The sequence below is a fragment of the Pseudomonas rubra genome, from assembly GCF_028656935.1.
GTDB classification, from domain to species: Bacteria; Pseudomonadota; Gammaproteobacteria; order Pseudomonadales; family Pseudomonadaceae; genus Aquipseudomonas; species Aquipseudomonas rubra.
The window spans coordinates 55,538-113,208 of the sequence record NZ_JAMDGZ010000018.1 but is presented as its reverse complement, the minus strand read 5'-3'; the positions used below and the strand labels follow the sequence as shown (position 1 = coordinate 113,208).

Annotated in this window: 20 protein-coding genes (1 of these 20 cut by a window edge); 4 read left to right on the top strand and 16 right to left on the bottom strand. The window is 65.6% G+C overall.

The genetic code is table 11. The annotated features are described in order from the left end of the window. From M5G17_RS09495 to M5G17_RS09475, 5 genes are all read right to left on the bottom strand, one after another. Positions 1 to 6,981 carry the beginning of a non-ribosomal peptide synthetase gene (locus tag M5G17_RS09495; protein WP_273892676.1) on the bottom strand. 7,527 nt of this gene lie to the left of the window's left edge, so the window shows 6,981 of its 14,508 coding nt (coding positions 1–6,981); the start codon lies at positions 6,979 to 6,981; the stop codon falls past the left edge of the window. Then, a complete protein-coding gene (locus M5G17_RS09490) occupies positions 6,978 to 18,581 on the bottom strand; it encodes a non-ribosomal peptide synthetase (protein ID WP_273892675.1) in 11,604 nt (3,867 codons plus the stop codon). The genes M5G17_RS09495 and M5G17_RS09490 overlap by 4 nt, the downstream gene beginning before the upstream one ends. Before the next feature lie 74 nt (positions 18,582 to 18,655). Then, on the bottom strand, positions 18,656 to 28,159 hold the full coding sequence (locus M5G17_RS09485; protein WP_273892683.1) for a non-ribosomal peptide synthetase: 9,504 nt from the start codon (positions 28,157 to 28,159) through the stop codon (positions 18,656 to 18,658). Next, entirely contained in the window at positions 28,056 to 29,294 is a 1,239-nt protein-coding gene (locus M5G17_RS09480; RefSeq protein ID WP_273892674.1) for a condensation domain-containing protein, read from the bottom strand. Before M5G17_RS09480 ends, M5G17_RS09485 begins: the two co-directional genes overlap by 104 nt. Before the next feature lie 127 nt (positions 29,295 to 29,421). Beyond that, the gene (locus M5G17_RS09475) at positions 29,422 to 35,784 is read right to left on the bottom strand and encodes a non-ribosomal peptide synthetase (protein WP_273892673.1); all 6,363 of its coding nucleotides are present in this window, start codon (positions 35,782 to 35,784) and stop codon (positions 29,422 to 29,424) included. Positions 35,785 to 36,088: 304 nt separating this feature from the next. On the opposite strand from M5G17_RS09475, the gene M5G17_RS09470 reads away from it, so the two are divergent. Next, positions 36,089 to 36,859 (top strand): helix-turn-helix transcriptional regulator, encoded by a 771-nt coding sequence (locus M5G17_RS09470; protein WP_273892672.1) that lies wholly within the window; start codon positions 36,089 to 36,091, stop codon positions 36,857 to 36,859. Between the two features lie 200 nt (positions 36,860 to 37,059). Further along, entirely contained in the window at positions 37,060 to 38,358 is a 1,299-nt protein-coding gene (locus M5G17_RS09465; protein ID WP_273892671.1) for an OmpP1/FadL family transporter, read from the top strand. Here the strand turns inward: M5G17_RS09465 and M5G17_RS09460 are convergent, their stop codons facing one another. The 11 genes from M5G17_RS09460 to M5G17_RS09410 all read right to left on the bottom strand — a co-directional run bounded on the left by M5G17_RS09460 (position 38,359) and on the right by M5G17_RS09410 (position 53,952). Continuing rightward, positions 38,359 to 40,890, bottom strand: a complete 2,532-nt coding sequence (locus tag M5G17_RS09460) for a fused MFS/spermidine synthase (protein WP_273892670.1) — start codon at positions 40,888 to 40,890, stop codon at positions 38,359 to 38,361. 64 nt (positions 40,891 to 40,954) lie between these two features. Further along, positions 40,955 to 42,523 carry an arylsulfatase gene (locus M5G17_RS09455; RefSeq protein WP_273892669.1) on the bottom strand — a complete coding sequence of 523 codons (1,569 nt, stop codon included), beginning with the start codon at positions 42,521 to 42,523 and terminating at the stop codon, positions 40,955 to 40,957. A gap of 105 nt (positions 42,524 to 42,628) precedes the next feature. Further along, positions 42,629 to 43,633 carry an HAD family hydrolase gene (locus M5G17_RS09450; RefSeq protein ID WP_273892668.1) on the bottom strand — a complete coding sequence of 335 codons (1,005 nt, stop codon included), beginning with the start codon at positions 43,631 to 43,633 and terminating at the stop codon, positions 42,629 to 42,631. Between the two features lie 41 nt (positions 43,634 to 43,674). Further along, on the bottom strand, positions 43,675 to 44,970 hold the full coding sequence (locus M5G17_RS09445) for a hypothetical protein (RefSeq protein ID WP_273892667.1): 1,296 nt from the start codon (positions 44,968 to 44,970) through the stop codon (positions 43,675 to 43,677). Then, positions 44,967 to 46,550, bottom strand: a complete 1,584-nt coding sequence (locus tag M5G17_RS09440; protein ID WP_273892666.1) for a VWA domain-containing protein — start codon at positions 46,548 to 46,550, stop codon at positions 44,967 to 44,969. Before M5G17_RS09440 ends, M5G17_RS09445 begins: the two co-directional genes overlap by 4 nt. 2 nt (positions 46,551 to 46,552) lie before the next feature. Continuing rightward, entirely contained in the window at positions 46,553 to 47,536 is a 984-nt protein-coding gene (locus M5G17_RS09435) for a vWA domain-containing protein (protein WP_273892665.1), read from the bottom strand. Further along, the gene (locus M5G17_RS09430; protein ID WP_273892663.1) at positions 47,523 to 48,023 is read right to left on the bottom strand and encodes a DUF4381 domain-containing protein; all 501 of its coding nucleotides are present in this window, start codon (positions 48,021 to 48,023) and stop codon (positions 47,523 to 47,525) included. The genes M5G17_RS09435 and M5G17_RS09430 overlap by 14 nt, the downstream gene beginning before the upstream one ends. Further along, positions 48,020 to 48,970, bottom strand: coding sequence for a DUF58 domain-containing protein (locus M5G17_RS09425; protein ID WP_273892662.1), 951 nt, complete (start codon positions 48,968 to 48,970; stop codon positions 48,020 to 48,022). The genes M5G17_RS09430 and M5G17_RS09425 overlap by 4 nt, the downstream gene beginning before the upstream one ends. Before the next feature lie 11 nt (positions 48,971 to 48,981). Next, positions 48,982 to 49,956 carry an AAA family ATPase gene (locus M5G17_RS09420; RefSeq protein WP_273892661.1) on the bottom strand — a complete coding sequence of 325 codons (975 nt, stop codon included), beginning with the start codon at positions 49,954 to 49,956 and terminating at the stop codon, positions 48,982 to 48,984. A gap of 85 nt (positions 49,957 to 50,041) precedes the next feature. After that, positions 50,042 to 52,327 (bottom strand): tetratricopeptide repeat protein, encoded by a 2,286-nt coding sequence (locus M5G17_RS09415; protein WP_273892660.1) that lies wholly within the window; start codon positions 52,325 to 52,327, stop codon positions 50,042 to 50,044. Next, positions 52,327 to 53,952, bottom strand: coding sequence for a mechanosensitive ion channel family protein (locus tag M5G17_RS09410; protein ID WP_420793360.1), 1,626 nt, complete (start codon positions 53,950 to 53,952; stop codon positions 52,327 to 52,329). The genes M5G17_RS09415 and M5G17_RS09410 overlap by 1 nt, the downstream gene beginning before the upstream one ends. 215 nt (positions 53,953 to 54,167) lie before the next feature. Here M5G17_RS09410 and M5G17_RS09405 point away from each other — a divergent pair, with 215 nt between their 5' ends. After that, complete coding sequence (locus M5G17_RS09405; protein WP_273892658.1) at positions 54,168 to 55,094, top strand: class I SAM-dependent methyltransferase; 927 nt, start codon at positions 54,168 to 54,170, stop codon at positions 55,092 to 55,094. Positions 55,095 to 55,197: 103 nt separating this feature from the next. After that, positions 55,198 to 57,573: a DUF3772 domain-containing protein gene (locus tag M5G17_RS09400; RefSeq protein WP_273892657.1), complete on the top strand. Its 2,376-nt coding sequence runs from the start codon at positions 55,198 to 55,200 to the stop codon at positions 57,571 to 57,573. The last annotated feature ends 98 nt before the right edge of the window (positions 57,574 to 57,671 follow it).

Genomic DNA, 57,671 nt, shown 5'->3' with positions numbered 1-57,671 from the left:
GCCGCACGCAAAGGCCTGGTAAAGCGCGCTCAGCTCGCGGAACAACACCCCCATCGACCAGCCATCGGCGGCGATATGATGCAAAGTCAGCAGCAACAGGTGCCGCTGCGGCGCCAGTTGCACGACGCAAGCACGCAGCGGCAGCGCCTGATCCAGGGCGAACGGCTGCTGGGCGTGGTTCTGGATCAGGGTAGCCAGCGACGGCTCGTCGCCGTCACTGTGCTGTTCCCAGACCAGTTCAAAAGCGTCGGCATCGGCCAGCCGCACACAAGGCTGGCCGTCCACTTCGACAAAGTGGCTGCGCAGGCTCTCATGCCGCTCGACCAGGCGGCGTAGCGCCTGTGCCAGTGCCGGCCGCTGCAAGTCACCCTGCAGTTGCAGCACCAGCGGTATGTGGTAGGCAGCACTGGCCTGCTCGAACTGGGCCAGAAACCACAAACGCTGCTGGGCGAACGACAGCGGCAAGGCATCGCCACGGGGCGCTATCTCGATAGGCGGCAGCAGGGTGCGGGTACTGCTGCCAAGACTTGCGGCAACCCCCGCCAGGCTGTCGTCAGCGAACAGCTCGCCGAGCGACAGTTCCAGGCCCAGGCGCTGACGCACGCGGGCCAGCAAGCGCATGGCCAACAGCGAATGGCCACCCAGGTCAAAGAAGCGGTCCTGGCGGCCCACCTGTTCAACCTGCAGCAGCTCGCGCCAGACCTCGGCCAGGGTACATTCCAGCTCGCCCGCCGGTGCTTCATAGGCGCTGCTGGCCAGGGCTTCGCGTGTAGGCGCCGGCAATGCCCGGCGATCGACCTTGCCATTGGCGGTCAGCGGCCAGGCGTCCAAATGAACGAAGGCCGCTGGCACCATGTAAGCGGGCAAGCGCTGCTGCAAGCCCTGGCGCAATGTGGCGGCCGACAGCGCCGCTCCGTGCCCCTGGTAGTAGGCCACCAGCCTTGGCTGGCCCGGTTGGTCTTCGCGTGCCAGTAGCAATACCTCTTCAACACCTTCTAGCTGGGCCAGTTGGCCCTCAATTTCCCCCAGTTCTATACGTATGCCGCGAATTTTTACCTGATCGTCGTTACGCCCCAGGTACTCCAGGGTGCCGTCGGCCTGCCAGCGGGCCAGGTCGCCGCTGCGGTACATCCGTGCGCCAGGCACCTCGCTGAACGGGTCTTCGAGGAAGCGCTCGGCGCTCAAGTCGGCGCGGCCCAGGTAGCCGCGGGCAACCCCGGCACCGCCGACGTACAGCTCACCGACGCAACCAAACGGCACCAGTTGGCGCTGCTCATCCAGCAGGTATACCCGGGCTTTGCCGATCGGCTTGCCGATATCCAGGGCTCCGCCAGGCATGACCTGGCCTGAAGTCGCCACCACCGTCGCTTCGGTGGGGCCATAGTTGTTGATCACCCTGTAGCCCGGATCGCGGTTGAACTGACGCAGGCGATCACCGCCGATCAACAGCGTGCGCAAGGTCGGATGGCGCAGATCGCGGCTGAACAGGTATTCGGCCACCGGTGTGGGCAAGAAGGCCACTTTCAGTGGCTGCGCACACCACCATTCAAGCAGTTCATCGAGCTGTTCGTTGCCCAGGTGCTCCGGCGGCAGGTGCAACTGCGCGCCGGCGCACAAGGCCGGCCAGACTTCCCAGGCCATGGCGTCAAAGCCGAAACCGGCAAGGCTTGCGCTGTGATCGCCTGGCGCAAGGTCGAACGCGGCGCAGTGCCATTGCACCAGATTGACCAGGCAATGGTGCTCGACCATCACGCCCTTGGGTAAACCCGAGGAGCCTGAGGTGTAGATCACATAAGCAAGGTTATCGGCAGTCAAGCCTGGCACCCTTGGGTTGTCGTGACGCGCCGGCCAGCTCGGCTGATCCAGCAACAACAGTGGAGCGTCGACTACGCCCAGGCGCTCGCGCAATGCTGCCTGGGTCAGCACCACGGTCGGTGCGCTGTCGCCCAGCAGATAGTGCAGGCGCTCGTCCGGCTGGGCCGGATCCACCGGCACGTAGGCGCCACCGGCCTTGAGCACCGCAAGCAATCCCACCAAGGTTTCCAGGCCGCGCCGGGCAACCACCACGACCCGGTCGTCGGCGCGCACGCCAAGCCCGATCAGATGGTGGGCCAGGGCGTTGGCCTGGGCATTGAGTTCGCCATAGCTCAGCGACCGGGCACCGGCCTGGGCCGCACAGGCCTGGGGCGCCTGCGCCGCGCGGGCTTCGATCAGGCCATGGACGGTTTGCCGCTGGGCAGGGCCCTGATCCGTGGCGTTGAAGGTGTGCACCAGGCGCTGACGCTCATCCGCACCGACCAGATCAATGTGCGCCAGTGGCGTCTGATCATTGCCGACCATGGCCGGCAGCAGGGTGTCAAAGTACCCCAGGTAGCGGCGCATGGTGTCTTCATTGAACAGCGCAGTCGCGTATTCCAGGGCGCCGACCAGGGTGTCGGCATACTCACCCAGGGTCAGGGCCAGGTCGAACTTGGCCACCTGGGCACTGTGCGCCACCGCTTCCAGTTGCAAACCCTCCAGAGCCAGGGCCGCTCCGCTAGTGGCCTGCCAGTTCAGCGTGGTCTGGAACAACGGCGTATGGCTCAGGCTGCGTGCCGGGCGGACGATTTCCACCACTTGCTCGAACGGCAGGTCCTGATGCGCCTGGGCCTCCAGCAGTTGGCCCTTGACCTGTTGCAACAAGGACTCTGCACCGACATCGGCTGTATCGATACGAATGGCCAGGGTGTTGACGAACAACCCCAGCAACGGCTCAAGCTCGGCGCGTATCCGCCCGGCTACCGGGCAGCCAATCACCACTTCGTCCTGCCCGGAAAGTCTCGCCAATAGCGCAGCCCAGGCGCCCAGAACAGTCATATAGAGGGTCACCCCATGACGCTGGGCGAGCATGCGCAGGCCGGCAACAAGACGCGCGTCCAGCTGCACGGGCAGGCTGGCTCCGGCGAAATCCTGGCGCTCCGGGCGCGGCCGATCGCCGGGCAGCTTCAACAGGGCCGGCGCACCTTCAAGGGCGCCGCGCCAGTAGTCGGCCTGGCGTTGCAACTGCTCTCCGGCCAACCAGCGCCGCTGCCACACGGCATAATCGCCGTACTGCAGGTTCAAGGCCGGCAGCGGATCTTCGCGGCCATCGCGCATAGCGGGGTAAAGCGCGCTCAGTTCAGCGGTCAACACCCCCAGCGACCAGCCGTCAGCCACGATGTGGTGCACAGTCAACGCCAGCACATGGTGCTCAGCGCCCAGGCGCAACAGACGGGCCCGCAGCAGCGGCCCGTGGACCAGGTCGAAGGGTGTTTCGGCTTCGGCGCGCAGGCGCTCGGCAAGCGTCTGCGCGGTTACCTCTTCACGCCTGAACCAGCCGGCCCTGACGCTTGCGGCAATCACCACCTCGGCGCTGTCCTCGTGGGGCACAAAACCGCTGCGCAAAGTCTCATGACGCTCGACGATACGTAGCAAGGCGCACTCCAGTGCGCCGGCATCCAGAGGGCCGCGCAGGCCCAGGGCCAGGGGCACGTTGTAGGCCTGATTACCGCCCTCCATCTGCGCCAGAAACCACAGGCGCTGCTGGGCAAACGCCATCGGCAGGTGTGTGGTACGCGGCGTCGCCAGGATCGGCGGCAGTTCACTGCGCCCGGCATTGCCCAGCGCCGTGGCCACCGCCGCCAGTTCGTCGTTGGCAAACAGGTCGGTCAGGGGCAGTTCCACCCCCAGGCGCAGGCGCACCTGCGAGACCATGCGCATGGCCAGCAACGAGTGACCGCCGAGGCTGAAGAAACGGTCATGGCGCCCTACCCGCTCAACCTCCAGCAGCTCTGCCCAGAGCTGCGCCAGGCTGTGTTCCAGCTCGCCTTCGGGCGCCTGGTAGCCCTGTTCGATCAGTGCCGAGCGCTCAGGCCGGGGCAATGCACGGCGGTCCAGCTTGCCATTGGCTGTGAGCGGCAATGCTGCCAGTTCGACAAAGGCCACCGGCACCATGTACTCAGGCAGATGCGCCTGCAACTGGGCACGCAGGCCTTGCGGATCGAGGGGCTCGACGTCCGCCTGGGCAGTGAAATAAGCCACCAGCCGCGGTTGCCCGGGCTGGTCCTCACGGGCCACCACCACGGCCTCGTTGATCCCCGCCAAGCTACCCAGGCGGCTTTCGATTTCGCCCAGCTCGATGCGCACGCCGCGAATCTTCACCTGATCGTCGTTGCGGCCCAGGTACTCCAGCGTACCGTCCGCCAGCCAGCGCACCAGGTCACCGCTGCGGTACATGCGTTGGCCGGGCACTACGCAGAACGGGTCGGCAAGAAAACGTTCGGCAGTGAGCTGCGGGCGGCCCAGGTAGCCACGGGCAACCCCGGCGCCGCCGATGTACAACTCGCCCGGCACGCCCAGCGCTACCGGCTGCAGCTGTGCGTCGAGGACATACAGGCGGGCATTGTCCATGGGCCGGCCGATGTGCAGCACAGCGCCTGCCTCCACGGCACCGGAGCTGGCCACCACGGTGGTTTCGGTGGGGCCATAGTTGTTGACCACGGCAAAGCGCTGGTTGCGGCTGAACTGGCGCAAGCGATCGCCGCCGACCAGCAGGGTGCGCAGGGTCGGGTGCTCGGTCTGCTGGCTGAAGGCGTACTCGGCTACCGGTGTCGGCAGGAAACTCACATCCAGCGGTTGTGCGCACCACCACTGCAGCATTGCATCAAGGTCCTCATTGCCTTCGGCCACAGGTGCCAGGTGCACAGTGGCGCCGGCACACAGGGCGGGCCAGATCTCCCAGGCCATGGCATCGAAGCCGAAGCCGGCCAGGCTCGAAGTCTGGCGGCCACGGCACAGGTCAAAAGCACGGCAATGCCAGTCGACCAGGTTGCCCAGGGTCTGCTGCTCGACCATCACCCCTTTGGGCTGGCCGGTGGAGCCTGAGGTGTAGATCACATAGGCCAGGGTGTTCGCCCCCAGCCCGGGCACCTGCAGATCGTCATTACGCGCCGGCCAGTGCGGGCGGTCGAGCACCAGCAACGGTACCTCGACAGCATCCAGGCGCGCACGCAGCGCATGCTGGGTCAGCACCGCCCTGGGCGCACTGTCTTCGAGCAGGTAGCGTATGCGTTCATCCGGATGGGCCGCATCGACCGGTACATAGCAGGCACCGGCCTTGAGCACCGCCAGCAAGCCGACCAGGGTTTCCAGGCCGCGCCGGGCGAGCACCGCAACCCGGTCTTCGGGCTGCACTCCCAGCCCGATCAGGTGATGGGCCAAGGCATTGGCCCGTGCATTCAGCTCACCGTAGCCAAGCGCCTGGCCAGCCTGGGTGGCCGCAGTATCATCGGGGTAGCGCCGGGCGTGCTCCTCGATACGCCGGTGCAGCGGCAACATGCCGTTGTGCACGGCCGGGTAGTCGTTGAAGGTTTCCAGCAATTCGTGGCGCTCGCTGTGCGGCAGCATCTCCAGGGCGTTGGCCGCCACCTGCGGCATCTGCAGCAGGCTCTCCAGGGTCTGTAGCAGGTAGCCGCATACCCGCTGCGCCGGCACCTGGGCACTGGCCAGCAGGGTCAGGCGCAACCCTTGGCCCAGGTCATCGACGCTCAGGGTCAGCGGATAAGTGGTCGCCTCCACCGCCTGCACCACCTCGATGCCGGCCAGGGCGGCGCGCCGCGGTTGCTCGGCAGCCACCGCGCTGTGGCGATAATTGAGCAAGGCGTTGAACAGCGGCACCCCTGCCCTCACCCCGCTGCAGCGCTGGGCCAGTGCCAGTGACGCGTGCTCGTGGCGCATCAGTGCGCTCAGGCGCTGGTGGCTGGCCTTGATCGCCGCCGCGAGGTCAACGTCGTCCAGATCCACCCGTAGCGGCAAGGTATTGATGAAAATCCCCAAGGCACGATCGATGGCTTCGGCGCCCTGCAGGCGCCCCATCAATACCGTGCCGAACACCACCCGGTCGCGCCCGGTCAGGCCGCCCAGCACCCGCCCCCAGGCCAGGTGAAACAGGCTGGCGACACTCACCCCGTGGCTGCGCGCCAGGGCGCGCAGGCCTTGGCATAGTGCATCGGGCAGGTCCACGCTGTGTTCGTTGTGCACCAGGCCGTCGCCCTGCATGTCCTGAATCGCGTAGGCCAGGGTCGGTTCGTCGACCTCACCGAGCATGTCGCGAAAGAACCGCTCATGCTCGGCCTCGTTGATCCCCAGCACCGCCTGGGCCACATAGTTGCGAAACGGCACCGGCGCGCCCAGGCGTTCAGCTTCGCCGCTGAGCAGCGCGACCAACTCATGCTGGACGACTTCCAGCGCACTGTGGTCCAGGGCGATATGGTGAAACTGCAAGGTCGCGACCAATTTGCCATCGGCTTGCGGCGCTTCGCGCAGCAGGCGGATCAGCGGTGCCTGGGTCAGATCGAAGCCGTCGCGGCGCGGATCGTCGATCGGCAGATCCAGCAACTGCAGTTCGGCATGGCGCCAGACCACTTGCAGGGGGCTCTGCAGCCCTTTCCAGTGCACCGACGTGCGCAGGATGTCATGGCGTGCGATGACCCCGCGCAATGCTGCCGCGAAGGCCTGCAGCCTCCCCTCATCGGCAAACATGAAGCGCAGGCGTAACACGTAGGGGTCGTGCTCGGTGGCACTGACATGGTGGAACAGCAAGCCCTGCTGCAACGGCGCCAGGGGGTAGATGTCCTGAACGTTGGCTGCCCCCCCGGGGATACAGGCGACGATACCGTCCAGACTGTCCTGGTCAACGCTGGCCAGATTGAGCATGGCCGGGGTAATGCGCGTACAACCGGGTGGGATCAGATTGTCCGGCACCTGCACCGCGCCCTGTTTGAGCGCCACATACTCGCCACGTGCGATCATCGCCACCAGGTCGGCCTTGTGTTCACGCAGTTGCGCCACCAGTGCGGCATCCGTCAATACCTGACGGTTGCCTTGTACCGCCAGCTGCCCATCCTTGAGCGCCAGTTGCACATTGTTGGCTGAAAGTGTTTGCAGTAGCTCATTGATACTCACAGGACGATCTCCATTCTGTCTGTGATGGCTGCATAGCCGGCCAAGGTGGGGTAATCGAACAGCGCGCGCACATCGGCATCCAGGCCATGGTCACGCAAGCGCGAGGTCAGGCTCACCGCCAACAGCGAGTGGCCGCCCAGTTCGAAGAAGTTGTCCTGGCGCCCTACCCGTTCCAGCCCCAGCAACTCAGCCCAGAGGCTGGCCAGCAGGGTTTCGGTCTCGCCTTCGGGGGCCTCGAAAACGCGACTTTCGACCTCGATGTGTGGCAGTGCCTTGCGATCAAGCTTGCCGTTGGGGCTCAGCGGCATTGCGTCCAGGTACATGAACAACGCAGGTACCATGAACTGCGGCAGGTGCTCGAGCAGTGCGGCACGCAGGGCCTCAGCCGCTTGCGGTTCGCCGGTGTAATAGGCAATCAGCTGCTGCTCGCGGGCGATCACCACGGCGTCCTTGATGCCGGCAACACGGCCCAGGCACGCCTGGATTTCTCCTAGTTCGATGCGCAAGCCACGGATTTTGACCTGGTCGTCGTTACGGCCCAGGTACTCCAGATTGCCGTCGGCCAAGTGGCGGGCCAGGTCGCCGGTGCGGTACAACCGCGCGCCGGGCCGGGTGCCGAACGGGTCATCGACAAAGCGCTCGGCGGTCAGTTCGTCGCGGTTCAGGTAGCCACGGGTCACCTGTACGCCACCGACGTACAGCTCGCCGGCCACGCCCTGGGGCACCGGCTGCAACTGATCGTCCAGCACGTACAGGCAGGTGTTGTCGATCGGCTTGCCGATCGGCGGTGGGCCTGGCGGCAACGGCTCGCCGGGCGCCAGGGTCCACACGCTGCAGTCGACCGTGGCTTCGGTGGGGCCATAGACGTTGTGCAGGCGCACCCCGGGCAGGCGTTGGCGCACCTGGGCGACCAGCGCCGCGGTCAGCTCGCCACCGCCGCAGACGATGTCGCTCAGGCCGGTGCAGCAGGCACTCTGTGGTGACTCCAGGAACTGCTGCAGCAAGGCCGGGACGAACTGCACGACGCTGACCTGACGCGCTTCGATCAACTCTGCCAGGTACTGCGGATCGTGCGAATCCTGAGCCCGCGCCAGTACCTGGCGCACACCCGTGCACAGCGGCCAGAACAGCTCCCAGACCGAGGCATCGAAACTGCTCGGGGTCTTGTGCAGCACCGCTGTGCCTGGCAATGCCGGGAACACTCGCGCGCTCCAGCGCACCAGGTTGACCACGTTACGGTGCTCGACCATCACACCTTTGGGCAGGCCGGTGGAGCCGGAGGTGTAGATCACGTACGCAAGGCTCCGGGCGCTCAGCGCCGGGACCAGTGGTGTGCTGGTGGGCTGCTGCTCCCAGACGGACTGATCAAGGTCGATCAGTTGCCCTGGCCAGGCCTGCAACACCTCACGGCTGGCAGCATGGGCCAGTACCGCCAGCGGCGCGCTGTCCTTGAGCATGTGGGCGATACGCTCGGGCGGGTAACTCGGGTCGAGCGGCACATAGGCGCCACCGGCCTTGAGAATGGCCAGCAGCCCCACCACCATCGACAGTCCACGTTCGACGCAAATCGCCACGCGCTGATCAGGCCCGACCCCCAGTTCAATCAAGTGATGGGCCAGGCGGTTGGCCTGCTGGTTGAGCTGGCGATAGCTCAGCTCGCCCTCTTCGCCACACACTGCCACAGCATCCGGTGTGCGGTCGGCCTGGGCCTCGATCAAACCGTGCAGAGTCTGGGTGAGGTCGTGGCCCTCGTTGGTGTCGTTGAAGTCCAGCAACACACGGCGCCGCTCTTCATCTGCCAGTACCGGCAACTGCGACAGCTGTCGCCCAGGTTCCTGCTCCAGGGCTTGCACCAGGCTCTGCAGCAACGTCGCCAGTTGCCCGCAGACCCGCTGCGCGCCAATCCGCGCCGGCACCTGGACCGACAGGCGCATGCCATCAGCGAAATCGTCGACGTTGGCACTGAACGGGTAGTTGCCGTGCCCGCCACCGGGCAACGACTCGATCCCTTCGAGCGCCTGATGCTGCGCCTGTTGTGCGTTGATACCGTGCCGGTAGTTGAGCATGGCACTGAACAACGGTGCGGGTGCGGTCACGCCACTGCACCGCTGGGCCAGGGCCAGCGACGCGTGTTCATGGGCGAGCAATGCATTGAGGCGCTGGTGGGTCGCGCGCACCCCTTGCACGACAGTCATGCCCTTGAGGTCCAGGCGCAGCGGCAAGGTGTTGATGAACATGCCCAGGCCCCGGTCTGCCCCGGCGCCGCCTTGCAAGCGGCCGAGCAGGACGGTGCCGAACACCACGCAGGTCTGGCCGCTGGCGGCAGACACCAGCCGCGCCCAGGCCAGGTGCACCAGGCTGGCGGCGCTGACGCCCAATTGCTGGGCCTGGCGCCGCAGGCGTTGATACAGCCCGGCATCCAGCGCTATCGAAGCCTGGTCGAAGGCGCTGCCGTCGCCCTGGATGTCGCTAAGGCCGAACGGCAGGGTTGGCGCGTCGATATCCGCCAATTGGGCGCGGAAGAACGCCTCGTGCTCGGCCTCGCTGATGGCCAGGCGCGCCTGGGCTACATAGTTGCGGTACGGTACCGGCGGATGTTGCGGCGCCTGGCCACGCAGGTGCTCGCTGATTTCTTCGAGCACTACTTTGATTGCGGTGTGGTCGAGGGCGATGTGGTGGAACTGCAGGGTGGCTTCGATGCGCGGGGTGTTGGTGGCCTGGGTGTAGTGCAGGCGGATCAGAGGGGCGGCGCTCAGGTCCATAGCCGGGGGGACGCCATCGCGGGGCAAGTCGGGTCGCCGCACCGCCGCGCCCACAGTGCCCTCTCCCACATGGCTCGCTCCCAGCACAGAGGGGACGGTGCGCCATACCACTTGTACCGGTTGTGGCAGGCCAGCCCAGAGCACTGCGGTGCGCAGGATGTCGTGGCGGGCGATGACCTGGTCCAGGGCGCCGGCGAAGGCTTGCAGACGTGCCGGGCTGTCAAAGGCGATGCGCCATTGCAGCAGGTACGGATCCGCTCCTACGGCGCTCAGGTGGTGGAACAGGATACCTTCCTGCAGCGGTGCCAGGGGGTAGATGTCCTGCACGTTGGCTGCACCATCCGGCACGGTGGCGACGATCCGTTCGATGGCCGCCTGATTCAGCGCCACCAGCGGCAGCATGTCGGGGGTGATACGGGTGCAGCCCTGTGCGATAAGGTTATCCGGCACCGCTACCTGCCGGCCGGTGCCCAGCGCTGCGGCCAGCGCGGCCACCGTCGGTTGGCTCAGCAACACGCGCACGTCGGACTGCAGGCCTTGCTGGCGCAGGCGCTCGACCAGGGTGACTGCCAGCAACGAATGGCCGCCCAACTCAAAGAAGTTGTCGTGACGCCCTACCCGCTCAACGCCCAGGACCTCGGCCCACACGGCGGCCATCGCCGCTTCAGTATCGTTTTGCGGCGCTTCATAGCCGTGTGTGACCAGGTCAGCCGGATCGGGATCGGGCAGTGCACGGCGGTCCAGCTTGCCGTGGCTGGTCAATGGCAGCTGCTCCAGGCGTAGGAACGCCTGCAGCATCAGGTGCGCCGGCAACGTGGTTCGCAGGGCCTGGCGCAGTTGCTCAAGGTCGACCGCAGCGGTTGCAGTGAACCAGGCCAACAAACGCTCGCCACGTACCAGTACCACCGCATCGGCTACACCTGGCTGGGCCGCAAGCACCGCTTCGATCTCGCCCAACTCGACCCGCACACCACGGATCTTCACCTGGTCATCGTTGCGCCCCAGGTACTCCAACGTGCCGTCGGCATTCCAGCGCACCAGGTCGCCGCTGCGGTACATCCGTGCGCCCGGCTCGCGGCTGAACGGGTCAGCCAGGAAACGCTCTGTGGTCAGTTCAGGACGGTTGAAGTAGCCACGGGCGACCCCCGCGCCACCGATGTACAACTCGCCCACCGCACCGATCGGTAGCGGCTGGCGGCGCTCGTCGAGCACATACACACGGGTATTGGCGATGGGTCGGCCGATGTGCAGAACAGCGCCGGGCTGCAAGTGCCCGGAGGTGGCGACCACGGTGGTTTCGGTGGGGCCATAGTTGTTGATCACGGCAAAACCCGGATCGCGCTCGAACTGCCGCAGGCGATCACCGCCGATCAGTAGCGTGCGCAGGGTCGGATGCTGGCGTTCGCGGCGCAGGGCCTGCTCGGCCACCGGCGTGGGCAGGAAGCTGACCGTCAGCGGTTGCGCCAACCACCAGTCGAGCAGCTCATCAACCAGCTCGTTACCGATGTGCGCAGGCGGCAGGTGCAGCGTGGCCCCGGCGCACAGGGCTGGCCAGACTTCCCAGGCCATGGCGTCGAAACCAAAACCGGCAACACTGGAGGTATGCGTGCCGGCCACCACTGCAAATGCCTGGCAATGCCAGTGCACCAGGTTGGCCAGGGTCTGGTGTTCGACCATCACCCCCTTGGGCTGGCCGGTGGAGCCTGAGGTGTAGATCACATAGGCCAGTTGCTGGGCATCCAGCCCGGCAACCTGCGGGTTGTGATCGGCTTCGTCCTGCCAGGCGTCGCGGTCCAGTTCGACCTGCGGGGTAGCGCCGAGCAAGGCCGACGTACTGGCCTGGGCCACCACCAGCGCAGGGGCGCTGTCGGCCAGCAGGTAGGCAATGCGCTCGGCCGGGTATGCCGGGTCCACCGGTACGTAGGCGGCGCCGGCTTTGAGCACGGCCAGCAGGCTGACCACGCGCTGCAGATTGCGCGGCAGGCACAGTGCGACCCGGTCCCCGAGGCGCACGCCACGGCCGATCAGGTGATGGGCCAGTTGGTTGGCACGGCGGTTCAGTTCGCCATAGCTCAGGGCCTGGCCATCCTGGGTCACAGCCAGCGCTTGCGGAGCACGCCGCGCCTGGGCCTCGACCCTTGCCTGCAGCGTCTGCCCACGGGGGTAGGCCTGACGGGTAGCATTGAAGCCATCGAGCACGTGCTGGCGTGCCAGTTCATCAACAATCGGCAACGCATCCACCGTTGTCTGCGGCGCCTGCTCAAGCGCCAGGGCCAACTGCGCCAGGGCCTCGCTCATCCACTGTGCGACCCGCTCGGCACCGATGCCCTCTTGCGCCAGTACGCTCAAGGCAAAACCTTCACCCTGGTCATCAACGCTCAAGGTCAGCGGATAGTTGCTGCGTTCTTCGCCGCCCAGCAGACGCACGCCCTGCATGCTGGCGTCCTCCTCGGCAGGTGTGCCGAGCGCGCTGTGGCGGTAGTTGAACAGCGCACTGAACAACGGCAATGCCGCCGCCACGCCACTGCAACGCTGGGCCAGGGCCAACGAGGCATGCTCATGGCCCAGCAATGCCGACAGCCGCTGATGCGTACGGGCCACGGCTTGCGCCACCGGGGCGCTGAGGTCGATGCGCAGGGGCAAGGTGTTGATGAACACACCCAGGGCCCGGTCGGCGCCTTCACCGCCCTGCAGGCGGCCCATCAGCACCGTGCCGAAGACCACGTCGCTGCGATTGGCCAGTACCCCCAACACCCGCGCCCAGGCCAGGTGGGCCAGGGTTGCGGCGCTGACCCCGCGTTGCCGTGCCTGCTCGCGCAGGCGCCGGGCAACTGCCGCATCGAGGCTCAAGTGAGCTTCTTCGATGGCGCGACCATCGCCCTGCACGTCGACCAGGCCCAATGGCAGCGTCGGTTCGTCAAGGTCGCCGAGCATGTCGCGGAAGAACGCCTCATGCCCGCCATCATCCGCAGCCAACCGGGCCTGGGCCACGTAGGTGCGGTACGGCACCGGCGGCGCCAGTCGCTGGGCGTTGCCTGCCAACAGTGCCTGCATTTCGCCAGCGATCACTGCCATGGCGGTGTGGTCGATGGCCAGGTGATGGAACTGCAGGATCGCCACCACGCGCTGGTTGGTCGGATCTTCGGCGTACACCAGGCGCATCAGCGGCGCACGCGACAGGTCCAGGCGCTGGTGGCGGGCATCGAAGCGCGCCTGCAGGGCATCGACGACTGAAGCACCGCTGAGCCCGGCGACGGCTGTCACGGCCATGCGCGCCGTGCGCCAGACCACCTGTACCGGCTGCACCAGGCCTTCGCTGAGTACCGCCGTACGCAGGATGTCATGGCGGTCGATAACCTGCTGCAAGGCTGCGGCCCAGGTGTGCAGGCGCGCCAGGCTGTCGAATGCCAGACGTGACTGCAGCAGGTAAGGGTCGCCCTGCTCGGCACTCAGGTGGTGATAAAGGATGCCTTGCTGCAGCGGTGCCAGCGGGTAGATCTCCTGCACGTTGGCCGCCCCGCCCGGCACCGTGGCGACGATGCGTTCGATGCTGGCCTGGTCCAGCTCGATCAGGCTGAGCATGGCCGGGGTGATGTGCCGGGCATCGACCGGCACGCGGTTGGCGGGCACCTGCACTTCACGGCTGCTGCCAACTGCCGCCGCCAGCGCCGCCAGGCTCGACTGGGCGAACAGCACGCGTACGTCGGCGCTCAAGCCGGCCTTGCGCATGCGCTCGATCAAAGTAACCGCCAGCAGTGAGTGGCCGCCCAGCTCGAAGAAATGATCATGGCGACCGATGCGTTCAACCTTGAGCAGCTCTGCCCAGATCGCCGCCAGTGCGGTTTCCACCTCGCCTTGGGGCGCCTCGAACGTCCGGCTGAGCACGGCATCCCTGTCTGGCTGCGGCAGCGCCTGGCGGTCAAGCTTGCCATTGGCGGTAAGCGGCAGCGCGGCCAGGCGCACATAAGCCGCCGGCAGCATGTAGTCCGGCAACTGTCCTTGCAACTGGGCATGCAGTTCGTTGATGCTCAGCGTGCCGTCAACGGCGCTGTAGTAGGCCACCAGGCGCTTGTCGCCCGGCGTGTCCTCGCGCAGCACCACGGCCACTTCGCCTACCCCCTGGCACGCACCAAGGCGGGCTTCGATCTCGCCCAACTCGATACGGAACCCGCGCAGTTTGATCTGCTGGTCGCTACGGCCCAGGTAGAGCAAGGTGCCGTCCGCCTGCCAGCACACCCGATCGCCGCTGCGGTACATGCGCGCACCGGGCTCGGCACTGAAAGGATCATCGAGGAAACGCTCAGCGCTCAGTTGCGGCTGGCCCAGATAACCCAGGGCAACCCCCTCGCCGCCGATGTACAGCTCGCCCACGGCGCCCACCGGCAGCGCTTGCTGGTGGGCATCGAGGACATAACAGCGACTGTTGCCGATCGGCTTGCCGATGGGGATGCTGCCCGCGCCCACTGCGGTGATTTCGTGGGTGGTGCTGAAGGTGGTGGCTTCGGTCGGGCCGTAGCCATTGAGCAGATGCGCCGGGGCACCGCCGCGCAGTACACGCTCGATCACCGCAGGGTCGAGAACATCGCCGCCGACCAGCAGGTAGCGCAGGTTACGCAGTGCCGGCAACAGGGCATCGGCGAATTGATGGAACAGACCGGCCGTCAGCCACAGCACCGAGACCCTGTGCTCAATCAGGGCAGCGCCCAGCTCCTGACACGACAGCACCTGGTCCTGATCGATCACCACCAGGGCGCCGCCATTGAGCAGCGCCGCCCAGACTTCCAGGGTGCTGGCGTCGAAGGCCGGGTTGGAGGCGAAGGCTACCCGGTCCTGGCTGTTGAAATCGGCGAAGCCGTTGTTGATCACCAGGCGCACGATGGCCCGGTGCGGCACTTGCACGCCTTTGGGCGTGCCGGTGGAACCGGAGGTGTACATGATGTATGCCGCTCTGCCAGCCTCGACCATCAGGCCCGGCGAGGTGTGCCGATAGCCGTCGAGTACAAGGCCGTCGAGTTCGATGCGTTGCGTTGCGCCAACCTGCGGCTCGCCACTGTGGGTCAGCAGCACCCGTGCCTGGCTGTCCTGGAGCATGAACGCCTGACGTTCGACCGGTGCGTTGATATCCAGCGGCACGTACACCGCTGCACATTTGCTCGCGGCCAGTTGCGCGGCCAGCAGGTCGACACCGCGTGGCAACAGCAGCGCAATGCAATCACCGGGGCGCACGCCCAGCGCCAACAGATAATGCGCCAAGCGGTTGGCGTGCTGATCCAACTGCTGGTAACTCCACTGCACCGAGCCCTGAACCACTGCCGTGGCGTCGGGGCTGAGCGCGGCGTATGCCTCGAACAGCGTGTGCAGGGCATGCTCGCGCGGGTAGTCGCGCTGGGTAGCGTTGAAGCCCTGCAACACCCGTTCACGCTCATCCGGCGCCAAGCAACTGATGCCGTGCAGGGCCGTGTCGGGGGCCTGTTCAAGGGCCCGTGCCAGGTTGTCGAGCGCGCAGCCCAGCAACTGACAGACCTGTTCGCCATCCACCTTGGCTACGGCCTGGACGGTAAGGACCAGCCCCTCGCCCAGGTCGTCAACGTTGACCACCAGAGGGTAGTGGCTGCGCTCGTGCGCGCTCAGTTGTTCGATGCCTTGCCAAGCCTCGTGCAGTGGCGCCTTGGCCGGCGCGCTGTGGCGAAAGTTGAGCAGGCTGGTGAACAGTGGCTGCGAGGCGGCTACACCGCTGCAGCGCTGGGCCAGAGCCAGGGAGGCCTGTTCACGGGCCAGCAAGCGGGCCAGGCGCTGATGGGTCAGGCGCACACCCTCGGCCACTGCGGCAGCGCCGACGCTGACCCGCAATGGCAAGGTGTTGATGAACATGCCCAAGGCGCGTTCAGCCCCTTCGCCGCCCTGCAGGCGGCCGAGCAGCACCGTGCCGAACACCACTTCCTCGCGCCCGGACAGTTGCCCCAGCACCTGGCCCCAAGCCTGGTGCACCAGGCTGGCAAGGCTGACACCCAGCTTGCGCGCCTGGGCACGCAAGCGCCTGGCCAGGCTTGGCGCCAGGGCCTGGCGGCTGTCGAGCACCGCCGTGCCGTCACCCTGGGCGTCGCGCAGGCCGAACACCTCGGTGGGCTCGTCGATGTCGCCCAACAGTTCGCGGAACAGGGCTTCATCCGCTTGAGTATTGGCACCCAGGCGGGCCTGGGCCACGTAGTTGCGGTAAGGCACGCTGTCGTCGGGCAGAGCCTGACCTTGCAGCACCGCGCTGATGTGCGCCACCAACTGCTCGACGGCGGCGTGGTCAAGGATGATGTGGTGCAGCAGCAACGTTGCCTCAAGACGGCCGTTGGCCTGGGTTGGCAGCAGGCGGATCAGCGGCGCCTGGTTGAGGTTCAGGACCGCAGGGTATTGATCGCGGCGCAAGGCCTCTCCTACCGAGGGGACGTTGCGCTGGACCACTTGCACGGCTTCGTCCAGGCCTTGCCAATGGAAGCTGGTGCGCAATATGTCGTGGTGTGCGATGACCCGGTCCAGGGCCGCAGCAAAGGCATCCAGCTCGGCCTGCCCGGCAAAGGCGAAGCGCGCCTGCAGCACGTAGGGGTCGGCGCCGTCGCTGGCCAAGTGGTGGTATAGGATGCCCTGTTGCAATGGCGCCAGGGCGTAGATGTCCTGGACATTGGCCACGCCACCGGGGATCTGTGCCATCAGGCCATCGAGGGCCTCCTGGGACAGGTCGGCCAATGGCAGCATGTCCGGGGTAATTTGCGTGCAGTGCGCCGGGATGCGATTGGCCGGGACCTGCACCCCGGACTCGCGCCCCACCGCTGCCGCCAGGGCCGCAAGGGTCGGTTGCCCGAACAGTACGCGTATATCGGCCTGCAGGCCGAGCTGGCGCAAGCGCGAGGTCAGGCTCACCGCCAGCAGCGAATGGCCGCCCAGTTCGAAGAAGTTGTCGTGGCGCCCTACTCGCTCCACCCCCAGCAGATCGCTCCAGAGGCCGGCCAGCAGGGTTTCGGTCTCGCCCTCGGGGGCCTCGAAGGCGCGGTTTTCGATATCTGCTTGTGGCAATGCCTTGCGGTCTAGCTTGCCGTTGGGGCTTAGCGGCAATGCGTCCAGATGCATGAACAACGCTGGCACCATGAACTCCGGCAGGTGCGCGAGCAGTGCGCCACGCAAGGTTTCTACCGGCTGTTGTTCGCCGGTGTAATAGCCAATCAAGCGCTGCTCGCGGGCGATCACCACGGCTTCCTTGATGCCCGGCAGGCGGGTCAGGCCGGCCTGAATTTCGCCCAGCTCGATGCGCAGGCCACGGATTTTCACCTGGTCATCGTTACGGCCCAGGTACTCCAGATTGCCGTCGGCCAAGTGCCGGGCCAGGTCACCGGTGCGGTACAGCCGGGCGCCGGGCCGGGTGCCAAACGGGTCATCGATAAAGCGCTCGGCGCTGAGTTCGTCGCGGTTCAAGTAGCCACGGGCAACCTGCACGCCACCGATATACAACTCGCCAGCCACGCCCTGAGGTACCGGCTGCAGTTGATCATCCAGCACATACAAGGTGGTGTTGGCGATCGGCTTGCCGATTGGCGTGCTGTCCGCTGCGCTGATGCACTGCCAGGCACTGACGTCCACCGCAGCTTCCGTTGGGCCGTAGAGGTTGTGCAACTCGACCGTTGGCAATTGCTCATGGAAACGCCGCACCAGGCTACCCGGCAAGGCTTCGCCACTGCACAGCACCCGCTTCAGACGCTCAGCTGCTACCTGGCCGTCCGCCAGGAACACATCCAGCATCGACGGCACGAAGTGCAAAGTAGTGACCCCTTGGTTGCGGATAATCTCGCGCAGATACTGCGGGTCGCGATGGCCGCCGGGGCGGGCCATGACCAACCGGGCCCCGGTTTGCAGCGGCCAGAGGAATTCCCAGACCGAAACGTCGAAGCTGAACGGGGTCTTTTGCAGCACCACGTCATCGGCGCCCAGGTGATAGGCGTCCTGCATCCACAGCAGGCGGTTGACCACGCCGGCATGCTCGTTCATCACGCCTTTAGGCAAGCCGGTCGAGCCGGAGGTGTAGATCACATAAGCCAGATGTTTGGCGGTCAGGCCTTCGACGCGTGGGTTACTTTCTGGCAGTTCATGCCAGGTCGGCAGGTCCAGATCAATGACCGCAGTGCCTTGCGCTACATGACATGTGGCCGCCTGTACGAGGACAGCCACAGGCGCGCTGTCACCGAGCATGTGACGGATCCGCTCAGCCGGATAATCCGGGTCCACCGGCACATAGGCCGCACCGGCCTTGAGAATCGCCAACAGCCCCACCACCATCGACAACCCGCGTTCAACGCAAATCGCTACACGGTCATCGGGTTTGACCCCCAAACCGATCAGGTGATGGGCCAGACGGTTGGCCTGCTGGTTGAGCTGGCAATAGCTCAGCTCGCCTTCTTCACCACGCACCGCCACGGCGTCCGGGGTGCGCTCGACCTGGGCCTCGATCAGACCGTGCAGGGTCTGTCTGAGGTCGTAGTTCACCTCAGTGTTGTTGAAGGCCAGCAAAACCCGGCGCCGTTCTGCTGCCTCGAGCACCGGTAGTTGCTGCACCGGCAACTGCGGTTGCTGCTCCAGGGCCGTGACCATGGCCTCGAGCACCTGGACCATCTGCGCGCAGATCCGCGCCGCGCCCACCTGTGCAGGGGTCATGGCCACCAGGCGGAAATCTTCGCCCAGATCGTCCACGTTAAGGCTCAGGGGATAGTTGGTCCGCTCCTGGCCCTCGAGTACCTCGATGCCCTGCCAGGCCTGGCGCTGTTCTGCGCTGGCCAGTGCGCCATGGCGGTAGTTGAGCATGGCGCTGAACAGCGGCAGCGGCGCAGCAACGCCGCTGCAACGCTGGGCCAGGGCCAGCGAGGCGTGCTCATGGGTCAGCAGCGCGCTGAGGCGCTGGTGGGTGCATGGGCCGCGTCATACAGGCTTACCCCTGCCAGGTCGACCCGCAACGGCAAGGTGTTGATGAACATGCCCAGCGCCCGTTCGGCGCCCTCGCCACCTTGCAGGCGACCGAGCAGCACGGTGCCGAAGACCACGCTGTGCTTGCCGCTGGCCGCACCCAGCAGGCGCGCCCAGGCCAGGTGAAACAGGCTAGCGACGCTGATGCCCAGCTGCCGCGCCTGGCGGCGCAGGCCCGCGGCAAGCTCGGTCGACAGTTGCACCTTCACTTCCTGTAAGTTGCAGCCATCGCCTTGGACATCGCTCAACCCATAGGCCAGGGTCGGTTCATCGATGTCGGCCAGTTGCTCGCGGAAGAAGGCCTCATGCTCGGCCTGGCTGATACCCAGGCGCGCCTGGGCCACATAGTTGCGGTAAGGCACCGGGGCATGTGCCGGTGCTGCGGCGCCCTGCAGGTAAGCATTGAGTTCCTCGCCGACCACCTCCAGGGCGGTATGGTCGAGGACAATGTGGTGGAACTGCAGGGTGGCTTCGATGTGTGTGGCGCCGGGAACCTGGGTGTGGAACAGACGGATCAGGGGGGCGGTGCTCAGGTCCATTGGCGAGGTGGAGCTATCGCGGGGCAAGCCCGCTCCCACCAAGCCTGATTCCACTACTGAAGGGACATTGCGCAGGACCACTTGCAGCGGTTGCGGCAGGCTGTCCCAGAGCACTACGGTGCGCAGCACGTCATGGCGGGCGATGACCCGGTCCAGGGCTGCGGCAAAGCGCTGCAGACGTTCCAGGCTGTCGAATTTCAGCCGCGAGTAGAGCACATAGGGATCGTGCTCCGGCGCACGCAGGTGGTGATAAAGAACGCCTTCCTGCAGCGGTGCCAGCGGGTAGATGTCCTGGATGTTGGCGGCGCCGCCAGCAACGCTGGCGACAATACGGGCAATGGCCGTCTGGTCGAGTTCGATCAGGCTGAGCATGTCCGGGGTGATCCGGGTACAGGCGTCAGGGATACGGTTCTCGGGCACCGTCACCTGACGATCATTACCCAGGGTTGCGGCCAGTGCGGCCACGGTCGGCTGGCCAAACAGGGTACGCACATCGATTTGCAAACCTTCCAGGCGCAGGCGCGCGGTCAGGCTGACGGCCAGCAGCGAATGGCCGCCCAGTTCGAAGAAATTATCGTGACGCCCTACCCGCTCGACACCCAGCACCTCGGCCCACACCGCCGCCATGGTCGCTTCGGCATCGTTTTGCGGTGCTTCATAGGCCTGACCAAGCAGCGCCGCCGGGTCTGGATCCGGCAGCGCGCGGCGGTCCAGCTTGCCGTGGCTGGTTAGCGGCCACTGTTCCAGGCGCATAAATGCTTGCGGCACCAGGTGCGCCGGCAGCTTGGCTTGCAGGGCATGGCGTAGCGAATCAAGGTCGACCGGCGCGGTTTCGGTAAACCAGGCCAGCAGCCGCTCGCCGCGCACCAGTGCCACAGCGTCGCCAATGCCCGGCTGCACAGCCAGTGCCGCCTCGATCTCACCCAGCTCGACCCGCACGCCGCGGATTTTCACCTGATCATCGTTACGGCCCAGATAGTCCAGGGTGCCGTCGGCATTCCAGCGCACCAGGTCGCCGCTGCGGTACATGCGTGCGCCCGGTGCATCGCTGAACGGGTCGTCGAGGAAACGCTCTGCCGTCAGTTCGGGGCGGTTCAGGTAGCCCCGCGCCACCTGTGCGCCGCCGATGTACAGCTCGCCCGTGACACCCACCGGCACCGGTTGCAGGCCCTCGTCGAGGACATACACGCGGGTGTTGGCGATGGGGCGGCCAATATGCAGTGGACCATTGGCCAGGATCTGGCCAGAAGTGGCGACTACTGTGGTTTCGGTCGGGCCGTAGTTGTTGATCACGGCAAAGCCCGGATCGCGCTCGAACTGGCGCAGGCGATCACCACCGATCAACAGAATCCGCAGGGTCGGATGCTGACGTTCGCGGCGCAGGGCCTGCTCGGCCACCGGCGTGGGCAGGAAACTGACCGCCAGTGGTTGTTCCAGCCACCAGTCGAGCAGTTCATCGACATGCTCGTTGCCGATGTGCACAGGCGGCAGGTGCAATGTGGCCCCAGCGCACAACGCCGGCCAGACTTCCCAGGCCATGGCGTCGAAGCCAAAGCCTGCGACGCTTGCGGTGTGCGTGCCGGCCGTCACTTCAAACGCCTGGCAATGCCAGTGCACCAGGTTGGCCAGGGCATGGTGTTCGATCATCACGCCCTTTGGCTGGCCGGTGGAACCGGAGGTGTAGACCACGTAGGCCAGTTGCTGCGCATTGAGCCCTGGCACCTGCGGATTGGTATCGGCCTGGTGGTAGGCGCCCGGCTGGTCGAGGTCGAGGCGTGGCACATTGTTCGCCAGCCCGTCGATGCACGAATCGGCCAGCACCAGGGTGGGTGCGCTGTCGGCAAGCAGGTAGGCGATACGTTCGGCCGGGTAGTTCGGGTCCACAGGCACATAGGCAGCACCGGCCTTGAGCACCGCCAGCAGGCCGATGACCCGCTCGGCGCTGCGCGGCAGGCACAGGGCAACCCGGTCGCCCAATTGCACACCGCGCTCGATCAGGCCATGGGCCAGGCGGTTGGCGCGCCGGTTCAACTCGCCATAGCTCAGGGCCAGGCCGTCCTGGGTCAGCGCCACGGCCTCGGGGGCACGCAGGGCCTGGGCCTCGACCAAGGCGTGCACGGTGTGCCCCTTGGGGAATGCCTGGGCTGTTGGGTTGAAATTCTCCAGCAGTTGCCGGCGTTCATCGCCATCGAGGATCGGCAGGCAATCGACCGCAGTCTCCAGCCCCTGCTCCAGCACCAGCAGCAGTTGGACCACAGCATTGGCCATCCACCGGGCCACCCGTTGCGCACCAATACCCGGTACCGCCAGTACGCTGAAGCTGAAGCCTTTACCCTGGTCGTTCACACTCAGGGTCAGCGGGTAGTTGCTACGCTCTTGCCCACCCAGCAGGTGCACACCCGCCAAGATGCCTTCACCCTCGCGCGGCGCATCGTCGGCACTGTGGCGGTAGTTGAGCAAGGCGCTGAACAGCGGCGAGGACACTGCCACGCCGCTGCAGCGCTGGGCCAGGGTCAGGGGCGCATGCTCGTGGCCGAGCAATGCCGACAGGCTGCGGTGGGTCGCGTGTACTGCCTCCCGCGCGCAGGCCCCGGTGTCGACCCGCAACGGCAAGGTATTGATGAACATGCCCAGCGCCCGGTCGCCGCCGGCGCCGGCGCTCATGCGTCCCAGTAGAACGCTGCCGAAGACTACGTCGCGCCGGTTGGCAAGTACGCCGAGCACCCGCGCCCAGGCCAGGTGCATCAGGCTCGCGGCGCTGACCCCGAGCTGACGTGCCTGGCTGCGCAGGCGCAGGCCGACTTCGCCGTCGAGGACCTGGTGCGCAGTGTCGATGCTGCGGCCATCGCCCTGTATATCGGCAAAGCCCAGCGGCAAGGTCGGCTCATCGACGTCGCCGAGCATTTCACGGAAGAACGCTTCGTGGCTGGCCTGATCGCCCAGGCGCGTCTGGGCCACATAGTTGCGGAACGGCACCGGCGGATGTTGCGGCGTCTGGCCATGCAGGTGGTCGCGGATCTCTTCGAGCACGACCTTCATGGCGGTTTGGTCAAGCGCGATGTGGTGGAACTGCAGGGTGGCTTCGATCTGCGAAGCACTGGTGGCTTGGGTGTAGAGCAGGCGGATCAGGGGGGCGGTGCTCAGGTCTAGTACCGCGCCCGCGCTCACCACTGAGGGGACGTTGCGCAGGACCACTTGCAGCGGTTGTGGCAGGCTGTCCCAGAGCACGGCGGTACGCAGGATGTCATGGCGGGCGATGACCTGGTCCAGGGCGCTGGCGAAGGCGTGCAGACGCGCCTGGCTGTCAAAGGCCAGACGCCATTGCAGCAGGTAGGGGTCGTCGCCGAGGGCGCTCAGGTGGTGATAGAGGATGCCTTCCTGCAACGGCGCCAACGGGTATATGTCCTGTACGTTGGCAGCACCGCCCGGCACCGTGGCGACGATTCGATCGATATCGGCCTGGCTCAGCGTCACCAGCGGCAACATGTCGGGGGTAATGTGTGAGCACGCGGCCGGGATACGGTTCTCCGGTACCACGACCTGACGCCCCTGGCCCAGCGCCGCCGCCAGCGCAGCGACAGTCGGTTGGTTGAAAAGCACCCGCACATCGGTGGGCAGCTCTTGCTGACGCAGGCGTTCGATCAGGGTCACGGCCAGCAGCGAATGACCGCCCAGTTCGAAGAAGTTGTCGTGACGCCCTACCCGCTCGACCCCCAGCACCTCGGCCCACACCGCTGCCATGGTCACTTCGACATCATTTTGCGGCGCTTCATACACCTGGCCAAGCAGCGCCGTCGGGTCCGGGTCCGGTAGTGCGCGGCGGTCCAGCTTACCGTGGCTGGTCAGCGGCCACTGCTCCAGGCGCACGAACGCCTGCGGCACCAAATGCGCTGGCAGCTTGGCTTGCAGGGCCTGGCGTAGCGAATTGAGGTCGACCGGCGCAGTTTCGGTAAACCAGGCCAGCAGCCACTCGCCGCGTACCAGTACCACAGCGTCGTCAATGCTCGGTTGCGCGGCCAGGGCCGCCTCGATCTCGCCCAATTCAACCCGCACACCACGGATCTTCACCTGATCGTCGTTGCGGCCCAGATAGTCCAGGGTGCCGTCGGCATTCCAGCGTACCAGGTCGCCGCTGCGGTACATGCGTGCGCCCGGTGCATCGCTGAACGGGTCGTCGAGGAAACGCTCTGCCGTCAGTTCGGGGCGGTTCAGGTAACCCCGCGCCACCTGCACGCCGCCGATGTACAGCTCGCCCGTGACACCTACTGGTACCGGTTGCAGGCTCTCGTCGAGGACATACACGCGGGTGTTGGCGATGGGCCGGCCAATATGCAGTTCACCATTGGCCAGGATTTGGCCAGAAGTGGCAACCACTGTGGTCTCGGTCGGGCCGTAGTTGTTGATCACGGCAAAGCCTGGATCGCGTTCGAACTGACGCAGACGATCACCGCCGATCAACAGAGTCCGCAGGGTCGGATGCTGACGCTCGCGGCGCAGGGCCTGCTCGGCCACCGGCGTGGGCAGGAAGCTGACGGCCAGTGGTTGTGCTAGCCACCAGTCGAGCAGTTCATCGACATGCTCGTTGCCGATGTGCACAGGCGGCAGGTGCAACGTGGCCCCGGCGCACAGCGCTGGCCAGACTTCCCAGGCCATGGCGTCGAAGCCAAAGCCTGCGACGCTTGCGGTGTGCGTGCCGGCCGCCACGTCGAAGGCCTGGCAATGCCAGTGCACCAGGTTGGCCAGGGCATGGTGCTCGATCATCACGCCCTTGGGCTGGCCAGTGGAGCCGGAGGTGTAGACCACGTAGGCCAACTGCTGTGCGTTGAGCCCTGGCACCTGCGGGTTGTCATCGGCCGGGTGGTAGGCGCCCAGCTGGTCGAGGTCGAGCCGCGGCACGCTGGCCGCCAACCCTTCGATACTCGAATCGGCCAGCACCAGGCTCGGCGCACTGTCGGCCAGCAGGTAGGCGATACGTTCGGCCGGGTAGTTCGGGTCCACCGGCACGTAGGCAGCACCGGCTTTGAGCACGGCCAGCAAGCCGATTATCCGCTCGGCGCTGCGCGGCAGGCACAGGGCGACCCGGTCGCCCCGTTGCACACCGCGTGCGATCAAGCCGTGGGCCAGGCGGTTGGCGCGCCGGTTCAGCTCGCCGTAGCTCAGGGCCAGGCCATCCTGGGTCAATGCCACGGCCTCGGGGGCACGCAGAGCCTGGGCTTCGACCAAGGCGTGCACGGTGTGCCCCTTGGGGAATACCTGAGCCGTTGGGTTGAAGTTTTCCAGCAATTGCCGGCGTTCAGCGCCAGCGAGGATCGGCAAGCCATCGACTGCCGTCTCCAGCCCCTGCTCCAATACCTGCAGCAGTTGAACCACAGCATTGGCCATCCACTGGGCCACCCGCTGCGCGCCAATACCTGGCACCGCCAGTACGTTGAAGCTGAAACCTTTACCCAGGTCGTTAACGCTCAGGGTCAGTGGGTAGTTGCTGCGCTCTTGGCCACCGAGCAGGCGCACGCCCGCCCAGATGCCCTCACCCTCGCGCGGCGCATCGTCGGCAGTGTGGCGGTAGTTGAGCAAGGCGCTGAACAGCGGCGAGGACACCGCCACGCCGCTGCAGCGCTGGGCCAGGGCCAGGGGCGCGTGCTCGTGGCCGAGCAATGCCGACAGGCTGCGGTGGGTCGCGCGTACCGCCGAGCGCACTGCGGCCCCGGTATCGACCCGCAACGGCAAGGTATTGATGAACATGCCCAGCGCGCGGTCGGCGCCTTCGCCGCCTTGCAGACGGCCCATCAGCACGGTGCCGAAGACCACGTCGCGACGGTTGGCAAGTACCCCGAGCACACGCGCCCAGGCCAGGTGCATCAGGCTCGCGGCGCTGACCCCGAGCTGACGCGCCTGGCTGCGCAGGCGCAGGCCAACTTCGACGTCGAGCGCCTGAAAAGCAGTGTCGATGCTGCGACCGTCGCCCTGCACATCGGCAAGGCCCAGCGGCAAGGTCGGCTCATCGACGTCGCCAAGCATTTCACGGAAGAACGCTTCGTGGCCCGCCTGATCGCCCAGGCACGCCTGGGCCACATAGTTGCGATAAGGCACGGCGGCCGGCAGGGTCTGCGCCTGGCCGAACAGCAGCGCGCGCATTTCGCCGGCGACCACGTCCATGGCGGTGTGATCGAGGGTCAGGTGATGGAACAGCAGGATCGCCAGCACCTGATGGTTGGCCGGGTCCAGGCTGTAGTACAGGCGCGTGAGCGGTGCCTGGGACAGGTCCAGGCTCGGCTCGTCCGGCAGCGTGTCGGTTTCGATCACGGCCAGCTCGGCGTTGCGCCAGACCACCTGAACCGGCTGTGCCAGCCCTTTCCAGAGCACTGCGGTGCGCAGAATGTCATGGCGATCGATCACTTGCTGCAAGGCACCGGCCCAGGCCAGCAAGCGCTCGACGCTGTCGAAGGCCAGGCGGGTCTGCAACAGGTAGGGGTCGCCGTGCTCGGCACTCAGGTGATGATAGAGCACGCCTTCCTGCAGGGGCGCCAGCGGGTAGATCTCCTGCACGTTGCCAGCACCGCCCGGCACTGTGGCAACGATGCGTTCGATATCGGCCTGGCTCAGCTCGATCAGGCTGAGCATGTCCGGAGTGATGCGCTCGGCATTGTCCGGCACCCGGTTGGCCGGCACCGCCACCTCGCGGCTGCCGCCAGCCGCACCGGCAAGCGCGGCCAGGGTCGGTTGGGCGAACAGTACCCGCACATCAATGACCAGGCCAGCCTTGCGCAGGCGCTCGACCAGGGTCACCGCCAACAGCGAGTGGCCACCCAGCTCGAAGAAGTTGTCGTGACGCCCTACCCGCTCAACGCCCAGCACCTCGGCCCACACCGCCGCCATGGTGGCTTCGGCATCGTTTTGCGGCGCTTCATACACCTGACTGATCAGCGCCATCGGGTCCGGGTCCGGCAGCGCGCGGCGGTCCAACTTGCCGTGGCTGGTCAGCGGCCACTGTTCCAGGCGCATAAATGCTTGCGGCACCAGGTGCGCCGGCAGCTTGGCTTGCAGGGCATGGCGTAGCGAATCAAGGTCGACCGGCGCGGTTTCGGTAAACCAGGCCAGCAGCCGCTCGCCGCGCACCAGTGCCACAGCGTCGCCAATGCCCGGCTGCACAGCCAGTGCCGCCTCGACCTCGCCCAGCTCGACCCGCACGCCGCGGATTTTCACCTGATCATCGTTACGGCCCAGATAGTCCAGGGTGCCGTCGGCATTCCAGCGCACCAGGTCGCCGCTGCGGTACATGCGTGCGCCCGGTGCATCGCTGAACGGGTCGTCGAGGAAACGCTCTGCCGTCAGTTCGGGGCGGTTCAGGTAGCCCCGCGCTACCTGCGCGCCGCCGATGTACAGCTCGCCCGTGACACCTACTGGTACCGGCTGCAGGCCCTCGTCGAGAACATATACGCGGGTATTGGCAATGGGGCGGCCGATATCCAGCGCGCCGTTCGGCATTACGCGTCCGGAAGTGGCAACCACTGTGGTCTCGGTCGGGCCGTAGTTGTTGATCACGGCAAAGCCTGGATCACGCTCGAACTGGCGCAGGCGGTCGCCGCCGATCAGCAAGGTGCGTAGCGTTGGATGTTGATGTTCGCGGCGCAAGGCCTGCTCGGCCACCGGCGTGGGCAGGAAGCTGACCGCCAGTGGTTGTTCCAGCCACCAGTCAAGCAGCTCATCGACATGCTCGTTGCCGATGTGCACAGGCGGCAGGTGCAACGTGGCGCCGGCGCACAACGCTGGCCAGACTTCCCAGGCCATGGCGTCGAAACCAAAGCCTGCAACGCTTGAGGTGTGCGTACCGGCCGCCACGTCGAAGGCCTGGCAATGCCAGTGCACCAGATTGGCCAGGGCATGGTGTTCAATCATCACGCCCTTGGGCTGGCCGGTAGAACCAGAGGTGTAGACCACGTAGGCCAGTTGCTGCGCATTGAGCCCTGGCACCTGCGGATTGGTATCGGCCTGGTGGTAGGCGCCCGGCTGGTCGAGGTCGAGGCGTGGCACGTTGCTCGCCAACCCGGCGATGCGCGAATCGGCCAGCACCAGGCTCGGTGCGCTGTCGGCCAGCAGGTAGGCGATACGTTCGGCCGGGTAGTTCGGGTCCACCGGCACATAGGCAGCACCGGCCTTGAGCACGGCCAGCAGGCCAATGACCCGCTCGGCGCTGCGCGGCAGGCACAGGGCGACCCGGTCGCCCCGTTGCACACCGCGTGCGATCAAGCCGTGGGCCAGGCGGTTGGCACGCCGGTTCAGCTCGCCATAGCTCAGGGCCAGGCCATCCTGGGTCAGCGCCACGGCCTCGGGGGCACGGCGCGCCTGGTCCTCAACCAAGGCATGCACGGTGCGCCCCTGCGCGTAAGCCTGGGCCGTGGCATTGAAATCGTGCACAAGCCGCTCACGCTCTTGTGCCGGCAGGACTACAAGCGCCTGAGTGGCCAGCGAAGGCGTGTGTTCCAGGGCCTCGACCAGGCTGGCCAATGTCTGCTCCAGCAACTCACAGAGGCGCTGGGCGCCCCATTCGGCGAGCGCTTGCACGCTCAGCCGGAAGTCTTCGCCCAGGTCATCGACGCTCACGGTCAAGGGATAGTCGGTGCGCTCCTGGGCCCCGACGATATCGATGCCCGGTGCCACCGGGATGATCTCGGCGGCATCGCCGACAGCGCTATGGCGGTAGTTGAGCAAACTGTTGAACAGCGGCGTCGGCGCCGCGACGGCGCTGCAACGCTGGGCCAGTGCCAACGAGGCCTGTTCATGGCCGAGCAAGGTGCTGAGCCGCCGGTGGGTCGCCAGCAGGGCATCGCGTGCGCCGTGCTGGCCCAGGTCGACGCGCAGCGGCAGGGTATTGATGAACATGCCCAACGCCTGGTCGCCACCGGCGCCGGCGCTCATGCGCGCCGGCGCTCATGCGCCCCAGCAGCACGCTGCCGAATACCACGTTCTGGCGGGCCGACAATTGCCCCAGCAGGCGGGCGAAGCCCAGGTGCAGCACACTTGCCGGGCTCACCCCCAGTTGCCGCGCCTGCTCGCGCAGGCGGCGGCTGAGCGACGGTGCAAGGGTAAGGCGCGCCTCTTCCAGCGCCTGATCGCCCTTGTCCTGCAGGCCGAACGCCAGGGTCGGCGCGTCGATGTCGGCGAGCATCTGGGTGAAGAAGTTCTCGTGGGCTTGCTCATCCAGGGCCAGGCGCGCCTCGGCCAGCACATTGCGAAACGCCACCGGTGCGGCCAGCTGGGCAGTCTCGCCGGTCAGGTGCGCGTGAATTTCGCGGCGCACAATATCAAGCGCAGTGTGGTCCATCACGGTGTGGTGGAACGACAGCAATGCCACCCACGCCTGACCTTCGCCACGGGCGTGCATCAGTTGCATCAACGGCGCCTGGTGCAGGTCCAGGCGGTAGTGCCGGGGGTCAAAACGGCGGCACAACTGCGCCAGCGCCTCGGCGCCGTCCACGGCAACGGCCTCGCGCATCAGTTGCGCCTCGCGCCAGACCACCTGCACCGGCGAATCGAGGCACTCCCAGTGCAGCGCAGTACGCAGAATGTCATGACGCTGGATCACCCACTGCAGTCCGGCGGCGAAAGCCTCCAGGTGCTCGCGGCTGGCAAAGCGCAGTTGCACTTGCGACAGGTACGGATCACCGTCGTCGGCCGACAGGTGATGGTAGAGCATGCCCTGCTGCAGCGGCGCCAGCGGGTAGATATCCTGGACGTTCGCCGCCCCACCGGGGACGCTTGCGACGATACGGTCGATCGCGGCCTGGTCGAGGTCGACCAGCGGCAGCATGTCCGGGGTGATGCGAAACGCCGGGCTCAACCAGTCGTCATCCTGTTCAGCGAGCATGGCCAGTAACGCTGGCTTGTGCCGCGACAGCGCCTCCCACAGGCTGTCGTCCAGGGTTTCGTCATCGCCCAGGACAATCAGGTCCTGGTCTTCACGCTGGAGTCGGATTGCATGGGTGGAGAGCGCAGCCATCAGTTCGCTGAAGAGCATCGGTAAGCATCCTGCTTTGCCAAAAGGGAAATCGTCGACACGCTAATGGATCATGACCGGCCGGTCTGACATGGGAAGCCGGGACAAGGCCGCTCTAGCCCGGGGCCGCCAGGCGGCCCCGGGTATTTCACAGACGCCGCCGCGTGCCCAGGCTCGGGATGGTCGTCTCGGGAATGGCCACCTGCAGCGGCTGGCGCTGGGTGCTGGCCGCAAGGCCCGCCAGGGTCGGCTGGCTGAACAAGGTCCGTGCATCGACATGCAACCCGGCCTGGCGCATGCGCGCCACCAGGTTGACGGCAAGCAGCGAATGGCCCCCCAGTTCGAAGAAGTTGTCGTCGCGACCGACTTGCTCGATTTTCAGCACCTGGGTCCAGATGTCTGCCAGCGCCGTTTCCAGCTCGCCCTGCGGCGCCTGGTAGGTGCGGCTGATCACCGCTTCGGCGCCGGGGGCCGGCAGCGCCTGGCGATCGACCTTGCCATTGCTGCTCAGCGGCAGTTGCGCCAGCGCCACGTACGCCGACGGCACCATGTATTCGGGCATGCGCGCCAGCAAGTGGTTGCGCAGGACTTCCAGGGCCGGCGTACGGGCACCTTCGCAACAGGTGAAATAGGCCACCAGACGCTCTTCGCGCATCAGCACCACGCACTGGCTGATCGCCGGGTGCGCGACCAGCAATGCCTCGATCTCGCCGAGCTCGACCCGCAGCCCACGCAGCTTGACCTGAAAATCGTTGCGGCCGAGAAAGTCGAGCTGGCCGTCCTGGCGGTAGCGCACCAGATCGCCGGTACGGTACAAGCGATCGCCGTCAACGAAGGGGCTGGCGATAAAACGTTGCGCCTGCAAGTCCGGTAGCCCCAGGTAGCCACGCGCCACGCCGACGCCACCGATGTGTAACTGCCCCACCGCACCCAGCGGCACCGGGCGGTCATGGGCATCGAGCACATACAGCTGGGTGTTGGCGATCGGCCGGCCGATTGGCGGCACCTGTAGCGGCAGCGGTTCATCGGCCCGCAGGGTCCAGGCCGTGCTGTCCACGGTGGCCTCGGTAGGACCATAGACGTTGTGCAAGCGCACCTTAGGCAGACGCTGGCGCACACTGGCCAGCAATGCCAGGGTCAGCTCGCCACCGCCGCAGAAGATGTCAGTCAGGCTGGTGCAGTACTCGACGCCTGGCTCCTCGAGAAACTGGTGCAGCAGTGCCGGCACGAACTTGATCAGCGTCACCTGGCGTGCCTGGATCAATTGCACCAGGTAGGCCGGATCGCGGTGCCCGTCCGGCCGCGCCAGGACCAGGCGCAGGCCCGCCGTCAGCGGCCAGAACAGCTCCCACACCGAGCCATCGAAGGTGAACGGCGCCCGTTGCAGCAAGGCATCGCCCGGCCGTGGCGGGCAGATCTGCGAGCCCCAGTGCATCAGGTTGCACAGGCCGCGATGCTCGATCATCACCCCCTTGGGCGTGCCCGTGGAGCCCGAGGTGTACATCACGTAGGCCAACTGCGCCGGGCCCAGCCCCGGGACCTGTGGATTTTGATCAGCGCCGACTTGCCAAGCGTCCTGGTCCAGGTCCAGAAGCGTTACCCGCGACGGCTCGAACAGGCCGCGGGTGGCACCGTGCACCAACAGTACCTGGGGCGCGCTGTCAGCCAGCAAAAACTGCAGGCGCTCGGCCGGGTAACCAGGGTCCAGGGGCACGTAGGCGCCACCGGCCTTGAGCACTCCAAGCAAGGCGACCATCATTGCCACCCCACGCTCAACGCAGACCGCCACCCGGGTATCGGGACCGACGCCAAGGCTCAGCAGGCGATGAGCCAGGCGATTGGCCTGGGCATTGAGGGTCTGGTAGTCGAGGCTGGCTTCCTCGCTCTGCAGCGCGATGGCCTGTGGCGTGCGCCGCACCTGGGCCTCGAACAGCGCCGGCAGCGTCTGATCCAGCGGGCTTTTGCGGTCGTCGGTGTTGTTGAAACCGTGTAACAGGCACTGCAACTCCGCGGCAGGCACACTGCACAGCGCCTCCAGCGCGCCATGCCCGCCCTCGGCCAAGGCCTGGCCCAGTTGCCGCAAGGTACTCGACAGCGCGTCCAGCAGCCGTTGCGCACCGATCGCCCGTGGCGCACGGACGGCCAACTGCAGGGTCTGCTCCTGATCATCCACGGTCAGCACCAGGCCATGGCTGAGTACTTCGCTGGCCTCGACCAGGGTCACCCCCGGCAGTACCTGGCCCTGCACCACCGCGCCATAGCGGTAGTTGATCAGGCTGTTGAACAACGGCGTGCCCGCCGCCAGGCCGCTGCAGCGCTGGGCCAGAAGCAAAGGCGCATCCTCATGGCCCAGCAGTGCAGCCAGGCGCCCATGGGTTGCCACCAGGGCCTGGCTGACCGATTGCCCGGCGAGGTTGACCCGCAGCGGCAGGCTGTTGATGAACATGCCCATGGCGCGATCGGCGTTCTTGCCGGCCATGGCCCGCCCCAGCAGTACCGTGCCGACGGTGACCTCGTCGACCACCGCCAGGGTACCGAGCACCTGGGCCCAGGCAAGGTGCAGGAGGCTGGCAAGGCTGGCGCCCTGCTGGCGGGCCATTGTGCGCAAGGTGGCGGTCAGCACGTCATCGAGGTGCTCGCTGCAGGTGTGCAGTTGATCCTCATCAACCACCGCACCGCCCAGGCCCGGGATGGGCACAGGCGCCTCGACGCCGGCCAGTTGCTCGCGAAAGAACGCCTGGTGACGGGCCTGGCGCTCGGCAGCGCCACTGAGCGCAACATAGTCACGGTACGCCACCGGCTCAGGCAGTTGCTCACCACCCCCGGCCATGAACGCTTCGAGTTCGCCCAGCAGTACCTGGATGGACACCGCGTCGTTGACCAGGTGATGGAACCGCAGCAACCCCAGCCAGCGCCCCTGCTGGCGATCTTCGGCGGTGACCAGCGCCATCATCGGCGCCCGGCGCAGGTCCAGCGGCCGTTGCTGCGGATCGTAATCACTGCGCAGTTGCGCGCCGACGTCGCCCGCCTGGGCAACCTGGTTCCAGGTTTCGACCTGCAGGTGAGCCTTGCGCCATACCACTTGCTGAGGCTGTTCAAGATCCTCCCAGACCAGGCTCGTGCGCAGGATGTCGTGGCGCTCGATTACCCGCTGCAGGGCCTGGGCAAAGGCTGCCAGGCAGTGCGGGTCGGCAAAGGCGAACAACACCTGTTGTTGGTAAGGGTCGCGCGCATCGGTGACATGATGGTAGAGCAGGCCCTGCTGCAGCGGCGCCAGCGGATAGATCTCCTGCACGTTGGCGGCACCCCCGGGCACCGTTGCGACGATGCGCTCGATGGCCGCCTGGTCAAGCTCGGTGAGCACAAGCAGCTCGGGGGTAATGTGTTGACAGTCGACCGGGACCCGGTTGGCCGGGACCTGCGCGGCCTCGCCAACCACCACGGCGGCGGCCAGACTGGCCAGGGTCGATTGGCCGTACAGCACCTGCACATCAGCCTGCAGGCCCTGTTGGCGCATGCGTCCGATCAGTTGCACCGCCAGCAGCGAATGGCCGCCCAGTTCGAAGAAATGGTCCTGGCGCCCTACCCGTTCGACCTTCAGCAACTCGGCCCACAAGGCCGCCAGGCGTTGCTCGACCTCACCCTGCGGCGCCTCATGCACCCGCCGAACCTTGGCTGCATCATCGGCCACAGGTAGCGCGCGGCGATCCAGCTTGCCGTTGGCGGTCAGCGGCCAGGCCCTCAGGTGGGTGTAGGCACCCGGCAGCAATGCCGCCGACAGGCGCTGGCGCAGGTGCTCGTGCAACTCCAGCGGGGTAGCCGCTGCATCGCCAATGAACCAGGCCTGCAACTGGCCGTTGCGCAGCAGCACCACGCACTCGCGCACCCGGGGATGGCTAGCCAGGGCCGCCTCGATTTCTGCAAGCTCGACCCGTACGCCACGGATCTTCACCTGGTCGTCGTTGCGCCCAAGGTATTCCAGGTTGCCGTCGGCGTTCCAGCGCACCAGGTCGCCAGTACGATACATCCGCGCATTGGCAGCGTCGCTGAACGGGTCGTTGAGAAAGCGTTCGGCCGTAAGCTGCGGGCGGTTCAGATAGCCACGGGCTACGCCGCTACCGCCGATGTAGAGCTCACCGACTGCGCCGATTGGCAACAACCGATGCTGGCCGTCGAGCACGTAGACACGGGTGTTGGCCACTGGCGCACCGATATGCAGCGGCTGGCCTGCCTGAACCTGCCCGGCAGTGGCTACCACCGTGGCTTCGGTGGGGCCGTAGTTGTTGATCACCCGGTAGCGCTGCTCACGGCCCAGACGGCGCAGGCGGTCACCGCCGACCAGCAAGGTTTTCAGGGTCGGATGCAACTCTCCCTGGGCGAAGGCATGCTCAGCCACCGGCGTCGGCAGAAAGCTCACATCCAGCGGCTGGGCACGCCACCAGCGCAGCAAGGCCTCGATATCCTCGGCGCCGTCGCGTACCGGCGCCAGGTGCAGGGTCGCGCCGCTGCACAGTGCCGGCCAGACTTCCCAGGCCATGGCATCGAAGCCGAAACCGGCCAGGCACGACTGCTGGCGGCCGGGGCCCAGCTCAAAGGCACTGCAACTCCAGTCGACCAGGTTGGCGAGCATGCGATGCTCGACCATCACCCCTTTCGGCTCGCCGGTGGAGCCTGAGGTGTAGATGACATAGGCCAGGTTGTTGGCGCTCTGGGCCACCGTCACCAGGCGACTGTCCAGCGCCTCGCTCCAGTCACAGCAATCGAGTTCGATCTGTGGCCGACCATGGGCAGGCAGGCGCTCGCTCAGCGAAGCCTGCGTCAGCACCACCTGCGGCGCGCTGTCATCGAGCAAGTAGGCCAGGCGCTCACGGGGTTGCGCAGGGTCGATCGGTACGTAAGCAGCGCCGCTCTTGAGCACCGCCAACAAGCCAACCAGGGTGTCCAGCCCGCGCCGGGCGACCACCGCGACACGTTGCTCAGGCTGAGTGCCCAGAGCGATCAGGTGCCGGGCAAGGATATCGGCCCGGCGGTTCAACTCGCCATAGCTCAGTTGCTGGCCGTTGTGCAGGGCCGCCACTGCGTGCGGCCAGGCCCCCGCCTGAGCCTCGATCCGCCGATGGATCAGCGCCTGGCACGCGGCGGGCACCGAGGTGGCGTTCCAGGCATGCAAGCGTGCGTGCTCGCTGTCGGTCAGCAGGTCGAAGGCAGCAATGCTCAGTTCCGGTCGTTGCAAACCCTGCTCCAGCACACAAAGCAAACGCTCGGCCAGCGCCTGGACCTCCTCGGCACTGAACCAGGCGTGGCTGTAAACCAGGTGCAGGCAGGCCTTGGCGCTGTGACTGTTACTGCGCAGGTGAATACTCAGGGGCGTCGGACCATGGCCGTTGCAGATCATCACGGAATGGCTGGCCGTTTGGCCAAAGCGCAGCTCATTGTCGTCTTCTTCGTAGGACAGCATCAGTTCGAACAGCTGCGAGCGCTCCTCGCGCTGCGCGCCCAGCGCCCGGTTCAGGTCGCTCAACGAGAAGCGCTGATGACGAAAGTCCTGTTTGAGGGTGTCGCCAATGGCGCGCACAAGCGCTGCAAACGACTGGCTGCGGCCAAAGTCCATGTGCAAGGCGCTGACCTGACTGAACAAACCCATGGTTGCCTTGAACCGTGCGTTGCTGCGGTTGCGCACCGGCAGGCCGAGCACCCACTCGTCACGTTGCCAGGTACGTGCGCAACACACATGCAAGGCCGCCAGCAACACATGAAACGCGGAGGCCTGCAGGTCCTGCGCCAGTTGCCGCATGCGCGTCAGCAGCCCGGCATCGAAGGGCAGTTCAAGGGCCGCCGTGGGCTCGGCCTGGACCAATACGCCACGCTCGCGAGGTGCCAGCAAAGGATCCGGCAACTGCTTGTATTTGGCCAGCCAGTAGTCACGATCACGGGCCTGACGCGTCGACTGCTGATAGTGGGCGTCGTCATCGATGAAGTCGCGGTAGGACGGCGCCGTATCCGGCAAGGGTTGGCCCTGTTCAAGCAAGCGATAGCAGTCGACGGTCTGCTTGAACATCTGGTCTATCCCCCAGCCGTCGAGGATCAGGTGGTGGGTATGCACGGCAAACAGGTAGCGCCGCTCAGCCAGGCGAATCAGCATCGTCCCCCACAAGGGTGACACCTCCAGCGCATAGGGGCGCTGCAGCCGGGCCTTCATCAAGGCCTGCGCAGCGGCCAACGGCTCGGGGCTGGCGCGCAGATCATGCTCGCTCAGGTCAACTGCCAGCGCATCGGTAAAACACTGGCGCGGCACACCGTTGTCCTCGCCCTGCGCCACCAGCACCGTGCGCAGGCTTTCGTGCAGGCCCATCAGGTGCACCAGCGCCTGGCGTAGCCGACCGGCATCGATATCACCGTCGAAGTCGACATAGGCGCCAACGTTGTACCGCGGCGAGTCGCCATGGCTGATCTGATCCAGCCAGATGTCACGCTGGGAGGCGGTAAGGGCAAAGGTGTGGGCGGCGGGCATGGGTCGGCGGATCCTGATGGTTGATCATCTGCCGATTCAAGCACTGCCCTGCCAGCGTGCATGACCCCTTAAACCCGGACAGGCACAGGCCTGATGACGGCTGCTGAAAATCGCGTAGGAGATTGGCCATCCGCCAACATTCGCCATTGCCTGAGTAGGAATAAGTGGCATTTTCTGTCCCTGTTTTCCATTACAGACGCATCAGCAACACGCGGGCTTGAATACCCTCACCCTTCGTACAGCCCTCGGAGAACTCGACCGCGAGATACCCGCCGTGATGCTTTGACTCAAGGATGACCAGGATATGAAGCAGACCGACAGCCTCGCCTACCGCCCCGACCCGCAGTTGTACCTGCAACTGGGCGAATTGATCGCCAGCACCGGCGCCCAAGCCTTTGCCCAGCAGATGCTGCGCCTGGTCGATGCCCAGGTGCCGATCCACAAGCTTGACCTCAGTGAGTGGACCCTGGACTTGCGCCAGGCCAGTGTCAGCCGCATCAAGGTGCTGGGCAGTGCCGGCCTTGAACAGGATCTGCCGAGCATGGACTACCTGCACCACCCGCTGCTGCAATCGATCATGCAAATGAAGGACCCGCTACTGATCGAGTTCAGGGCCCCGCCCAACGCCCGCCAGCAGCCCCACAGCGCCCACCAGTGCAACCTGGTTTCACGCAGTGGCAACCGCCGCTGGGTGATCTGCTTTCATCGCCTGCCCAGCCAGCGCGGCTTTTCCCTGAGCGAACTGTCGCAGCTCAAAAGCCTGTCCGACACCTTGCTGCCGCTGGTCGAGCACCATGGCCAGCTTCTTGAGCAAGGCGCCGGATGCGCCCTGACGGAACTGGACGCCGGCTCCTTGCGCCACGCCTTCGGTGAACGCCTGGCACAAGGTTCGATCAATCTCTCGGTCCGCGAACAGGAAGTGTGCATGGGCTTGTTGACCGGCGGTACGGTACCGCAACTGGCACAACGGCTGAACCTGAAGACCAGTTCGATCGAGACCTACCTCAAGCGCGCCACCGCCAAGCTGGGGGTCAGTGGCCGCCATGGCCTGTCGAAATGGATGGCCGGCGCCTGAGCGTTCTCGATGCATGGGTATCAGCGCACTCGCGCCTTGCACCAAGGCTGAGCACGCCGTTCTCACAGGCCATGGCCTGTGCGAGCGGCGTGGTTAGCCTTTGCTTGCAGAATCCGACCAGCAGCATCCTGCATTACAGCAAGGCGGGCTAGTTTGAAAGGCAACTGGTGTCAGCCTGATCACTCATCCGGGACGTCACAATGAACCGACACGCTCGCCTTCCTGCCCGTACACTCCCCTCGCTGCTGTTGTGCGGGGCTGTATTCACCGGCAACGCCTGGGCCGGTGGCATCCTCATCTACGAGGCTGGCCAGGAAGGTAATGGCCTGGCCAACGCCGGCGCCGCAGCCCTTGCCACTGACCCCAGCGTGCTGATGAGCAACCCGGCAGGCCTGACCCAGCTGGCAGGCACCCAGATCAGCGCCAACGGCCAGCTGATTCTCGGCGACATTGGCTTTTCTCGCGACAGCACCAATCAGTTCGACGGCAACGAAGGTGGCAATGCCCTGCAGTACCTGCCCGGCGCGAGCCTGTTCATCAGCCACCGGCTCGACGAACGCACCGCCATCGGCTTTGGCATGTACGGCAACTTTGGCCTGGCATTGGACTACGACGATGACTGGGCCGGGCGTTATTTCACCCAGGAAGCAGCGGTGATTGGTGTGTCTTTGCAACCGACGATCGCCTACAAGATCACCGACGATCTTTCGTTCGGCATCGGCCCGCGCATTCTCTACGGCTACTACCGCACCGAAATGGCGGTCAACAACAACCTGCTCGGCCTCACCGAGCGGCCAGACGGCCAGCTCGAGTACAAGGACACCGACGTCGGCGTCGGCGTCAACCTGGGCCTGCACTATCGCCTGTCACCGGCCACCCAGTTGGGCCTGGCCTACACCAGCAAGGTCAAGCTCGAGTTCGAGGACAAACCGCACCTGAGCGACATCAGCAACCCGCTGCTCAACCTGGCCTTGCGCCAGTTGGACGTCAACAGCCTGGAGCTGGACATGAACGTCCCGCAAACCGTGCTGCTGAGCGTTGCCCATGACCTTGACCCACAATGGAAACTGCTGGCCAGCCTCGGTTGGCAGGACTGGAGCGAGTTCGGCGATATTGGCGTGGAGGTCGATGCCGATTCACTTGGCAACGTCAGCCGCAGCGTCGACCGCCACTACAAGGACACCTGGCACGCCTCCCTCGGTGCGCAGTACCAGGCCACACCGCGCCTGCGCTGGAGCGCCGGGGTCGGCTACGACACCTCGGCAGTGGACGACAGCGACCGTACCGTCGACAACCCGATGGCCGCGACCTGGCGCCTGGCGGCCGGAGTCAACTACCAACTGCGCGAGGGGCTGGACCTGCATATGGCCTACACCCTGGTCTGGCTGGGCGACATGGACGTCGCGCAGACCAAGGCGCGCTCCGGCACGACGCTGTCTGGAACCTACCGTGATGCGGCGCTGCACATTCTTGGTGGTGGCGCCACCTGGCGCTTCTGATCAGGGCTGCGGGTTACCGAGGAACCAGCGAAAATAGGGGTTGTTGCCGTCACTGCGCTGCAGCGCTCCGGCCTCGCGTGCCCAGGCCTGGCGGTTACCGTTATAGGCGTGCAGGCTCAGGCTGTAAAAGCGCTGCAAGGTCAGCCACTGATCATTCACCGCCCCCGCAACGCCAGGGTCGGCGCTCAGCAGTGGCGGCGCCTGACGCAATGCCAGCAAGGTTGGCAGTACCCGGGTAATTTCCCCCGGCCGCACCCACGCCGAGTACTCGATGCGCGGCTGATCGTCGGTCACCGGTGCTGCAGTGCCGGCGTAGTGCTCAAGCCCTGTGCGGTCGGTGACCCAGGTGGCCAGCAAGGCTTGCACCGAATCCACCCCCACCTCGGCCAGCGCCGAGGCCACGGCCGGCTGGGAAAACCGCCGGGCGATGCGTGGTACATCCAGTTGCAAGGGTTGCAGCGAACCGATCAGCAACATCTCGTGGAATTCCGTGGTCCACAGCGACGCATGGGGAAACACGTCGATAAAGCTGCGCACCAGCGAGCGGCTGTCCTGGTCGTTCTGGGTCGGCAGCGGCAACCACTGCGCCACCAGCCCGGCAGGTTGCAGGCGCTGCGCGGCCAACTGGTAGAAATCCCGTGAGTACAGGTTGACCACCCCAGCGGCAGACGGTGGTGGTGGCTCCAGGGTGATCAGGTCATAGCGCTCGGCGCTGCGCAACAGTTCGCGGCGGCCATCACGCAGGCGGATGTCCAGGCGCGGGTCGTGCACAGCATCGAAATTACCCTTGAACAGCGGCGCGGCCTCCAGCACCTCGGGCAACAGCTCGGCCACCACCGGGCGTTCCAGGCCCTGGTAACGCAGCATGGCGCCCGCCGTGATCCCGGTACCAAAGCCGATCACCAGTGCCGAACGCGGCTCGCCGGCATGGATCAACAACGGCAGCAACGCCTGCAGGCGCATATAGCGCAAAGACGGCATAGCATCGCCGGTGTTGGATACACCCTGGATATACAGACGGTTGAAGGCTTGGCCCTGGCGTTGCTGGCGGACAACCGCCACGGTACCGCCCTTGCCTTCGCGGTAATAGGTCAGTGCACCATTGCGGGCCCCGGGCAGCAGTTCGGCCAGGCGCTGGGGCGGTGTGAGGATACCGGTCAAGGCGCTGGCCAGCGCCACGGCCACCACCGCTACCTGCGCCCCACGCCTCACGCCGTGACCGCGCCATACCGCCAGCAGACCGATCAGCGCCGCAAGCCCGGCCAGCAGCGCCAGGGTGCGCACCAGGCCGAGCCCCGGCACCAGCACGAAACCCGTCAGCGCAACACCGGCGATACCACCCAGGGTATTGAGCGCCACCACCCGGCCAACGTCACGGCCGACATGGGCGCCATCCACCCCCAGCCGGATCGCCAGCGGGAACGCCGCGCCCAGCAGCACGGTAGGCAGGAACACCATGCTCAGGGTCGCCGTGGCGAAACGCGCGCACATGCCGGCCAGTTCATTGCCGGTGGCCTGCACAACGATCAACTCCGCCTGGGTCTGGGCCAGCACCAGCCAGCGCCCCAGGCCCGCGACCTGTAACAGTGCCAGCAGCCCTGCGCAGGCGATCAGCACGCCAAACAGGCCCCAGGGGTCGCGCAAGCGGTCGGCGCGCCGCGCATAAAGGGCACTACCGACAACCAGGCCGCACAGATAAGTGGCCAGGACCACAGCAAAGGCATAGGCGCGGGTGCTCATGAATTGCACGATCGACTGGCTCCAGACCAGCTCGTACCCAAGAGCTACGCCACCGGCGAGGCAGTACAGGGCAATGGCCAGGCGCGCCTGGGGTGTACGCGCGCGGGCTGTCGGCGCAACTGTGCGCACCGCGACCTGGTCGTTGCGCCGGGCCAGCCAGGCGCCCAACCCGGCCAGCAAGTTCATTGCGGCGGCGGCCAAGGCGCTGCCGGTCACCCCCAACTGCGGCAACAGCACAAAAGCGCTGAGCAAGGTGCCGACAATGGCCCCGGCGGTATTGGCCGCATACAACCGCCCGCTGGCCTGCGCCAGTTGGCCGTCGCCCGGGGCCAGGGCCCTTACCAGCACCGGCAGGGTGCCGCCCATCAACAGCGCGGGAAACCCCACCAGGGCAAACGGCAAGCACCAGGCCAGCCAGCCGCTGGCGGCTTCCATGCGAGCAAACAGTGGCGCGCAAGCCGCCAGGGCCAGGGTGCTGCCAACACCGAGCAATGCCACCGCCAGTTCCAGCATCGCATACAGGCGAACCGGCCTGCGCAGGCGATCAGCCCAGCGCCCGAAGAGCAACCCGCCCAAGGCGAGCCCGGCAAAAAACGCACTGATACCGGCAGTCACCGCGTGTACTTCCACGCCCACCACCAGCGACAGCTGCTTGATCCACAACACCTGATAAACCAGCGCCGCAGCGCCCGACAGCAGCAACAAGGCGGCGGGCAGCCACAGCGCCAGGCGTGCCGGGGAGTCGGTGCTACACGCAGCATTCGCAGCGCTGGGCCTGGCGGCTGAAGCCATTGTCGATACCTGGGCGAGGTGTGAAAAAAGGGCGTCCGCCCGTAGGCGGACGCGGGTCATGCCGTTACTTGGCTTTCATTTTTTCTTCGATCTTCTTGTTCACGTCAGACTCGATCTGGTCGATGCTGAAGCTCGCGGGACGCTGGCTGGGTGGGTACTCGATGAAGGTCTGAAGAAACGTGGCGGCCTTCTGGGTGCCCTGGAAGAACAGGTAGTCGTTCTTCGTCAGCCAGTCGTAGTACTGGTCCGAAACTATGTCTGCACGCTCGTACGGGTCCATGCGCAAGTTGAACAGCTTGGGCGCGCGCAGGCAGGTGAACGGTTCGCTCCAGACCGGGAAGCCACCCGGTGCGCGCTGTTCGCAATACACCACCTTCCAGTCGTTGAAGCGTATGGCCACCAGTTCAGCGTCATCGTTGAAGTAGTAGAACTCGCTACGTGCGCTCTTGTTGGCCTTGCCCGTCAGGTAGTCCAGCTGGTTGTAGCCATCCAGGTGCACCTTGAAGTTCTTGCCGCCGACATCGGCGCCCTTGAGCAGGCGCTCCTTGATATCGGTGTCACCGGCAACGGCGAGCAAGGTCGGGAACCAGTCCAGCCCGGAGAACATCTGCGTGCTCACCGTATCGGCCTTGATCTTGCCCGGCCAGCGAACCATGGCGGGGACCCGGTAGGCGCCTTCCCAGTTGGAGTTTTTCTCGTTGCGAAACGGCGTCGTCGCCGCGTCCGGCCAGGACCACTGGTTAGGGCCGTTGTCGGTGGTGTAGACGACGATGGTGTTGTCGGTGATCTTCAGGTCATCGAGGGTCTTGAGCAGCTTGCCGATGTCGCCGTCGTGCTCCAGCATGCCGTCGGCGTATTCGTTGCCGAGCATGCCGCTCTGCCCGCGCATCGACTCACGCACGTGGGTAAAGGCGTGCATGCGCGTGGTGTTCATCCAGACAAAGAACGGCTTGTCGGCCTTGGCCTGCTTCTCGATGAAGTTGATCGCGGCCTGGGTGGTTTCGTCATCGATGGTTTCCATACGCTTGCTGTTGAGCGCACCGGTGTCCTCGATCTTGCCGTCGGCACTGGATTTGATTACCCCCCGGGGCGTGGTCGACTTGAGGAACTCCGGGTCGTCCTTGGGCCAGTATGGGCGCTCCGGTTCCTCTTCGGCGTTGAGGTGGTAGAGGTTGCCGAAGAACTCGTCAAAGCCATGGTTGGTCGGCAGGTACTCGTCGCGGTCGCCCAAGTGGTTCTTGCCGAACTGCCCGGTGGCATAACCCTGCGCTTTCAGGGCCTGGGCAATGGTGACATCACGCGCCTGCAAGCCTACCGGGACCCCCGGCATGCCGACCTTGGACAACCCGGTACGCTTGGCCACCTGCCCGGTGATGAACGTCGAGCGTCCGGCCGTGCAACTGTTTTCGGCATAGTAATCGGTGAACATCATGCCTTCCTTGGCAATCCGATCGATGTTCGGTGTCTGGTAGCCGACCACGCCCTTGGAATAGGCGCTGATGTTGGTCTGGCCGATATCGTCGCCAAAGATCACCAGGATGTTCGGCTTCTCGGCCGCGCCGGCAATGCCGGCAGCCAGGGTCGCCGAGGTCGCGAGCGCGACTGCCGACAACCACGTTCTACTGGACTTCATGACGTTGCTCTCCGTTCACGTTACTGTCGCAAGGTCCGCGACTCCGTGCACGCTTGATTCCGACTGCTGGCTGGGACCCAGTGCTCTGCGGTTTCGGTGTGGCTGTTACTGCTTGTCGAAGGGATAGACACGGCGCCATTCTTTGGCCATGTCCACCACTGTCCAACCCTGTTGGCGAGCGATATCCAGCGCCTTGTCCAGGCGCCCTACGTTACTGTTGCGATCATAGGCCCACTCGCGCTGGCCATCGGTGTGGTGCACCAGCGCGGCGAAGCGCCGCCCTTCACCGGCCATGGTCCATTGCAGCATCTGCAGGTCACCGTCGGAGTTGCCGAAGGCCAGCAGCGGCCGGCGACCAATCACCGCCTCGATGCTCACCGGCTTGCCGGGGCCGTCGTCGTTGTGCGCAAGTTTTGCCAACCGCTCGATGATCGGTTTGCCACCGTTGTCCTGGTACTCGGCAGCCAGGGTGGTACCGATCACCTGCTCAGGCGGGATGCCATAGACTTCCTCGGCAAAGGCGCGCATGAAGGCGACCTCGCCGCCGGAGACAATATAGGTACGAAAGCCATTGCTGCGCAGGTAATCGAGCAGTTCGAGCATTGGCTGGAAGACCATTTCGGTGTAAGGCCTGCCGGTCTTCGGATGCCGGGCACTGGCCAGCCAGCTGCGGCTACGGGCCAGGAAGTCCTCGGTGCTGATGCCGGCGTGGGTGGCGGCGACGATCTTGAGCATGCCGTCCATGCCTTGCTCGGCCAGGGCCTTATGGTCGTCCTCGAGCACCGCCTTGAACGGCTGCTGGGCCTTCCACTCGGGATGCTCGGGGGCCAGGCGCTTGACCTCGGCCATGGAAAACAGCAGCTCGAAATACAGCGGTTGCTCGCTCCACAGGGTGCCGTCGTTGTCGAACACGGCAATACGCTCGGCAGGCTTGCGGTAGTCCGGGCTGCCTTCGCGGGTCACGGCGCTGACGAAGGCCTCGATCGCTTGGCGCGAAGGCTCGTCACGCCAGGACGGTAGCGCATCTGCCGCATGCGCCAGCACAGGTGCCAGCAATAGCAGGTACAGCAGCACTCGCAGGAGACTGCTTTGAACAAAACGCTGACCCATGGGACCGTCCTTGCCATCTGGCGTTTGCCCACTTGCTTAGATCAAGGGTTCAGTGGCTTGAGACCGTGATGGGCCGCGACCATCTGCCGGCGCTGCCCAGGTGGCGGCAAGCGTTGCAAGGTGATGGTGACGAGCCCAGGCGCGGGATCGTTGCCGTATCGGGACTTGAAGAAGGCTAGCAAACGATTCTCGGCTGCGCCGGATAATTGCGTGCGCACCGACGCAAGCGTGTACCTGCCACTGCTGCGGCGCGCCCACAAGTACAGGGCATCGAGCCGAGCCGGTTGCTGGCCACATTGGCGCCGGGCCAGTTTCCAGGCATAGGCCGGTGAGTCGTGCCAGGCTTGTTGCCGGCGTGCCCGCCAACGCTGGAATTGCCGCCAGAGCGCGACCAGCTTGGCCCGCACCAGCCATGCCAGCGCCGCAAAAGCCAGCAGGCATCCACCCAGCAGCAACCAGCGCTCGCCGACCCTGATCCTGGCCTGGTGGCCCAGGGCGCGCAGGTCTTCGCTGATGGAGAACGGTGCCTGGTAACTCAGTGCACCCGCGTCAAAATCGACCGCAGGCACCCGGACCTGATGCACCTCGCCACTTGCCGCATCGCGCCAGGAATAGACGATCGCCGGCAAGCGGTAATGGCCGGCAGCGCCGATCACATAACTCACCGTGTCCTCGCGCTCGCCGCCCAGGGTGCCTCCGCGGCCATCGCTCAGAGGCTTGACCCTGGGCGCTTGCACGTAACGCTTGAGTCCCTCGACCTCGGCCAGCTCCGGCGCCTGCAAGAGCATGGCCTGCGCCCCGGGCGCTTCGATGCGCAGCCGGCGGGTAATGCTGTCGCCGGCCCGTAGCGGTGTGTGCGAGCGCTGGATGTCTTGGGTCAAGGTCAGGGTTCGCGCGACCGGTTGCGCCTCACCCGCATTGCCCGCACCACCCCGCGCCTGGAATGCCAAGGGCTGGCTGCTGACCATCAGCGCGCCGCTGCCCTGCCCCGGCGTGACCTTGAAAGCCAGCGCCGGGATCTCGAAGCGCCGGGCCACCTGCGGGATGATCTGGTAGCGGTAGCGCAAGCCGAAGAAGCGCTTGCCGGCGATGTCCTGGTTCAGGTGCTGGGCCTCGCCACCGGGCGGCCCGACCACCGCATCAGGCAGTTCCAGGGTGGGTAACACCGGCGCGTCGGTGAACCAGGTGTCCACCAGTAGATCGACTTCAAGGCTGACGGTGGCCCCGACCAGGACCGGGGTATCCGGCACCAGTCGCTGCTCCACCCGCACCTGGGGATCGCCAGCCAGCGCCAGGGGCGACAGGCAGACCAGCAGAGCGGCCAGCAGCGGTTTCATCGTTGACCCTCCCCTGCCTGCTGTAGTTGGAACTTGCGTTTGAGGAACTGCGCCGGTGAAGTGCCCAGGTTTTCCAGCCATACCTGATCGGAGGCTGCCACAGGCGTGGGTTGAGCTTGGGATTTTCCGCCCTCGACCGGCGTCTGGTCTTCAATCACCTTGTCGGGCTTGAGCTCGGGGTTGTCCTGCTGCTGGGCCTGGTAGTCCTTGAGCAGCGCCTGAGCCAGCGCCAGGTTGGCCGTGGCCTCGGCGAATTGCGGTTGCAGGCGCAGTGCCTGGCGGTAGGCGCTGATCGCCTGGGTGAACTTGAACAGGCGCACGTAGCTGTTGCCCTGATAGAACCACGCCGAGGCTGTGTCCAACCGGGCAAGGCTCGCCAGCGCCAACGGGTAGTCAGACGCCTGATAAGCGGCCACCCCTTTCCAGTAAGGGTCTTCGAAGCGCGCAGCGGCTTGCCCGTAGCGGCCCTGCTCGAACGCCCAGCGCCCTTGCTGGTCAGCGGTAAAGAAGGCATCGGCCAGGCTGCTGGCTCGCGCAGGCGCGGGCAAGCTGCCCAGCAGGGTCACCGCGAGCACGCCGGCCAGCCAGTTGACCCGCCAGCCGCGGCGCACGCAGTAAAGCGCCAGCAGCACCAGCGGCCAGCACAGCCAGTAGCCGGCATCCTTCCAGTGCACGCTTGCGCCATCGCCCTGGGCCGCCTGGAAATGCTGCTGGGCATGCAGCTCGATCCAGTCCAGGTCATCATCGTTCAAGGTCAGGCTGCCCAGCGGCGCATCACTCGCTGCGGCAAGGCCCTTGAGCGCGCCGGCATCGAAGCGGCCCTGTACCGGGCGCCCTTCGGTATCCAGGCGCGGCATGCCCTTGGCATCGTGCAGCACTCCGGTGTCCTGGCTGCCGACGGCCAGCACCAGCACTTGCAGGTCGCTGTCGGTCAGGCGCTGGCCCAGGGCATCGAACTGGCCGGGGTCGGCGCCGTCAGTGAGCAACACCAAGGTGCCCGGGGTGTTTTCAGCCTCCAGCAGCTTGCGCGCAATACCCACCACCGCGAGCACGTCCTTGCCAGGCTGGGCAATCAGGTCGGTGCTCAGTGCCTGGATGAAGGTGTCGAGCAGGTCCGGATCGTCGGTGGCGGGCAACACCAGGTGGGCACTGCCGGCATAGGCGATCAGCGCCGTACGTGCCCCGGCGCGGCGTTGGACCAGGTCATGCAAGGTATGCCGCACGGCAGTCAGGCGGCTGGGCGGGACATCATCGGCGTCCATGCTGGGCGACAAGTCCACGGCCAGGATCAGCGCTGCGCGGTTGTCGACAAAGTCCGGCAGATCCTGGGTCCAGGTCGGCCCTGCTGCAGCCAACCCGCCGATAACCAGCACGGCGCCGAGCAGGTGAGCCGGGCGCAAGCGCTGGGTATCCTCGGGGCGGATTACCAGGTGCTCGACCAAGTGCGGGGCAATAATGCCGGTCAGTTGCCGCTTCAGGTCATGCCGGCGCAACCAGGCCAGTGGCAGCAGCACACCCGGCAGCAGCAGCAACAACCACCAGGGACGTAGAAAGTGTACAGCGCTGAGGTCGATGTCCATGTTCAGGGCTCCGTCGCCGAAGCGCGTTGTGCCAGCAGCCAGGCCAGGGCCTGGCCGGCGAGCAACGCCAACAGTGCAGCGCCCAGAGGCCAGTAGAACAGGTCGCGCCGTGGTTGGTGGCTGAGGGTGGTCACCGCGTGCGGGGTGATGCGATCAAGGGTCAGGTAAACGGCTTGCAGGCTGTTGCTGTCGTCGGCGCGCCAAAAGCGTCCCCCGGTGGTGCGGGCGATACTTTCCAGGGTTTGCAGGTCGACCTTGTCCTCGCCGCTGGCCTCGGGGTCGCCAATGCCAATGGTGTGCACCACGATGCCATGCTGGCGGGCGAGCCGCGCCGCGTGCTCAGGAGTGATAGCGCTGCCGGTGTCATTGCCGTCCGTGAGCAGGATCAGCACTTTCTCCCGCTCCTTGGCCCCCGCCAGCAACTTGATGGTCAGGCCGATGGCGTCACCCAATGCGGTGTTGGGGCCGGCCATGCCAATCCCCGCCTCGTCCAGCAACAACAGCAGGCTGGCGTGGTCAAGGGTCAAGGGTGCTTGCGGATAGGCGCCGGTGCCGAACAGGATCAAGCCAATACGATCGTCCTTGCGCCGGGCGATAAAGTCGCGCACCACTGCCTTGACGGCTGTCAACCGGTCACTGCGCTGGCCATCGGCGCTGGTGTAGTCGCGGGCCTGCATGGATTGCGAGATGTCGAGGGCGAGCATCAGGTCGCGGGTCGGTTGCTGATGGGTAATCGGCCGCTCGACCAGCACCGGCCGTGCACAGGCGACCACCAGCAGGGCAAAGACCAACAGGTTGAGCGGCAATTGCCACCCCGCAGACAGTGCCCCGCTGCTTTCAGGACGTTTGCCCAGCGCCCGGCTCATGGCCGAGAAGAACGGCACGCGCAGGGCGCTGCGGGCTTCATGATAGGGCCGTGCCCAGCGGTAAACCGCCCACGCCAGCGGTAGCAGGAGGAACACCCACGGGTACTCAAACCGCCACATGGTGGGTCTCGATCCAGCGCCGGCTGGTAGTGAACAACGCAGCCACCGCCGCTTCATCCAGCGCCTGCAACTGGGCGTCCGGCGCGTAGGCGACCTGCTGCAGATCAAAGGCAAAGCCGGCTGGCAGCGGGTGCGGCGCATGGGCGGCGAGAAACGTCTGCCAGGACGCCCCGCCAAGGCTGGCCACCGGGGGGGCGCCAGGCATCGACAGCGCCACGCGCTTGAGCAGTTCGGGCAACTCGCGCAAGGCCGCCAGGCGTTTCTCGGCAGGCATTGCGCGTAACTGATCGAGGCGCAGCAGCGCCTGGCGACGGTAGCGGTCGCGCCGCCACTGGCGCCAGCGCCAGGCGCCCCAGGCCCCCAGGCTGAGCACCAGCACCACCAGCACCGCGCCCCAGGCCCAGGTCTGCGGCCAATAGCTGAACGGCGGCGCGCCGCTCGCCAGCTCCTGAAGCTGGTCGATGGCCGGTTGCACGGGGGTCGTCATTGCATCACCTGGGCCAGGCGGCCCAGCTCCTTGCGCAACTGCTCCAGGCTGTCCTGGCCCGTGCTGATCATCAGCAACGGTACCTGGCTGCGCCGCAACAGTTCGGCAACATCGCGCAAGCGTCCGGACAGAAACTCGCCCAGGGGCTGGTTGACCTTGCGTTGGCCCATTTGCAGCTCGACCTGCAGAACGCCCTGGGTGATGGTCACGTGCCCCTTATCCGGCACGTTCAGGGCAAGCGGGTCGTAGACCTGAATGGCGATCACGTCGTTGTGCTCGCGCAATTGGCGGAGCAATGGCAAGGTCTGTGGGCTCGCGCCGGCAAAATCACTGATGATGCAGATCAGATGGTCATGGCCGGCAAGCGCCACGCAGGTGCGCAGGGCCTGGTCCAATTGCGCATCGTTGTGCGGGTCTTCACCCAGCGCCGACAAACCGTGGTTGGCCCGTGTCACCGCCGCGCACAGGGCCTGTACCCGGCTGCGGCTGCGCAGGGGGCGTACCTGGGCCAGCCCGTCGCTGCCCATCACCAGGCCGCCGACGCGATCACCGGCATGAAACGCCATCCAGGCGCACAGGGCCGCCAGCTGCGCGGCAGTCACCGATTTGAAGTAGCGCTGCGAACCGAAATACATGCTCATGCGCTGGTCGACCAACAGCAAGGTCGGCCGGTCGCGTTCTTCGTTGAAGGTTCGCACGAAGGGTTTGCCAAAGCGCAACGAGGCGCGCCAGTCCAGGTGGCGCAGGTCATCGCCGGGCTGGTAGTGGCGCAGTTCATCGAAACTCAGCCCGCGCCCGCGCAAACGTGAACCATGGTTGCCCGACAAGATGCTCGACAGCGGCTGCCGGGCGACAAAGCTCAGGCCTCGGGCACGGGGCTCCAGCGCCATCAGTTGCTCGAGCGCAATGTAGACATAGCCATCTGCGGTCACGTGGTTGCTTGCCATGGACAGCCCCGTCAGGTCGCAATAGCGACTTTGTCCAATAAACGGTCGATCACCTGATCGGCGCCGACCCCATCGCTGATCGCGTCGTAGGACAACTGCAGGCGGTGACGCAACACCGGGTGGACGATGGCACGCACGTTGTCCGGGGAAACGAAATCCTGCTCGTTCAGCCATGCGTGGGCGCGTGCCACGCGGTCCAGGCTGATGCCGCCACGGGGGCTGGCACCGATGCGAATCCAGCGTCTGAGATCGGCGTCATAGGCTTCGGGGTGACGGCTGGCGTTGATCAGGTCGATCAGGTAGCGGTCGATGGCCGGCGACACGTGCACCCGCGCCACCTCCTGGCGGGCCGCGAAGATCACCTCCTGGGCCAGGCGCGTCGGCTCTGGGGCTGCGCTGCCAGCGGCCTGGTCTTCACCGCGCACCAAGCGCAACACCTGGGCCTCGTCCTCAGGCTGCGGGTAGTCGAGCTGCAGCTTCATGAGGAAACGGTCCATCTGCGCTTCGGGCAACGGGTAGGTGCCTTCCTGCTCGATCGGGTTCTGGGTCGCCAGCACCATGAACAGTCCCGGCATCGGATAGCTGCGCCCGGCCACGGTGATCTGGCGTTCCTCCATTGCCTCCAGCAGCGCCGCCTGGACCTTGGCCGGCGCCCGGTTGATCTCGTCGGCCAGGATCACATTGCCAAACAGCGGGCCAGGCTGGAACTTTATGCTGTTGCCTTCGCTGCTCTGTTGCAGAATCTCGCCACCGGTCACGTCCGAGGGCAACAGGTCGGGGGTGAACTGGATGCGGCGCATTTGCGCATCCAGGTGAGTGGCCAGTGCCTTGACCGTGCGTGTCTTGGCCAGCCCCGGCAGGCTTTCCAGCAGCACGTGGCCGTTGGCAAGCAGGGCCAGGACGATGTGCGCAATGGTGTCCGCCTGGCCGAGGACCTTCTCGGCAACAGACGCTTGCAGCCCTATGACCTGTGCATGAATGTTCACCCCTGCGCTCCTATGTTGTATCGGTTGTTCTACTCATTGGCGGTTCGCTAACAATAGTTGCCATGACCTGCGCTGCAAGGCGCTGTTACTGACCGTTGCGCCAATAGGGCTCGATTGCTTGCAGGCGCGGGTCGTCCGGGGCCACTTCACGCAGGTGCTGCACATAGCCGAATGCTTGCTCACGCTCGCCGGCCAGGGCATGCAGGTAGATCAGTGAGTACAGCAGGTCAGGGTCATCCGGCGACTGCTGCAAACCGCTACGCAATGCCTGCAAGGCTTCGTCGCGCCGCTGCATGCGTGACAATAGCAAGCCCTGGTTGTAGCGGATGCGCGGGTTGCCTGGCACGGCCTCGGCAGCCTGCTCCATCCAGCCCAGGGCCTCTTCGGCCTGGCCGCGCTCGACCAGCAACAGGGCAAGCATGTAGGCCAGGTTGCCACGGTCGGCCACCGGCATCTTCGCCAGTGCCACACCGTCGCGCAGCAGCCGTTCGGCCTCGTCCGGGCGCTGCGCGGCATTGGCCAAAGTGACCAGATTGACCCGTGCCGGAACAAAATACGGGTCCATGCCCAGGGCCTTTCGGTACTGCTCCATGGCCTGCTCGTCACGCCCCTGGCGCGACAGCAGAACGGCCAGGTTCAGGCGCCCGCCGGGCAGGTCGGCATTGCCGCGCAGGCGCCGCTCGTAGTCGGCCAGCAGAGCCTGGAACATGGCCTGGTTGGCCTGGGGCAATTGCGTTACCGGGATGTCGGCCAGGGCCCGCACGGTTTCATCGCGGACCGCCAGGCGCGGGTCTTCGAGCAGCGGCAACAGTGGCTGCAGGCGTTGCTCGGCAGGCACGCTGGCAAAGCCCGCTACCGCGTAGGCGCGGACCAATGGCTCCGGGTCCTGCAACGCCCAGCGCAACTGGCTGCTGGCTGCCGGGCCCAGGTCGGCCAACTGGTCGGCGGCGGTGGCGCGGACGATTGCCGGGTTGGCCGGGTCGTTCAGCACGTAGCCCAAGCGGCTGAGAGCAGTCGCGGGGTCGGCGCGCACGCCCTGCAAGGCCTGCCCGTAATGCACCGGGCGCTTGGGCGTGGTCAGCCACTGCTCGATGGCACTGGCCGCCCAGGCCGGCTGGCGGTCCTGGTGGCAACCGGTGCAGGCGTCGGGGCTGGCGGTCTGCGCGGCAAGGTCCGGGCGCGGGATACGCAGGCTGTGGTCACGCCGCGGGTCCACCTCCATATAGGTCTTGCTCGGCATATGGCAGTTCACGCACTGCGCGCCGGGTGAGCCTGGCACGTGGTGGTGATGGCTGGGGCTGTCGTAGTCCTTGGCTTGCAAGCCGGCAAAACGTGCAGTGTCGGGCCCGGTGTTATGGCATTGCAGGCACAGGCCATTGCCTTCGATGCGCACCTTGCTGGTATGCGGGTTATGGCAATCGGTGCAGGCGACACCCGCCGCATACATTTTGCTCTGGGTGAACGAGCCGAATTCATACACCTCGCCATCAATCTGCCCATCACCATGGTAAAGCCCCTGGCGCAGCGTAGCCGGCAGGCTCTGGTCCAGTTGCGGGTGGCCCGGCAGTTGGCCGTCGCCCAGCCCCTGGCGGCGACTGTGGCAGTAAGCGCACTGCTCGACCATGCCGCGACTGCCCAGCGCCTTGAAATCCACGACCAGGCCCTTGTCCGTCTTGGCCTCGGCCGGTTTGGCCCGCGCCCAGTCGACATGCTTCTGGCCAGGCCCATGACAGCCCTGGCAGCCGACGGTCTGCTCCTGCCAGGTGCTGGCGAAACTGTCCTGTTGCTCGTCATAGTGCTTTTGCAGGCGCGTGGAATGGCAGTCGGCGCACATGGCGTTCCAGTTCTGGTAACGGCCCGTCCAGTGCAAGGGGTCGTCGGGGGTAAAACGCTGTCCGGGGTACAGGGAGAACCAGCGCTGCCCGCCTTGCTCCTTGGTCCGGCTGTCCCAGGCGATGGTCAGCGCCTGCAGGCGCCCGCGCGACAGCGCCACCAGATACTGCTGCAGCGGCCGGTGGCCGAAGGTGTAGAGGATGCGAAAATCCTCAGGCTTGCCCTGCTCGCCCTCGATGTTGACGAAGAAGCCGCCACCCTTGCGGAAGAAGCGCGCCTTGACCCCGGCCTCGTCGAAGCGAACGTCGTCGAAGTTGCCCAGCACGTTGCTGGCGTTGGCATCACGCAGGGCCCAGGCATGGTCCGAATGCTGCCACTGCCCCATCTGTTCGGCATGGCAACCCTGACAGCTGTCAGCTCTGGCGTAGCCTTCAGAAGTTTTAGCCGTTTCCGGCAAGCGGCCGAGCTCGCCCGTGGCCCAGGCAATGCTGCTGGCGAGCCAGACCAGGATCAGCAAGACAAGCCTTGTCGCCGCCATCACGGTTGGCTGTCTTGCGGGCGGACCGCAGGCGCGTTGTACCAGTGCTCCCTGGGCACCACCTTCTCCTGCAGCGGATCGCCCAGGTAGTGTGGCGACATGATCTGCACGCCAAACTCGTTGAACACGTCCTGGATATTGGCGTGCAGCAGGGTCAGCAGTTCGGCCCGCGGCCTTGGTTCGCTGGGCACGGCCTGGGCCACCAGGCGATACTCGGGGTAGAAATCCGACAGCGCGGTCTGGAAGACCTGCGGCTTGGGTGTCTCGAGCACGCCCTCGGTGCGTCGCGCCGCTTCCAGCAGCATCGCCTCGACCTGACGCCAGGGCGTGTCGTAGCCGATGGTGACGGTGGTGTCGACGACATATCCCTGGCCTTGCACCACCCGCGAGTAGTTCTTGGTCACCGCCCCGGTGATCATCGAATTGGGCAGCGTCAGCACTTCGCCCAGCCCGGTGCGGATAGTGGTGGTGAACATGCCAAGCTCGGTGACAGTGCCTTCGTAGTCGCCGATGCGCACGTACTCACCGGGTCGCAAGGTACGGGTGTAGGTGAGGATCAGCCCGGCCGCAGCCTGGCCGACGACGCTGGTGGCGCCCAGGGAAATCATCAGGCCGATCAGCACCGAAAGCCCCTTGAACGCCTCGGTGTCGGCACCGGGCAGGTACGGATAGGCCATGGCCAGGGCAAACAGCCAGATCGCCAGTGAGGTCAGCCGTGTGGTCGGTTGCAGGGTTTCCTGGTTCAACCAACTGATCGACCCGGGCCGTGCCAGCCGTTCGAGCAGGCGCTTGCTGAAAGCGATGATGCCGCGCGCGATAAAGAAAATCAGCAGCGCGATCAGCAGGCCCGGAATGGCATCGACAATGCCGGTCACGACATGACGCAATAACCCCAGCAGATAGAGGTTCAGGCTTTCGCCCCAGGGCCGGGTGTAGGGGAAGCGTTGCAGGACGAAGCTGAGCCATTCGTAGGTCAGCAGCAGTACCAGGGTCCAGCGCACCAGGCCCAGCAAGCGCCGTAAAAGCGGAAACAGGTTGCTGGCGTCAATCAGCTGGGTTTGACCGATGCGCAAGGCACTGGTGTGTTTGCGCACCCGCTGGGGCAGCCACGACAGCGCTTTACGGTGCAACCAGCCCGCGAGTCTGAGCAGCAGCAGGTACACCAGCGTGGCCGCGACGCTCAGCCCCGCAGCACTGAGCAAAAACCGTGGGCTGCGCGCCTGCTGCGCTTCGGACACCACCTGACGCAAGCGCGAGGCCGCCGCCTGCGCGCCCTGCTGGATATTGAGCTCGCTGCCGACCAGATCGCCGGGCGAGACAATAAATGCCCGGCGGTCACCGAGCAGCACCAGGTAGTTTTCCTGGATGGCGTCGACACTGACCGTGCTGTCGAAGGTTTCGTCCAGCCGCTCGTTGATCACCTGTTCGGCGCGTTTGACCCGGGCGGCAGGCGCCTCGCCGAGCAGGGTCGCGTGAAAGACCATGATGCTGCGGTTGGCGATCTTAAGTTCCGCCGGCTCCGCGTCAATCGACGCCGCCCCCACGGCAGCCCGGCTTGCGCCGCTGACCAGCATCGATGCCAACAGGCAGCACAGCGTCAGGCCGGCGAGGATTCGACTACCCATCTGTTCGCACTCCCAGCAATTGTCTGTCTCCTGGCAACCTTGGCTACCAGCAGCGTAGTACGGCGTCTGGAAGCCGCAAACTTAGCCGTGGGGACCCGACGTTTGTGCGCAGACGCCTCGATGGGCTCAATAATCCCCCATCCCTGCCGATAACCTTGCTGCATGAGCCAGATGCGCGGCTTGGCGTTTATTTTCAGAGGCAGACAGGATTTGATATGAACGAGAAGGGTATGGCGTTGGCCAACAAGTATTGCCAGGGTTCGGGTCTGGAGATCGGTGCCGGCAGCCATAACGCTTTCTATTTGCCGGACTGCCTCAACCTGGGGCCCTGCGATGGCGTATCGTTCCTGTACCCGCTGGACCTGAAGGACTTCAATCTCTACGCAAACGAACAGGCCAACTACGAGACTCCGCCTGCCAGGATCGACGCGTTGGGCGACTTCATGGACATTCCGTACGCCGATGAAACCTTCGATTACCTGATCAGTTCACACGTCATCGAACACGTGCCGAACCTGTTCGCAGCCTATGCCGAGGCCTCGCGGGTGGTGAAGAATGAGGGTGTGTTCTTTTGCATTTTCCCCAAGCGCAACGCTGACCCCAATGATCGGGTGCGTGCACTGACTACCCTGGAGTCGATGATCGATGCGTTCGAAAAGCGCATCGACATGAGCGTCATGCCTGAGTACAACTGGCGTGGGCACTACCACGTGTTCTCGATGCAGAGCATGCTGCGGGCGATCAACATGATCAATTCCGTAGGCCTGGGCCACTGGTTGATAGAATGCCTGGAAGAAACCGATTCGAAAGTCGGCAATGGCCATACCGTCGTGTTGCGCAAGCAGATCGGCCTGTCAGCCTTGAATTGCCAGGATGCCAGCCAGTTCAACGATGAGTTCAATGCTCGTTATCAGGCCCAGGACTTTGCGGGGGCGCTGCAGTTGGTAAAAGTCGCGCTGTCGCTCGACTTCTTCAATGCCCAGAACCTGTACCTGGCATTCGCCCTGAGTTGCCAACTGGACAACGCGCGCGAAGGCATTGAGTTCTTGCGTCAGGCCCTGATCCTCACCCCTGAAAATGAGGAATTCCGCAAGCTGTTCGTCCAGGTCACCGGTGGGCCGTTTATCAACCCGGTGCACTAAAGTGCAGGCGTGATCATCGCCGCCGAGTAACATAAACCCGCGCTCGCGCGTTGATGACCTACCCTCATAGGCTGGGAGATCAACAACCGGGCCGGGCAGTACCATGCGCAACGCTTTGACCATCATCGGCATTCTCGCCCTCACCCTGCTTACGGGCACCGCCAGCCTGTTGGCCGCCGAACCTGCGCCGGCCACCGCCACCACCGTTATCAAGGTGACGCAGAATGACCTGCAGGCCTTGCAGTTGCGCCTGGACAGTCTCAAGCAGGAGATTTCCCAGGCCAACAACTACGCCCAGCTCGAAGGCCCGCAGGACCGCCTGCAAGCGCTGATGGTCGATATCGACCGGTTGTCCACTGCGCTGCTGCCCGAACAGGCGCAGTTGCAAGCGCAACTGGAGGTGCTGGGCCCTGAGCCAGTGGACAGCCTGGTGCCGGGCACCTCGGACATTGCCACCCAGCGCACGGCCCTGAGCGCACAGAAAGACAACCTCGATAGCACCCTCAAGGCCCTGGCCACCCTCAAAGACAACGCGAAAAACCTGCTCACGCAGATTTCCGGCCTGCGCCGCAGCATGCTTGAAAGCGAACTGACCCTGAGCACCCACAGCCTGCTCAACCCTGCATTCTGGTCACCGCTGTTCCAGCCTTCGGCGGACGACCGCCAGCGCCTTCGGGCCTTCATGGCCCAGGTTGGAGAAAGCGCTGCCGCAGTCTGGCAACCGGGCCAGCGTTTCTACACCGTGGCGCTGGTGCTACTGGCGCTGCTGACCTGGACAGTGGGCCGGCGCCTGGCCGACCGCTGGATGGCCTGGTTGTGCATGCACCGCGTACCCGAAGGCCGCCTGCGCCGCAGTTCGCTGGCCCTGGCCTCGGTGTTGGCAACCCTGCTGGCCACCGGCATCGCCCTGAACCTGCTGTTCTACGCCTGTACCCACCACCTACCGTTGCCATCGGCGCTGACGACGTTTTCCGAGGAATTCGAAAAGCTTGCCTACACCTGCGTGCTGATCACCGGCTTGAGTCGCGCGCTGCTTTCGACCACACACCCCTCCTGGCGCCTGCCGGACATTGCCGATCCGGTTGCCCTGGTGCTGCAGCCTTTTGCCCGCTGGCTGGCGGCCGCGCTGCTGGTGCTGGTGGCCCTGGTGCAGGTCGCCAACGCCGCCGGCATGAGTAGCCAACTGCTGCTCACCGGCCGGGGCATTGCCGCACTGGTCATCACCGTGCTGATCATCGCCTTGCTGGTGCGAACCAGCAGCGCCCGGCGCAGCATCGCCGCCGCCGGAGACGCCCCCGAAGCCGCCTCGACCCTGGCCGGCTTGATCTACACCCTGGCCAGCCTGGCGATGTTCGCCTCGGTGCTGGCACTGCTGACCGGCTACGTGTCGCTGGCGCGTTTCATTACCTACGAGACGGTCTGGGTCTTTCTTCTATTGTCCGGCTTTTACCTGCTGATGCAGGTGTTCAGGGACAGCTGCGAGCATTTCTTTTCACCCAGGCAGGCCAGCGGCAAGGCGCTCAAGGAACTGCTGGGCATCGGAGACCGGCGCCTGGATCAGATCGAAACCCTGATCAGCGGATTCGGCCGCGCCGCGCTGCTGCTGTTGGCGGTCGTCACCCTGTTCGTCGGCGGCATCGGCACCACCCTCGGGCAACTGGCGAGCAATATCATGGCATTCCTCGGGGGTGCCGGCTTGCGCCAGTTCAACATCATTCCCGGGCACCTGTTCAATGCCGTGCTGGCGCTGGTGCTGGGCATCTACCTGATTCGTACCCTGCGCCGCTGGCTGGATAACGAGTTTCTGCCCAAGACCGACATGGACCCGGGCATGTGCGCATCCCTCAGCACCCTGTTCGCCAACATCGGCTACGCCTTGGTGATCCTGCTGACCTTGTCGGCGCTGGGGGTACAGTGGACCAACCTGGCCTGGATCGTCAGTGCCCTGTCGGTGGGCATTGGCTTTGGCCTGCAGGAAATCGTCAAGAACTTCGTCTCCGGGCTGATTCTGCTCACCGAGCGACCGGTCAAGGTCGGCGACCTGATCAGCATCAGCGGGGTCGAGGGCGATATCCGCCGGATCAACGTGCGCGCCACCGAAATACAGCTAAGCGACCGCTCCATCGTCATCGTGCCCAACTCGCAACTGATCTCGCAAAACCTGCGCAACGTGACCCTGGGCGGCAGTGCCCAGGGCGTGGCGTCGCTGGAGCTGGTGTTCCCGCTGGACATCGACCCCGAACAAGTACAGACCCTGCTCTACGAGGTTTACAGCGAACACCCGACCATCCTCGACAAGCCCGCACCGTTCGTACGTTTCAGCAAACTCACCCCGGACGGCATCACCCTGACAGTAACCGGCTACGTCGGCAGCCCACGGATCGTCGGGGTGACCAAAAGTGAGCTGCTGTTCGAGATACTCAAGCGCTTGGGGGCTGCGGGGATCGAGCTGGCCAAGCCAGCACAGCCCCAAGGCTGACAACGCGGCTCCGCCAGGCGATGCGCACGCTGCGACGGCGGCGCTCGATCTCCAGGGCGCTGCAAGCCTTGCGGCATACACCTAGGTTGTTGGCTGTA

What these genes read in the sequence shown, in the direction of transcription:
- M5G17_RS09490 (WP_273892675.1), bottom strand. Translation starts at nt 18,581, where the DNA reads ATGCTCAACTACCGCCATGGCGCACTGGCCAGCGCAGAACAGCGCCAG.
- M5G17_RS09485 (WP_273892683.1), bottom strand. Translation starts at nt 28,159, where the DNA reads ATGTTCATCAATACCCTGCCGCTGCGCGTCGACCTGGGCCAGCACGGC.
- M5G17_RS09480 (WP_273892674.1), bottom strand. Translation starts at nt 29,294, where the DNA reads ATGCTCTTCAGCGAACTGATGGCTGCGCTCTCCACCCATGCAATCCGA.
- M5G17_RS09475 (WP_273892673.1), bottom strand. Translation starts at nt 35,784, where the DNA reads ATGCCCGCCGCCCACACCTTTGCCCTTACCGCCTCCCAGCGTGACATC.
- M5G17_RS09470 (WP_273892672.1), top strand. Translation starts at nt 36,089, where the DNA reads ATGAAGCAGACCGACAGCCTCGCCTACCGCCCCGACCCGCAGTTGTAC.
- M5G17_RS09465 (WP_273892671.1), top strand. Translation starts at nt 37,060, where the DNA reads ATGAACCGACACGCTCGCCTTCCTGCCCGTACACTCCCCTCGCTGCTG.
- M5G17_RS09460 (WP_273892670.1), bottom strand. Translation starts at nt 40,890, where the DNA reads ATGGCTTCAGCCGCCAGGCCCAGCGCTGCGAATGCTGCGTGTAGCACC.
- M5G17_RS09455 (WP_273892669.1), bottom strand. Translation starts at nt 42,523, where the DNA reads ATGAAGTCCAGTAGAACGTGGTTGTCGGCAGTCGCGCTCGCGACCTCG.
- M5G17_RS09450 (WP_273892668.1), bottom strand. Translation starts at nt 43,633, where the DNA reads ATGGGTCAGCGTTTTGTTCAAAGCAGTCTCCTGCGAGTGCTGCTGTAC.
- M5G17_RS09445 (WP_273892667.1), bottom strand. Translation starts at nt 44,970, where the DNA reads ATGAAACCGCTGCTGGCCGCTCTGCTGGTCTGCCTGTCGCCCCTGGCG.
- M5G17_RS09440 (WP_273892666.1), bottom strand. Translation starts at nt 46,550, where the DNA reads ATGGACATCGACCTCAGCGCTGTACACTTTCTACGTCCCTGGTGGTTG.
- M5G17_RS09435 (WP_273892665.1), bottom strand. Translation starts at nt 47,536, where the DNA reads ATGTGGCGGTTTGAGTACCCGTGGGTGTTCCTCCTGCTACCGCTGGCG.
- M5G17_RS09430 (WP_273892663.1), bottom strand. Translation starts at nt 48,023, where the DNA reads ATGACGACCCCCGTGCAACCGGCCATCGACCAGCTTCAGGAGCTGGCG.
- M5G17_RS09425 (WP_273892662.1), bottom strand. Translation starts at nt 48,970, where the DNA reads ATGGCAAGCAACCACGTGACCGCAGATGGCTATGTCTACATTGCGCTC.
- M5G17_RS09415 (WP_273892660.1), bottom strand. Translation starts at nt 52,327, where the DNA reads ATGGCGGCGACAAGGCTTGTCTTGCTGATCCTGGTCTGGCTCGCCAGC.
- M5G17_RS09410 (WP_420793360.1), bottom strand. Translation starts at nt 53,952, where the DNA reads ATGGGTAGTCGAATCCTCGCCGGCCTGACGCTGTGCTGCCTGTTGGCA.
- M5G17_RS09405 (WP_273892658.1), top strand. Translation starts at nt 54,168, where the DNA reads ATGAACGAGAAGGGTATGGCGTTGGCCAACAAGTATTGCCAGGGTTCG.
- M5G17_RS09400 (WP_273892657.1), top strand. Translation starts at nt 55,198, where the DNA reads ATGCGCAACGCTTTGACCATCATCGGCATTCTCGCCCTCACCCTGCTT.